The 56,526-nt window shown below is 70.5% G+C and carries 52 protein-coding genes, 4 tRNA genes and 7 pseudogenes (2 of these 63 only partly in view); 34 read left to right on the top strand and 29 right to left on the bottom strand.

Features of this window, described 5'->3' with window-relative positions; all coding sequences use genetic code 11:
- Both JN350_RS20025 and JN350_RS20030 read left to right on the top strand, forming a co-directional pair.
- Nucleotides 1-408: pseudogene (locus JN350_RS20025) on the top strand (aldehyde dehydrogenase family protein); its annotated part reaches 279 nt to the left of the window's first position; the annotation flags it as partial.
- Nucleotides 409-515: 107 nt separating this feature from the next.
- On the top strand, nucleotides 516-1,649 hold the full coding sequence (locus JN350_RS20030) for an aldehyde dehydrogenase family protein (protein ID WP_275898012.1): 1,134 nt from the start codon (nucleotides 516-518) through the stop codon (nucleotides 1,647-1,649).
- A 93-nt stretch (nucleotides 1,650-1,742) separates the two neighbouring features.
- Here the strand turns inward: JN350_RS20030 and JN350_RS03460 are convergent, their stop codons facing one another.
- The 4 genes from JN350_RS03460 to JN350_RS03475 all read right to left on the bottom strand — a co-directional run bounded on the left by JN350_RS03460 (nucleotide 1,743) and on the right by JN350_RS03475 (nucleotide 3,904).
- Nucleotides 1,743-1,940, bottom strand: a complete 198-nt coding sequence (locus JN350_RS03460) for a hypothetical protein (RefSeq protein ID WP_123339214.1) — start codon at nucleotides 1,938-1,940, stop codon at nucleotides 1,743-1,745.
- 10 nt (nucleotides 1,941-1,950) lie between these two features.
- Nucleotides 1,951-2,490, bottom strand: coding sequence for a dihydrofolate reductase family protein (locus JN350_RS03465; RefSeq protein ID WP_205463555.1), 540 nt, complete (start codon nucleotides 2,488-2,490; stop codon nucleotides 1,951-1,953).
- Between the two features lie 74 nt (nucleotides 2,491-2,564).
- Nucleotides 2,565-2,912: a hypothetical protein gene (locus tag JN350_RS03470; protein ID WP_205463556.1), complete on the bottom strand. Its 348-nt coding sequence runs from the start codon at nucleotides 2,910-2,912 to the stop codon at nucleotides 2,565-2,567.
- Nucleotides 2,909-3,904, bottom strand: coding sequence for an SDR family oxidoreductase (locus JN350_RS03475; protein ID WP_205463557.1), 996 nt, complete (start codon nucleotides 3,902-3,904; stop codon nucleotides 2,909-2,911). The genes JN350_RS03470 and JN350_RS03475 overlap by 4 nt, the downstream gene beginning before the upstream one ends.
- Before the next feature lie 201 nt (nucleotides 3,905-4,105).
- Between JN350_RS03475 and JN350_RS03480 the strand changes: the two genes are divergently transcribed.
- Nucleotides 4,106-4,666: a hypothetical protein gene (locus JN350_RS03480; RefSeq protein WP_205463558.1), complete on the top strand. Its 561-nt coding sequence runs from the start codon at nucleotides 4,106-4,108 to the stop codon at nucleotides 4,664-4,666.
- Here JN350_RS03480 and JN350_RS03485 read toward each other — a convergent pair.
- Nucleotides 4,638-5,411: a YqjF family protein gene (locus JN350_RS03485; RefSeq protein ID WP_205463559.1), complete on the bottom strand. Its 774-nt coding sequence runs from the start codon at nucleotides 5,409-5,411 to the stop codon at nucleotides 4,638-4,640. The two genes, JN350_RS03480 and JN350_RS03485, sit on opposite strands and share 29 nt — an antisense overlap.
- Before the next feature lie 147 nt (nucleotides 5,412-5,558).
- Nucleotides 5,559-5,996 carry an Lrp/AsnC family transcriptional regulator gene (locus JN350_RS03490; RefSeq protein WP_111083794.1) on the bottom strand — a complete coding sequence of 146 codons (438 nt, stop codon included), beginning with the start codon at nucleotides 5,994-5,996 and terminating at the stop codon, nucleotides 5,559-5,561.
- Nucleotides 5,997-6,243: 247 nt separating this feature from the next.
- On the opposite strand from JN350_RS03490, the gene ddaH reads away from it, so the two are divergent.
- Nucleotides 6,244-7,146 (top strand): dimethylargininase, encoded by a 903-nt coding sequence (gene ddaH / locus JN350_RS03495; protein WP_205463560.1) that lies wholly within the window; start codon nucleotides 6,244-6,246, stop codon nucleotides 7,144-7,146.
- Nucleotides 7,146-8,375, top strand: coding sequence for an ornithine--oxo-acid transaminase (rocD, locus tag JN350_RS03500; protein ID WP_205463561.1), 1,230 nt, complete (start codon nucleotides 7,146-7,148; stop codon nucleotides 8,373-8,375). Before ddaH ends, rocD begins: the two co-directional genes overlap by 1 nt.
- Nucleotides 8,376-8,461: 86 nt before the next feature.
- Here the strand turns inward: rocD and JN350_RS03505 are convergent, their stop codons facing one another.
- Complete coding sequence (locus JN350_RS03505; protein WP_205463562.1) at nucleotides 8,462-9,454, bottom strand: NAD-dependent epimerase/dehydratase family protein; 993 nt, start codon at nucleotides 9,452-9,454, stop codon at nucleotides 8,462-8,464.
- 57 nt (nucleotides 9,455-9,511) lie between these two features.
- A complete protein-coding gene (locus JN350_RS03510) occupies nucleotides 9,512-9,694 on the bottom strand; it encodes a hypothetical protein (RefSeq protein WP_205463563.1) in 183 nt (60 codons plus the stop codon).
- Between the two features lie 689 nt (nucleotides 9,695-10,383).
- On the opposite strand from JN350_RS03510, the pseudogene JN350_RS03515 reads away from it, so the two are divergent.
- Nucleotides 10,384-11,393: pseudogene (locus JN350_RS03515) on the top strand (aldo/keto reductase family protein).
- A 209-nt stretch (nucleotides 11,394-11,602) separates the two neighbouring features.
- Here the strand turns inward: JN350_RS03515 and JN350_RS03520 are convergent.
- The 3 genes from JN350_RS03520 to JN350_RS03530 form a co-directional block, all read right to left on the bottom strand.
- Nucleotides 11,603-11,675 (bottom strand) — tRNA-Phe (locus JN350_RS03520).
- Nucleotide 11,676: 1 nt separating this feature from the next.
- Nucleotides 11,677-11,753: transfer RNA gene (locus JN350_RS03525), tRNA-Asp, on the bottom strand.
- Nucleotides 11,754-11,806: 53 nt separating this feature from the next.
- Nucleotides 11,807-11,879 (bottom strand) — tRNA-Glu (locus tag JN350_RS03530).
- Between the two features lie 258 nt (nucleotides 11,880-12,137).
- Between JN350_RS03530 and JN350_RS03535 the strand changes: the two genes are divergently transcribed.
- Nucleotides 12,138-13,415 carry a M23 family metallopeptidase gene (locus JN350_RS03535; RefSeq protein WP_205463564.1) on the top strand — a complete coding sequence of 426 codons (1,278 nt, stop codon included), beginning with the start codon at nucleotides 12,138-12,140 and terminating at the stop codon, nucleotides 13,413-13,415.
- Nucleotides 13,416-13,448: 33 nt separating this feature from the next.
- Nucleotides 13,449-14,912, top strand: a complete 1,464-nt coding sequence (locus JN350_RS03540; RefSeq protein WP_205463565.1) for a C40 family peptidase — start codon at nucleotides 13,449-13,451, stop codon at nucleotides 14,910-14,912.
- Nucleotides 14,913-15,111: 199 nt separating this feature from the next.
- Here the strand turns inward: JN350_RS03540 and JN350_RS03545 are convergent, their stop codons facing one another.
- Nucleotides 15,112-15,603, bottom strand: a complete 492-nt coding sequence (locus JN350_RS03545; RefSeq protein ID WP_111086931.1) for an inorganic diphosphatase — start codon at nucleotides 15,601-15,603, stop codon at nucleotides 15,112-15,114.
- A gap of 64 nt (nucleotides 15,604-15,667) precedes the next feature.
- Here JN350_RS03545 and tilS point away from each other — a divergent pair, with 64 nt between their 5' ends.
- The 14 genes and pseudogenes from tilS (at nucleotide 15,668) to JN350_RS03610 (ending at nucleotide 28,536) form a co-directional block, all read left to right on the top strand.
- Entirely contained in the window at nucleotides 15,668-16,687 is a 1,020-nt protein-coding gene (tilS, locus tag JN350_RS03550) for a tRNA lysidine(34) synthetase TilS (RefSeq protein WP_205463566.1), read from the top strand.
- A 9-nt stretch (nucleotides 16,688-16,696) separates the two neighbouring features.
- On the top strand, nucleotides 16,697-17,248 hold the full coding sequence (gene hpt, locus JN350_RS03555) for a hypoxanthine phosphoribosyltransferase (protein WP_205463567.1): 552 nt from the start codon (nucleotides 16,697-16,699) through the stop codon (nucleotides 17,246-17,248).
- A 135-nt stretch (nucleotides 17,249-17,383) separates the two neighbouring features.
- Entirely contained in the window at nucleotides 17,384-19,372 is a 1,989-nt protein-coding gene (ftsH, locus tag JN350_RS03560; protein WP_205463568.1) for an ATP-dependent zinc metalloprotease FtsH, read from the top strand.
- Between the two features lie 9 nt (nucleotides 19,373-19,381).
- Nucleotides 19,382-20,110, top strand: a pseudogene (folP, locus tag JN350_RS03565) (dihydropteroate synthase); the annotation flags it as partial.
- A 133-nt stretch (nucleotides 20,111-20,243) separates the two neighbouring features.
- Nucleotides 20,244-20,633, top strand: a complete 390-nt coding sequence (gene folB / locus JN350_RS03570; RefSeq protein ID WP_205463569.1) for a dihydroneopterin aldolase — start codon at nucleotides 20,244-20,246, stop codon at nucleotides 20,631-20,633.
- Nucleotides 20,634-20,730: 97 nt separating this feature from the next.
- The gene (gene folK / locus JN350_RS03575; RefSeq protein WP_240347521.1) at nucleotides 20,731-21,186 is read left to right on the top strand and encodes a 2-amino-4-hydroxy-6-hydroxymethyldihydropteridine diphosphokinase; all 456 of its coding nucleotides are present in this window, start codon (nucleotides 20,731-20,733) and stop codon (nucleotides 21,184-21,186) included.
- Nucleotides 21,183-21,671 carry a DUF3180 domain-containing protein gene (locus JN350_RS03580; RefSeq protein ID WP_159572844.1) on the top strand — a complete coding sequence of 163 codons (489 nt, stop codon included), beginning with the start codon at nucleotides 21,183-21,185 and terminating at the stop codon, nucleotides 21,669-21,671. The genes folK and JN350_RS03580 overlap by 4 nt, the downstream gene beginning before the upstream one ends.
- Nucleotides 21,672-21,791: 120 nt before the next feature.
- A complete protein-coding gene (locus JN350_RS03585) occupies nucleotides 21,792-22,313 on the top strand; it encodes a PH domain-containing protein (RefSeq protein WP_205463570.1) in 522 nt (173 codons plus the stop codon).
- A 9-nt stretch (nucleotides 22,314-22,322) separates the two neighbouring features.
- Nucleotides 22,323-24,077 carry a PH domain-containing protein gene (locus tag JN350_RS03590; protein WP_205463571.1) on the top strand — a complete coding sequence of 585 codons (1,755 nt, stop codon included), beginning with the start codon at nucleotides 22,323-22,325 and terminating at the stop codon, nucleotides 24,075-24,077.
- A complete protein-coding gene (locus JN350_RS03595) occupies nucleotides 24,074-24,766 on the top strand; it encodes a Rossmann-like and DUF2520 domain-containing protein (RefSeq protein WP_185002924.1) in 693 nt (230 codons plus the stop codon). The genes JN350_RS03590 and JN350_RS03595 overlap by 4 nt, the downstream gene beginning before the upstream one ends.
- A gap of 262 nt (nucleotides 24,767-25,028) precedes the next feature.
- The gene (gene lysS, locus JN350_RS03600) at nucleotides 25,029-26,555 is read left to right on the top strand and encodes a lysine--tRNA ligase (protein ID WP_205463572.1); all 1,527 of its coding nucleotides are present in this window, start codon (nucleotides 25,029-25,031) and stop codon (nucleotides 26,553-26,555) included.
- A gap of 29 nt (nucleotides 26,556-26,584) precedes the next feature.
- A complete protein-coding gene (locus tag JN350_RS03605) occupies nucleotides 26,585-26,788 on the top strand; it encodes a hypothetical protein (RefSeq protein WP_111086942.1) in 204 nt (67 codons plus the stop codon).
- 181 nt (nucleotides 26,789-26,969) lie between these two features.
- Nucleotides 26,970-27,101 carry a hypothetical protein gene (locus tag JN350_RS20035; RefSeq protein WP_258373406.1) on the top strand — a complete coding sequence of 44 codons (132 nt, stop codon included), beginning with the start codon at nucleotides 26,970-26,972 and terminating at the stop codon, nucleotides 27,099-27,101.
- A 376-nt stretch (nucleotides 27,102-27,477) separates the two neighbouring features.
- Nucleotides 27,478-28,536, top strand: coding sequence for a sigma-70 family RNA polymerase sigma factor (locus JN350_RS03610; RefSeq protein ID WP_132099304.1), 1,059 nt, complete (start codon nucleotides 27,478-27,480; stop codon nucleotides 28,534-28,536).
- Between the two features lie 150 nt (nucleotides 28,537-28,686).
- On the opposite strand, the gene JN350_RS03615 is transcribed toward JN350_RS03610, so the two are convergent.
- Nucleotides 28,687-29,619 (bottom strand): NAD(+)/NADH kinase, encoded by a 933-nt coding sequence (locus JN350_RS03615; protein WP_111086944.1) that lies wholly within the window; start codon nucleotides 29,617-29,619, stop codon nucleotides 28,687-28,689.
- A 70-nt stretch (nucleotides 29,620-29,689) separates the two neighbouring features.
- On the opposite strand from JN350_RS03615, the gene JN350_RS03620 reads away from it, so the two are divergent.
- Together JN350_RS03620 and JN350_RS03625 are read left to right on the top strand one after the other, a co-directional pair.
- On the top strand, nucleotides 29,690-30,166 hold the full coding sequence (locus JN350_RS03620; RefSeq protein WP_205463573.1) for a Clp protease N-terminal domain-containing protein: 477 nt from the start codon (nucleotides 29,690-29,692) through the stop codon (nucleotides 30,164-30,166).
- Between the two features lie 223 nt (nucleotides 30,167-30,389).
- Nucleotides 30,390-32,910 (top strand): annotated as a pseudogene (locus tag JN350_RS03625) (ATP-dependent Clp protease ATP-binding subunit).
- Between the two features lie 85 nt (nucleotides 32,911-32,995).
- Here the strand turns inward: JN350_RS03625 and JN350_RS03630 are convergent.
- Nucleotides 32,996-33,447: pseudogene (locus JN350_RS03630) on the bottom strand (SRPBCC family protein).
- 122 nt (nucleotides 33,448-33,569) lie between these two features.
- On the opposite strand from JN350_RS03630, the gene JN350_RS03635 reads away from it, so the two are divergent.
- On the top strand, nucleotides 33,570-34,112 hold the full coding sequence (locus tag JN350_RS03635) for an amino-acid N-acetyltransferase (RefSeq protein ID WP_205463574.1): 543 nt from the start codon (nucleotides 33,570-33,572) through the stop codon (nucleotides 34,110-34,112).
- 50 nt (nucleotides 34,113-34,162) lie between these two features.
- Here the strand turns inward: JN350_RS03635 and JN350_RS20040 are convergent, their stop codons facing one another.
- Nucleotides 34,163-34,285, bottom strand: coding sequence for a hypothetical protein (locus JN350_RS20040; protein ID WP_275898013.1), 123 nt, complete (start codon nucleotides 34,283-34,285; stop codon nucleotides 34,163-34,165).
- Nucleotides 34,286-34,471: 186 nt separating this feature from the next.
- Here JN350_RS20040 and JN350_RS03640 point away from each other — a divergent pair, with 186 nt between their 5' ends.
- A complete protein-coding gene (locus JN350_RS03640) occupies nucleotides 34,472-34,837 on the top strand; it encodes a hypothetical protein (protein WP_205463575.1) in 366 nt (121 codons plus the stop codon).
- A gap of 123 nt (nucleotides 34,838-34,960) precedes the next feature.
- Here the strand turns inward: JN350_RS03640 and cspE are convergent, their stop codons facing one another.
- From cspE to JN350_RS03660, 4 genes are all read right to left on the bottom strand, one after another.
- On the bottom strand, nucleotides 34,961-35,170 hold the full coding sequence (gene cspE, locus JN350_RS03645) for a transcription antiterminator/RNA stability regulator CspE (RefSeq protein WP_017887662.1): 210 nt from the start codon (nucleotides 35,168-35,170) through the stop codon (nucleotides 34,961-34,963).
- Nucleotides 35,171-35,391: 221 nt separating this feature from the next.
- The gene (locus tag JN350_RS03650) at nucleotides 35,392-35,742 is read right to left on the bottom strand and encodes a hypothetical protein (RefSeq protein WP_205463576.1); all 351 of its coding nucleotides are present in this window, start codon (nucleotides 35,740-35,742) and stop codon (nucleotides 35,392-35,394) included.
- 150 nt (nucleotides 35,743-35,892) lie between these two features.
- A complete protein-coding gene (gene radA / locus JN350_RS03655) occupies nucleotides 35,893-37,254 on the bottom strand; it encodes a DNA repair protein RadA (protein ID WP_240347522.1) in 1,362 nt (453 codons plus the stop codon).
- Between the two features lie 10 nt (nucleotides 37,255-37,264).
- On the bottom strand, nucleotides 37,265-38,230 hold the full coding sequence (locus JN350_RS03660) for an SGNH/GDSL hydrolase family protein (RefSeq protein WP_205463578.1): 966 nt from the start codon (nucleotides 38,228-38,230) through the stop codon (nucleotides 37,265-37,267).
- Between the two features lie 143 nt (nucleotides 38,231-38,373).
- On the opposite strand from JN350_RS03660, the gene JN350_RS03665 reads away from it, so the two are divergent.
- From JN350_RS03665 to JN350_RS03690, 6 genes are all read left to right on the top strand, one after another.
- Nucleotides 38,374-38,463, top strand: a tRNA-Ser gene (locus JN350_RS03665).
- 250 nt (nucleotides 38,464-38,713) lie between these two features.
- Complete coding sequence (locus tag JN350_RS03670) at nucleotides 38,714-40,198, top strand: phospholipid carrier-dependent glycosyltransferase (RefSeq protein ID WP_205463579.1); 1,485 nt, start codon at nucleotides 38,714-38,716, stop codon at nucleotides 40,196-40,198.
- 46 nt (nucleotides 40,199-40,244) lie between these two features.
- The gene (locus JN350_RS03675; RefSeq protein ID WP_205463580.1) at nucleotides 40,245-41,039 is read left to right on the top strand and encodes a polyprenol monophosphomannose synthase; all 795 of its coding nucleotides are present in this window, start codon (nucleotides 40,245-40,247) and stop codon (nucleotides 41,037-41,039) included.
- Nucleotides 41,036-41,473, top strand: a complete 438-nt coding sequence (locus JN350_RS03680) for a barstar family protein (RefSeq protein WP_205463581.1) — start codon at nucleotides 41,036-41,038, stop codon at nucleotides 41,471-41,473. The genes JN350_RS03675 and JN350_RS03680 overlap by 4 nt, the downstream gene beginning before the upstream one ends.
- Nucleotides 41,474-41,572: 99 nt before the next feature.
- Nucleotides 41,573-42,001, top strand: a complete 429-nt coding sequence (locus JN350_RS03685; protein WP_205463582.1) for a DUF4265 domain-containing protein — start codon at nucleotides 41,573-41,575, stop codon at nucleotides 41,999-42,001.
- A 144-nt stretch (nucleotides 42,002-42,145) separates the two neighbouring features.
- Nucleotides 42,146-42,472, top strand: a complete 327-nt coding sequence (locus JN350_RS03690) for a DUF6984 family protein (protein ID WP_205463583.1) — start codon at nucleotides 42,146-42,148, stop codon at nucleotides 42,470-42,472.
- Nucleotides 42,473-42,502: 30 nt separating this feature from the next.
- Here the strand turns inward: JN350_RS03690 and JN350_RS03695 are convergent, their stop codons facing one another.
- From JN350_RS03695 to JN350_RS03735, 9 genes and pseudogenes are all read right to left on the bottom strand, one after another.
- Nucleotides 42,503-42,922, bottom strand: a complete 420-nt coding sequence (locus JN350_RS03695) for a DoxX family protein (protein ID WP_131844908.1) — start codon at nucleotides 42,920-42,922, stop codon at nucleotides 42,503-42,505.
- The gene (locus tag JN350_RS03700; RefSeq protein ID WP_205463584.1) at nucleotides 42,922-43,146 is read right to left on the bottom strand and encodes a hypothetical protein; all 225 of its coding nucleotides are present in this window, start codon (nucleotides 43,144-43,146) and stop codon (nucleotides 42,922-42,924) included. The genes JN350_RS03695 and JN350_RS03700 overlap by 1 nt, the downstream gene beginning before the upstream one ends.
- Nucleotides 43,147-43,442: 296 nt before the next feature.
- Nucleotides 43,443-43,985, bottom strand: coding sequence for a biotin transporter BioY (locus JN350_RS03705; protein ID WP_205463585.1), 543 nt, complete (start codon nucleotides 43,983-43,985; stop codon nucleotides 43,443-43,445).
- Between the two features lie 109 nt (nucleotides 43,986-44,094).
- Nucleotides 44,095-44,787 (bottom strand): TetR/AcrR family transcriptional regulator, encoded by a 693-nt coding sequence (locus JN350_RS03710; RefSeq protein WP_205463586.1) that lies wholly within the window; start codon nucleotides 44,785-44,787, stop codon nucleotides 44,095-44,097.
- A 23-nt stretch (nucleotides 44,788-44,810) separates the two neighbouring features.
- A complete protein-coding gene (locus tag JN350_RS03715) occupies nucleotides 44,811-46,364 on the bottom strand; it encodes an allophanate hydrolase (protein ID WP_240347524.1) in 1,554 nt (517 codons plus the stop codon).
- 178 nt (nucleotides 46,365-46,542) lie between these two features.
- A complete protein-coding gene (uca, locus tag JN350_RS03720) occupies nucleotides 46,543-50,208 on the bottom strand; it encodes an urea carboxylase (protein WP_240347525.1) in 3,666 nt (1,221 codons plus the stop codon).
- Between the two features lie 26 nt (nucleotides 50,209-50,234).
- A complete protein-coding gene (locus JN350_RS03725) occupies nucleotides 50,235-50,939 on the bottom strand; it encodes an urea amidolyase associated protein UAAP2 (RefSeq protein WP_134195549.1) in 705 nt (234 codons plus the stop codon).
- Entirely contained in the window at nucleotides 50,939-51,778 is an 840-nt protein-coding gene (locus JN350_RS03730; RefSeq protein ID WP_205463587.1) for an urea amidolyase associated protein UAAP1, read from the bottom strand. The genes JN350_RS03725 and JN350_RS03730 overlap by 1 nt, the downstream gene beginning before the upstream one ends.
- 13 nt (nucleotides 51,779-51,791) lie before the next feature.
- A pseudogene (locus JN350_RS03735) lies at nucleotides 51,792-53,419 on the bottom strand (APC family permease).
- 278 nt (nucleotides 53,420-53,697) lie between these two features.
- On the opposite strand from JN350_RS03735, the pseudogene JN350_RS03740 reads away from it, so the two are divergent.
- Nucleotides 53,698-54,662, top strand: a pseudogene (locus tag JN350_RS03740) (phosphotriesterase family protein).
- 46 nt (nucleotides 54,663-54,708) lie between these two features.
- A complete protein-coding gene (locus JN350_RS03745; RefSeq protein ID WP_205463589.1) occupies nucleotides 54,709-56,163 on the top strand; it encodes an aldehyde dehydrogenase family protein in 1,455 nt (484 codons plus the stop codon).
- On the opposite strand, the gene JN350_RS03750 is transcribed toward JN350_RS03745, so the two are convergent.
- On the bottom strand, nucleotides 56,150-56,526 hold the final stretch of the coding sequence (locus JN350_RS03750) for an MFS transporter (protein WP_159572869.1). Its footprint extends 826 nt past the window's final position; the window shows 377 of its 1,203 coding nt (coding positions 827-1,203); its start codon lies off the right edge, out of view — the gene reads right to left on this strand; it ends in the stop codon at nucleotides 56,150-56,152. The genes JN350_RS03745 and JN350_RS03750 overlap by 14 nt on opposite strands.

Raw genomic sequence — 56,526 nt, forward strand, 5'->3', positions numbered from 1 at the left:
GCACCCGAGGCGAAGCGCAGTGGTGCGCTGCTGGCCGACGTGCTCTGGGACGCCGGCGTGCCGCACTCGTTGCTGCAGCTCGTCGACCTGGCCGAGGACGAACTCGGCCGTGACCTGGTCGGACACCCCGCCGTCGACCGCATCATCCTGACCGGTTCGGCCGACACCGCGCGATCGTTCCGCTGGTGGCGCGCCGGTCTCCCGCTCAGCGCCGAGACGAGCGGCAAGAACGCGATCGTCGTCACGCCGAGCGCCGACATCGACCTCGCGGTGCAGGACATCGTGCAGTCTGCCTTCGGCCACGCCGGCCAGAAGTGCTCCGCGGCGTCCCTGGTCGTCCTGGTCGGCACGGTCGGCGAGAGTGAACGCTTCCGTCGGCAGCTCGTGGACGCCACGCGCACGCTCCGGGTCGCCTGGCCCGACGACCCCACCGCCCAGCTCGGCCCGGTCATCGACGAGCCCGAGGGCAAGCTGCGACAAGGCCTCACCGAACTCGGGCCGGGGAGTCCTGGCTCGTGCAGCCGACGGCCCTCGACGACTCCGGGCGGCTCTGGTCACCCGGCATCCGTGACGGCGTCCGCCCAGGCAGCGACTTCCACCAGACCGAGTACTTCGGCCCGGTGCTCGGCATCATGCGCGCCGAGACGCTCGAGCAGGCGATCGCGATCCAGAACGGCACCGACTACGGCCTGACAGCGGGGATCCACTCGCTCGACGCCGACGAGGTGGCGGACTGGCTGGCGAGCGTGCGCGCCGGCAACCTGTACGTGAACCGCGGGATCACCGGTGCGGTCGTCGGTCGGCAGCCGTTCGGTGGCTGGAAGCGATCGTCGGTGGGCACCGGCACGAAGGCGGGCGGACCGATGTACGTCGCGACGCTCGGCCGGTGGGAGCCGGTCCCGCGCACGGTGCACAAGAGCATCCAGCTGCACGGTCTCCCGCCGCGCGTGACCTCGGTGATCGAGGCCGCACGCAGCGGCTTGTCGTTCGAGGAGTTCGACCAGGTGCGGGCCGGCGCGCTGAGCGACGTCCGTGCGCGCGAGGAGCTGTACGGCGGATCGCACGACCTGTCGGGGCTCGTGGTGCAGCGGAACGTGCTGCGCCACCGACCGCAGTCCGTCATCGTGCGGCAGGCCGAGGACGCCTCGGCGGGTGACCTGGTCCGGGCGCTCGTCGCCGCCACGGCTGCCCGCGCCCACGTCCTGCTCAGCACCGCCCGCCCGTTGCCCGGTCCGCTCAGTCAGCTGCTGGCCTCGAGTCGGTCGCCTCTGGACGTCGTCGACCACCTGGTCGAGTCCGACCAGGACTTCCACGCCCGTGCGTCGTCCGGCGCCGTGTTCCAGGCGAACTGGACGAGCGATGAGGACGCCGAGCCCGCCGACGCCCTCGGGGACATGCTCGCGCAGGGACAGGACCGACCCGTGCACACGGCGTTCGGCGGCCCCGGCGCACGGATCCGGCTCATCGGTGGCGATGCCCTGGCGCTCGAGGAAGCCCTCGGGGCGAGCATCGACGTCGCGATCCACGACGCGCCGGTGGTCGAGGCCGGGCTGATCGAGATGCTCCCGTTCATCCGTGAACAGTCGGTGTCGATCACCGCCCACCGGTTCGGGGACGTCGACGCGGACTTCGCTGACCTGCGCGTCTGACAGCTGCCGCTTGGTGAGCAGAAATGGTCGGGTGCGCTGCGGCGGACCCGACCATTTCTGCTCATGAAGTGTGCGGCGTGGCGCTGGCTCGGGTCAGTCCTCGGTGTCGCCTGCTTCTTCGTCCTCGACGCCGGTCTCGTCCATCCGGTCACGCAGGTGGTCGGCCATCGCTCCGGCGCCCTCGCCGTGGTGGTCGTGGTCGACCTGTTCGATCAGGCCGTGCAGTTTCTCGTGGTTCGTGGCCTCGTTGGCGCCGTCCATGACGGGTTCGGTCTGCTCGTTGTCGCTCATGGCTCGGACGCTACGCCGGGGTGGCTGCGGACCGGTAGTGCAGCTCGACGGCACCGCCGGTGAACGGCGTCGTCCCGACCAGCTCGAACGGGGTCGGCGCCGCGACCGGCAGCAGCGGCGCACCGGCGCCGAGCGCCACGGGCATCACGGTGACCCGGAGTTCGTCGAGCAGTCCGGCCTGCTGGTACTGCGCCGCGAGCAGTCCGCCGCCGACGACCCAGACGTCGCGCTCGCCGGCTGCCCGTTGGAGGTCGTCCTGGTGGTCCGCGACCTCGCCCGACACGAAGCGCACGTCGGCGCCGTCCGGCACCGGTAGGTCACGCGTGGTGAACACCCACGTCGCCAGGTCCGGGTACGCCCACGTGTCGTCGTGCTCGAGCAGCCACTCGTACGTGGTCGAGCCCATGACGACCGCGCCGATGCCCGCGAAGAACCGGTCGTGGTGCTCCTGGAACGGCTCGAAGCCGAACTGCAGCAGCCAGTCGAGGTCGTCGTCCGGTGCAGCGACGAAGCCGTCCAGCGAGGACGCGACGGAGTAGGTGGTGCCCATGCCCCGGACGCTACCGAGCACCCCCGACAGACGTCAGCGCCGTCAGCGCCGGCCGCCGTCAGCGCCACCCGCCGTCAGCGCCGCCCGCCCCGACCGACGACCGCGACCTCGGCGACGGTGAGCACCGTGGCGATCCACACCTGCTGCAGGGCGAACCCGCGGCGTCGTGGATCGAGGGTGAGCGGCACCATCGTCACACCGTGCACCGCGTCGACGGCGGCACTGACGGTGTGTGCGTTCCCGGTGCCCGCGCGTGCGACGAGGGCAGCCTGCACGAGCTGCCGGACGCCGAGCACGCCGTGCAGCACGGCCTGGTCGCGTCCACGGAACGATCGGCTGAGGTGCCAGACGCCGAGCACCGCTCGGCCCAGCTCGACCGCCGATGCGGCCGGCGACGACCCCGCTCGTGCACGGCGGTTCATCGTCGTCGTCCGGCCACGAGTGCGACGGCCCCGGCCGCGCCGAGCGCCGCTCCGATGATCCCGTTGCCGATCCGTCGGTGTTCCACCCACCAGGTCTGCGGCGACCATGCGTGTGCCGACTCGTCGAACGCACCGTGCGCGCCGTGGTCGCCCGGCACCGGCTCGTACAGGTTGTCCTGCAGTTCCTGCCCGTCCTTGTCCGGTGCCTGCTGCCCGGAGACGAGCGTCTTGGCGGCGTACCAGTCGGCGAAGCGCCCGCTGATCCGGTTGCCGAGGATCGTGTAGACGGTCGACTCGCCGACCCAGGTGCGACGGCGCGGCCGCTCGGCCACGGCAGCGATCGCGCGGGCACCGACCTCGGGCTGGAAGATCGGTGCGACCGGCTGCGGGTGGTGCGGCAGCTTCGACTTCACCCACCCGAACTGGATCGTGTTGAGGGCGGGCATGTCGACCCGCGACACCTTCACCTTGCTGCCCTGTTCGAGCAGCTCGGAGACGACGGACTCGGTGAACCCGACGATCGCGTGCTTCGCACCGCAGTACGCGGCCTGCAGCGGGATGCCCCGGAAGCCGAGTGCTGAGCCGACCTGGACGACGTGCCCCTGGCCGCGGGGCACCATCCGGGAGAGCGCTGCTCGGGTCCCGTTGACGAAGCCGAGGTAGGTCACGTGCAGCGCTCGCTCGAAGTCCTCGGGCGCGGTGTCCAGGAACTTGCCGAACACCCCGACCATCACGCCGTTCACCCACAGGTCGATCGGCCCGAGTTCCTGCTCGACGCGGTCGGCCGCGGCCTCGACGGCCTCGCGGTCGGACACGTCGGCGACCAGTGCCAGCCCACGACGCCCCGCGGCCTCGACCTCGGCCACCGCGGCGTCGACGCCGTCCCGTCCACGGGCGAGGACGGCGACGTCCCACCCCCGCGCGGCGAGCTCCCGGACGGTCGCACGCCCCAGTCCTGCGGATCCACCGGTCACCACTGCCACTCGAGTCATGGCTCACTTGTACCTGCGGCCGACCGCGCACCACTCAGCCGGTGTCCCCCGGATCGGCGGGCACCGAACCACGATCACACCGACCGGCCATGCTGGCCACGTGGAGACCCGAGACCCCGAGAGCGACGAGCTCGCTGAGGAAACCCTCCCGGCTGGGTCCTGAACACCCCGAACCGGCTGCTCGAGGTCTGGATCTACCCCGTGCTCGAGCTGCTCCTCGCCGCCGCGCACGTCGCCCTCGGCATCGCCTTCGGGGGCGTCTTCGCGCTCGTCGTCGGCATCGCCGCTGCGGTCGTGTTCGGGATGGGTTCAGTCGCGCTGCTCGTGACGGGCTGGCGCGCGTACGACGAGCAGACGCGTGCGGCCTCGTGGCGCTGCCACGTCACCCGGGTGGTGGTGGCAGTGACGAGCGCGGCGGTCGTCGCGGTGGCGAGCCTGGTGGTCGGGACTCCATCCGGCCTGGTGTTCGGCGCGATCGCCGGGATCCCGATGGCGTTCCGGTTCGCGCGCGTCGTCCCGCGCATCGACCACCTCGTCGTCGCGTGGGCCTCGGCGTCGGTGGCGGTGATCTGCACGACCCTCGCCGTGATCGGGTTCACCGTGCCCGACCTCCCGGAGTACCGGACCGTCGCCTGGATCGGCGGGTCCTTCTTCGGGCTGTTCGGTGCCGTCGTTGCCGTTCACCAGTTCCGGGCAGCCGCCCGGGCGCCGCGCGACGAGCTCGAGCTCGGCCTCACCGCCCCCGACCGAACCGCGTCGTGACCCCCGGCGAGTAGAGCACCGAGTCCGGCTCGAGCTCGGTCAACCCGAACGGCAGCCCGGCGGCCCCGATCAGGTCGTCCCGCAGTGACACCACCGAGGCCCGGTGCAACGGCCACGCGTCGTGCTCGTTCGGCCAGAACCGCGTCCGCCCGGCCCGGTGCACGTGCATGCCCCAGCGTGCCGTCAGGAACGTGTCGAGCGGCCCCGGCTCGACGAGTACCTCGCCCACGCGGACGTCGAGCATCGACCGCAGGTGCGTCCCGTGCCGCCGCATCGCGTACCCGACGCGGCCGTCGCCGCTCCGCGACTCGGCGTGCGCCCACCAGTAGGGCAGCCCGGTGGCCGCGCGTGCGCCGAGCGTCGGCAGCAGTTTGCCGGCGTCGAGCGACAGGAACACGACGCCGTGCTGGCCCTGCTCGTCGACCGTGTAGACGCGGACGTTCACCTCGACGAAGTCGCCGATCGAGCCGGTCCGCCCGAGCGCCCCGAGGGGCGGGAAGCGGGTGTCCTCGAACCGGAACGCGATGAGGCCCACCCAGGTGGTCACCCCGTCGTCGGTCCCGTCGAGCGCCATCGTGTCGGGTCGCGTTCCGGCCGGCAGCAGCGGGGCCACCGCCGACACGTCGACGCGCCAGTGCACGAAGACGACGTCGAGCCAGTCCTGCGAGATCCAGGGGCGGCCCGGCAGGCCGGGGGCGATGGACGGGAGGCCCGGGGCGCTCCGGGTGGGTCGGGTGTCGGTCACGGTGTGGTCGCCTCCGGTTCGGTGGGTCCGGTCATGCCGGGTCGCGTCAGCGACGGGATCGGCGGCGACCGGACGGGTCGCTGCTCGCGGTCCGGCGGAGTCCGCACGGGCCTCCCGGCCTGCGCGTCACGTGGCACCTGCCGGACGTTACGCGGTGTCGCGACTGACCAGCTTGGAGAGCACGATCGCGGACCGCGTGTGGTCCACCTGCGGTGCGAGGCGGACCTTGTCGAGCGCTTCTTCGAGCGCGGACAGGTCCTTCGAGCGCATGTGCACCACGGCGTCGGCGCTCCCCGTGACCGTGCCGGCGTCGATGACCTCGGGCACGGTGTCGAGCAGTGCGCGGAGCTCGTCGGGGGAGACCGTGCCGCGGCAGTACAGCTCGACCCAGGCCTCGGTGCCGCGGTCCTCGACGGCGGGGTCGACCTTGATCGTGAAGCCCTGGATGACGCCGTCGCCGACGAGCCGGTCGACACGGCGCTTGACGGCCGATGCCGAGAGTCCGACCACCGACCCGATGTCGCCGTAGCCGGCGCGGGCGTTGTCCCGGAGTTGATCCAGGATGCGGTGGTCGAGCGAATCCATTGCACCCATCGTACGCGGACTTCTTGCGAGGTCGGCGGGTCGGACGCACGAAACGTGCGTCACCCGAACGGGTGTCATGGTCCGACGGATGGGGGACTGCACTCTTCGGACGGTTCATGCCAGACTTTCGAGTGGCGTCGACCTGGTCCGCTACGGCGAGTGAGCCTGCATCTCGCCGGAGCACCTCTCCTTCGTTCCGTTTCGGTTCCTGGCAGGCTCGGGCCCCGGTCCCTTCTCAGGAGGACTGATGTCGAACACCGCACCCTCGACCACCGATGCACCGGCCCGTACCGCCACCAAGCGGACGATCCTGATGTGCAAGCCGGACTTCTACACGGTGAGCTACCGGATCAACCCGTGGATGCACCCGGAGGAGCCGACCGACACGTCGAAGGCCGTCGCCCAGTGGCAGACGCTCGTCGACGTGTACGAGCAGCTCGGCTTCGACATCTCGTACATCGACCCCATCGACGGCCTGCCGGACATGGTCTACGCAGCCAACGGCGGGTTCGTGCTCGACGGCATCGCCTACGGCGCGAAGTTCCAGTACCCCGAGCGCCAGCCCGAGGGCCCGGCGTACATGGACTGGTTCCGTCAGGCCGGCCTGACCGTCGCCGAGCCGGAGCAGACCAACGAGGGCGAGGGTGACTTCCTGCTCATCGGGAACACGATCTTCGCCGGCACCGGCTTCCGTTCGGACAGCACCTCGCACGACGAGCTCGCGACGATCTACGGCCGTGAGGTCGTCACCCTCAAGCTCATCAACCCGAGCTTCTACCACCTCGACACCGCCATCGCCGTGCTCGACCCCGAGCCCGCCGCTGACGGCACCAGCAACATCGCGTACCTCGAGAGCGCCTTCGACGAGCCGTCGCTGGCGATCCTGCGCGAGCGGTTCCCGGACGCGATCATCGCCACGGAAGAGGACGCAGCGATCCTCGGCCTGAACTCCTACTCCGACGGGTACAACGTCGTGATCGCCGCACGCGCGACCACGTTCGCGGCGCAGCTGCGCGAGAAGGGCTACAACCCGATCGGCGTCGACCTGTCCGAGCTGCTGCTCGGCGGTGGCGGCGTGAAGTGCTGCACGCTCGACCTGCACCCGGTCGGCACCGGCAACTCCGTCGCGCGCTCGCTCGGGGTCAGCTGATGTCGGCGGCAGCGTCGCTCGGGGTCAACACCGCGGCGGCGCTCGCCGTCGAGGACCGCGCCCTCGCGCACAACTACAGCCCGCTGCCCGTCGTCATCGCGTCGGGCTCCGGAGCGACCGTCACCGACGTCGACGGCAAGCAGTACCTGGACGGCCTCGCCGCGTACTCCGCGGTGAACTTCGGCCACGGCAACCCGCGGCTGCTCGACGCTGCCCGGGCGCAGCTCGACCGGGTGACGCTGACCAGTCGTGCCTTCGTGAACGACCGGCTCGGGCCGTTCGCCACGGCGCTGGCGGCGTTGACGGAGACCGAGATGGTCCTGCCGATGAACACCGGTGCCGAGGCCGTCGAGTCCGCGATCAAGGTGTCCCGCGCCTGGGGTTACCGCGTCAAGGGGGTCCCTGCGGACCGCGCGACGATCATCGTGGCGTCCGGGAACTTCCACGGCCGCACCACCACGATCATCTCCTTCTCGGACGACCCCGATGCCCGCAACGACTTCGGTCCGTACACCCCGGGCTTCCGGACCGTGCCGTACGGCGACGCCGCTGCCCTGCGCGCAGCGATGGACGAGACCGTCGTCGCCGTGCTGCTCGAACCGATCCAGGGCGAGGGCGGCGTGGTCATCCCGCCGGCCTCGTACCTCGGTGACGTGCGGGCGGTCTGCGACGAGTTCGGTGCGCTGTTCGTCGCCGACGAGATCCAGTCCGGCCTCGGGCGAACGGGCCACACCCTCGCCGTGCAGCGCGTCGGTGTCCGTCCCGACCTCATCACGCTCGGCAAGGCGCTCGGCGGCGGCATCGTCCCGGTGTCCGCGGTCGTCGGCTCGGCGTCCGTCCTGGGGGTGCTGCGTCCCGGCGAGCACGGTTCGACCTTCGGCGGGAACCCGCTCGCTGCGGCCGTCGGCGCCGAGGTCGTGGCGATGCTCGGCGAGGGCACGTTCCAGCAGCGCGCCCTCGACGGCGAACCCTTGCTGCGCGGGCTGCTCGACGACCTGCTCGGCAAGGGGGTCGTGTCGCACCGCGTCGCCGGACTCTGGGCGGGGATCGACATCGACCCCGCGCTCGGCACCGGCAAGGAGATCTCGAAGGACCTCGCCGACCGCGGGCTGCTCGTGAAGGACACCCACGGTTCGACGATCCGCTTCGCTCCGCCACTGGTCGTCACCGACGACGAGCTGCGCACGGCGATCGGCACGCTGTCCGACGTCCTGGCGTCGCGCGCCTGACGGGCGTGGTCCACGCGCTCGCTTCGTGAGCAGAAATGGTCGGGTCGCCGCAGGGCACCCGACCATTTCTGCTCACCAAACGCGGATCACACCGCCCAGCGCACCGCCAACTCGTCCATCAGGCCGTCGAGCCGCTCGTCGACGACCTGCTCCTCTGGATGCGCCTCGTACCAGGCGATGACCTCGCGCACACCCTGCCGGTAGGGCGTCCGCGGCCGGTACCACGGCACGAGCGACCGGACCTTGCTGTTGTCGAACACCGAGCTGTTGGCCTTGTCGCCGAGCAGCGCCGCACCCCACTCAGCATCGGCGGCGGCGATCGCATCCGCCGGCACGTGCACGATGCGCAGGTCGTCGACACCAGCCGCTGCCGCGATCTCGTGCGCGATGGCATTCCACGTCGGCGCCTCGTCGCTCGTGATCGTGAATGCCTCGCCGATCGCCTCAGCACGGTCGAGCAGCCCGGTGAACCCGACCGCGAAGTCACGGCTGTGCGTCAGCGTCCACAGCGACGTGCCGTCACCGGTGATGATGATCGGCTTGCCGGCGCGCATCCGCGCCACCGCAGTCCAGCCGCCCGTCAGCGGCAGCTTCGTCTCGTCGTAGGTGTGCGACGGCCGCACGATCGTCACCGGGAAGTCCTGCTCCCGGTACGCCTCCATCAGCAGTTCCTCGCACGCGATCTTGTCGCGCGAGTACTGCCAGTACGGGTTCTTCAGCGGCGTCGACTCCGTGATCGGCAGGTGCGTCGCCGGGGTCTGGTACGCCGAGGCCGAGCTGATGAACACGTACTGCCGCGTCCGTCCGGCGAAGAAGTCGATGTCGGCCTGCACCTGGTCCGGCGTGAAGGCGATCCAGTTCACGACGACGTCGAAGTGGCGGTCGCCGAGTGCGTCCGCCAGGGCGCTGCGGTCCGACACATCGGCCTGGAGGCGCGTCACACCCTCCGGGATCGGCCTGCCCCCGGTGGTCCCCCGGTTCAGGACCGTGACGGCGTGGCCCTGTTCGGTCGCCTCCCGCACACAGGAGGCGCTGATCACGCCGCTCCCGCCGATGAACAACACGCTGGCTCCGGTCATGGATGCTCCCTCGCTCTCCGCGGCGCAGCCCTGCGCCGAACCCTCCGATCCTGCCCCTCAGATGCTGGGTCGGGCATCGAGCACCGTGCCGAGCATCGTCACGTCCTGTGCCCAAGCCGCGGCGCCGGGGTGGATCCATCCGAGCAGTTCGATCGCGTAGTCGTGGTCCCGCCGAAGATCACGCCCATGGATCGGCTCGTGGTGTGCGGCCCGGTTGCGCACGAAGTGCAGTTGCTGCATCCGTGTCCGAACCTCGCGCTGGCGAGTCAGCGCATCCGCTGGGCCGTGTGGGAACGCGCGGTGGAGTGCTGGAGTCCACAGGGCCGTCAGGTAGCGAGACTCGAACAGGTACCGCCAGAACCCGAAGCTCAGTTCGGCAACGACTCGCCCGTGCACCTCTGCTCGTTTCCCCCTCGCGTGGCACGCCTTCGTGCGACGACCAGATCGTTCCTGCCTTGTGCGTCGAGGGGAACGACGTCGAGCCAGGATGAGCCTGGGCGACGAGCAGTTGCCCAAGCGCGGAGCTGCACGTCTGCAGCGTTTCGCACCACGACCTCTACGGCCCCGGTCAGCTCCATCACGGCAGCTGCAGCTCGCATGTTCCATTCGTAGAGCCCGACAGCGCGTGCGTCGTCGGGCAGGGCTCGGAAGTAGGAACGAAGGCGTTCCCGCGTCAGCAGGTCGACCACGTCCGCCGGCTCCACGCGACCTCCAGTTGACATCGAACGCTCGTCCCATAGACTCATATATCGAAGACCCCGGAACGATCACTGGCTCAGTCCACATCGCCGGGGTTTCGTCTTGGGCTGCTGCATCTGAAACGTCAGCGTACAGGTACCCGCTTCCTGGCCGAGTGCTCCTGGGGGCGGCGCGACTACCGTCACGGTTCGGGTCGCATCGACGCGCCCCACGACAGGAGTGACACGCACATGGAGTACCGCTACCTCGGCAACTCGGGCCTCAAGGTCTCCGAGATCACCTACGGCAACTGGCTCACCCACGCATCCCAGGTCGAGAACGACGCGGCCATCGCCTGCGTCAAGGCCGCCCTCGAGGTGGGCATCTCGACGTTCGACACCGCCGACGTCTACGCCAACACCGGCGCGGAGACCGTCCTCGGCGAAGCCCTCAAGGGGAGCGGCGCCAGTCGCTCGAGATCGCCACGAAGGTGTTCGGGCCGACCGGGCCCAAGGGGCACAACGACACCGGGCTGTCCCGCAAGCACATCCTCGAGTCGATCGACGGTTCGCTCGGCCGCCTGCAGACCGACTACGTCGACCTGTACCAGGCGCACCGCTTCGACCACGAGACCCCGCTCGAGGAGACGATGCAGGCCTTCGCCGACATCGTGCGCCAGGGCAAGGTCCTGTACGTCGGCGTGAGCGAGTGGACCGCGGAGCAGCTCCGTGCCGGCGCCGCCCTGGCGAAGGACCTCGGGTTCCAGCTCATCTCGAACCAGCCGCAGTACTCGGCGCTGTGGCGGGTCATCGAAGACGAGGTGGTGCCGACCTCGAAGGAGCTCGGCATCTCGCAGATCGTCTGGTCGCCCATCGCGCAGGGTGTCCTGACCGGCAAGTACAAGCCGGGTCAGCCGCTGCCCGAGGGCTCACGCGCCACCGATGACAAGGGCGGCGCGGACATGATCAAGCGCTTCATGCGCGACGAGGTGCTGTCCTCGGTGCAGGAGCTCGAGCCGATCGCGAAGGAACTCGACCTGTCGATGGCGCAACTCGCCGTCGCCTGGGTGCTGCAGAACGAGAACGTCGCGAGCGCGATCATCGGGGCGTCGCGTCCGGAGCAGGTGCACGACAACGCCGGCGCTGCCGGTGTCACGATCCCCGCGGAGCTGCTCGCCCGGATCGACGACGCCCTCGGTGCCGTCGTCGAGCGTGACCCGGCGAAGACGAACGACAGCAGCCCGAAGACCCGCGAGGCCTGAGCCCGGAGGCCGGCAGGCGGGCGCGATCCGCGCCTCCAGGCTGTCGGGGACCCGGCGCGAACGCGAGCCGCACGACCGAAGTCACCCCGAACCGCACAGTTGCGTGGTTCGGGGTGATTTCGGTTGTGCGCGACGACCGACGAGCGCTCACGACCAGACGGCTCAGGCAACGGAAAAGGCCCCCTGCCGAAGCAGGGGGCCTTCACCGGTGGCTGGACACGGCATCGATCCGTGGACCTTTCGATTTTCAGTCGAACGCTCTACCAACTGAGCTATCCAGCCGTGGCGACCCTGACGGGACTTGAACCCGCGACCTCCGCCGTGACAGGGCGGCACGCTAACCAGCTGCGCTACAGGGCCATGTTGAATTGCTGTGGTGTTGCTCAGTACTACTTGCTCGCTCACTCGGAGAGTGACCCCAACGGGATTCGAACCCGTGCTGCCGCCGTGAAAGGGCGGTGTCCTAGGCCACTAAACGATAGGGCCGCAAGTGGTGCTTCGCGCTACCGATGGACAAGCATACGGATGCCCCCGGGGGTTCGCAAATCGGGCCGCGTTCCCGCGGAATCCCCGGCGTGTCGCGCCCGGCCGGCGCCGGGTGTCGAGGTTGCGGTGCGAGCATCGTCGTCGGCTCCACGCCCCTCGTCCGAGGGGCTGCGGGGCTGCGACACCTGTTGTTACTGTTGCGTCTGTTAACAGTGTTACGTGCGTGAGCCTTGCCGCGCTGTTACGAAATCGAGATACATGTCGACCTCACCTTCGCTTTCCCTCCGCAACCGCAGCCGCCTCGTTGCCGCCGCGGTCGCCGTCGCGCTCGCCGGCAGCACCCTCGCGGTCCTCGCTCCGGCGACGTCGGCCAGTGCCGCGAGCTACCCGAGCTGGTCCGAGGTGCAGAAGGCCAAGTCGTCGACGAGTGCCCAGCAGGCGAAGGTCACCGAGATCAAGTCGCTCATCTCGACCCTGAAGTCCGAAGCTGCTGCGAAGCAGAAGGCCGCACAGGCCGCCGGCGAGGCCTACCAGGCTGCACAGAACAAGTACGACGAGGCGACCCTCGAGCAGAAGACGCTCCAGTCGCAGGCGGACGACGCCGAGCAGACCGCCGCGCAGTCCGAGGAGCAGGCCGGTCAGCTCGCCGCGCAGCTCGGTCGGGCCAGCGCCAACGACGTGACGACCGACATCCTCACGCACCCCTCGGACTCCGGTGACCTGCTCTACGAGCTCGGCGCCATGTCGAAGCTCAGCGAGCAGGCCGACGGCATCTACTCGCAGGCGTCGCAGGACCGGGGCACCGCCCAGGCGCAGGCCGACAAGGCGGACAAGGCCAAGGCGGCGCTGGGAGACCTCGCCGACGCAGCCCAGTCGAAGATGCAGCAGGCGCAGGGTGCTGCCGACGCGGCGCAGACCGCCGTCGACGCCCAGAACGACAACGAGTCGCGGCTCGAGGCACAGCTGACCGCCCTCACCACGAAGCAGCGCGGTGTCGAGGCCGACTACCGCAAGGGCGTCGCCGCCGAGAAGGCCCGACAGGCCCGCATCGCCGCTGCTGCGGCCAAGGCAGCCGCGAAGGCCGCGGCGACGAGCCAGGGCGGCACCGGCGGTGGGACGGCCAACTCCGCCGGGTGGGTCCGTCCGGCAGGCGGCTTCCAGACCAGCGGCTACGGCATCCGCGTCGACCCGTACACGCACGCCACGGCACTGCACGCCGGGGTCGACCTCGCTCCCGCCTGCTACGCCCCGATCTACGCGGCCCACGACGGCACCGTGACCTTCGCCGGCAACGGCGGCGGCTACGGCAACGAGGTCATCCTGGACAACGGCGGCGGCATCTCGACGGCCTACGGACACATCGTCGACGGCGGGATCATGGTCGCGAACGGCCAGCACGTCTCCGCCGGGCAGCAGATCGCCAAGATCGGTTCGACCGGCTGGTCGACCGGGTGCCACCTCCACTTCGAGACCCGGGTCAACGGTGCTGCCGTCGACCCGGTCCCCTTCATGGCAGCGCGGGGGATCTCGGTATGAGCATCAGCGCAGCCGGGATGCGCTGACCCCGCCATGACCCTGTCCGCTCGCTCGTTCTCCTGCGGGATCGCCACCGTCGCCGTGCTCGGCATCGGACTCTCGGTCGTCGTCGCAGGACCCGCCCAGGCCGCGCCGTCGGCGCCGTCCTGGGACGACGTCAAGGCCGCGAAGTCGGATGCCGCCGACGCGCAGCAGACGGTGGACGAGCTGAGCGACCGGCTGACCTCGCTGCAGGCCACCGCGGACCGCGCCGGCATCGTCGAGCAGCAGGCCGGGCAGGCCTACGCCCTCGCTGCCTCGCAGCAGCAGGAGGCGAAGGACACCCTCGCCGACCTGTCCGCGCAGTCGAAGCGCGCCAAGGGCAAGGCGGACGACTCCGCGGGCCAGGTTGCGGCGCTCGTCGTCGAGCTGTCCCGCACGGGTGGCGGCGACCTGTCGACGACGATGCTCACGGACGCCTCGGACTCCGGCGACCTGCTCTACCGCGTCGGCACGATGTCGCACCTGTCCGAGCGGTCGGCGACGATCCTGGCCCAGGCCCGCTCCGACCAGAAGACCGTGGACTCGCTCGCCGACCAGCAGGCCGTGGCCACGACGGCACTGAGCAAGGCGACCGAGGCGACGAAGAAAGCCTTCGCGACCGCCAACGACGTCTCCGCCGATGCCCAGGCCCGAGTGCAGAAGCAGCAGGACCAGCAGGACGAGGTCCTCCGCCAGCTCGCGTACCTCAAGGGCACGAGCGTCGCGACGGAGAGCGCGTACTGGAGTGCGCAGCAGGCCAAGGCGGCCGAGACCGCCCTGGCGGCCCAGACGAGCAGCGGCGGCGGCGCGACCAGTGGCAGCGGGAGCACCAGCAGCGACAGCGGCGGCACCGGCACCTCCACGAGCCCGAGCACCGGCGGCGGCAGCACGAGTACGAGCCCCGACACCGGCTCCGGCAGCGGCACGACCACGCCGTCCAAGCCGAGCACCCCGTCGAAGCCGAGTACGCCGGCGGCTCCCGCTCCCGCTCCCGCGCCGGCTCCCGCCAAGCCGAGCACGCCGACGCCGTCGAAGCCGAGTACCCCGGCGCCCACGACCCCGGCACCCGCCCCGAGCAGCCCGTCGAAGGCCGCCGGCGCCATCTCCTACGCCCGCACCCAACTCGGCAAGCCGTACCTCATCGGTGGCGCGGGCCCGAACAGCTGGGACTGCTCCGGCCTCGTGATGATGGCCTACAGCTCGCAGGGCATCGCGACCGGTGGGCACAACGTCGTCTGGCAGTACAACTACTTCGGCTCGATCGGTCGCCTCGTGCCGCTCTCGCAGCGCCAGCCCGGCGACATCCTCTTCTACTCGTCGAACGGAACCGCTTCCGGCGGTTACCACGACTCGATCTACACCGGCAACGGGATGATGGTCGAAGCGGCCCGACCGGGCGTCGGCGTGGTCGAGCGGGCGGTCTGGACGCCGAGCCAGCTCCTGCCCTACGTCGCCCGCCCGAGCGGTTCGCTGTAGCCCGCGCCCGGTCTTTCCCAGAACGGCTGCGGTAGCAAGCGGGATCGGGCATACCTGCCCGGATCAGAGCACCAGGTACGCCCGATCCCACCAGGTACGCCCCCGCATCGCGCGGCAGAGCACCCCACGAACGCAGAACGGCGCCCGCCCTCCGGATGGAGAGCGGGCGCCGTTCGGCGTCAGGAAGCCTCAGGAAGCGTCAGTGACCTGCGGGCACGTACGCGGCCTGGCCGGCCTGCACGATCGCCTCGGCCTCGGCGGCGTCGCCCCAGCCCTCGGCCTTGACCCACTTGTTCGGCTCGAGGTCCTTGTAGCGCTCGAAGAAGTGCGCGATCTCGGCCTTCGTCTGCTCGTCGACGTCCGAGATGTCCTGGATGTGCGTCCAGCGCGGGTCCTTCGCGGGGACCACGAGGACCTTCTCGTCCTTACCGGCCTCGTCGCTCATCTTGAAGACGCCGACCGGACGGACCTTGACGCCCACGCCGGGGAACGTCGGGAACTCGAGGAGCAGCAGCGCGTCCACGGGGTCGCCGTCGTCGGCCAGGGTCTTCTCGAAGAAGCCGTAGTCGGTCGGGTAGACGAACGACGTGAACAGCACGCGGTCGAGGTAGACACGACCGGTCTCGTGGTCCACCTCGTACTTGTTGCGGCTGCCCTTGGGGATCTCGACGACGACGTCGTACGCGGCCATGTCTGTACTCCTGGTGTGTCGGTGGGGCTGTCGGTGGTCCCGAGAGCGCGGCTAACGTTACCGGGTGAACTCTCCGCGTCCCCGGCTGGACCCTGCCGTCGCCGAGACCCGCCTGGCGGTCCGCGACCTGCTCGCCACCGCGCTCGACGACGGCGTCGTCACCGCGGGTGACCTCGTGCTGGTCGCGCTGAGCGGCGGACCGGACTCGCTCGCGCTCGCCGCGGCCACCGCGTTCGAGGCGGGCAAGCAGGGACTCCGAGCCGGGGCAGTGGTCGTCGACCACGCGCTCCAGGCGGGCTCCGAGGCGGTCGCGAGCCGCGCCTCCCGGCAGGCATCCGAGCTGGGTCTCGACCCGGTCGAGGTCCGCAGGGTCGCGGTCGGCTCCGACGGTGGTCCGGAGGGCGCCGCCCGGGAGGCCCGCCACGCGTCGATCGCCGAGGTCGCCTCCGCCACCGGGTCGCCTCTCGTGCTGTTGGGACACACCCTGGACGACCAGGCCGAGACGGTGCTGCTGGGCCTGCTGCGCGGCAGCGGGCCGGACAGCCTGTCGGGCATGCTGCCGCTCGCGCGGCGCGAGCAGGGGCCTGCCTACGGCCGCCCGCTGCTCGCCGTGCGTCGGCACGCGACGCGGCAGGCGTGCGCCGCCGCCGGGTTGGCGCCGTGGCACGACCCGCAGAACGACGACCCCGCCTACGCCCGTGTCCGCGTGCGGAACACCCTCATGCCGGTGCTCGAGCGCGAACTCGGTGCCGGGGTGCCCGAGGCGCTGGCGCGGACGGCCGACCAGCTGCGCGAGGACTCGGCGGCACTCGACCACTTCGCCGAGGAACTGGCAGAGGACATCGCCGAGCACTCCGAGGCCGGCATCTCGCTGTCCGTCCGGGCGCTCGGGGCGAACCCGCCGGCGCTCCGGCAGCGACTCGTGCGCCTGGCGGTCGAGAGCGAGTTCGGAGTGACGCTGTCGCGCGTGCAGACGCTCGAGGTCTGCCGGCTCGTCACGGACTGGAGCGGACAGGGGCCGATCGACCTGCCGGGCGTCCGGGCGTCGCGATCCGGTGACCGCCTGTCGTTCAGTGCCGGTTAGGCTGGACCGGTGGAACTCTCCGACGTCCAGGCAGACCTGTCCGAAGTCCTCTTCACCCCCGAGCAGATCGACGACAAGCTCGCCGAACTCGCGGCGGTCGTCGACGCCGACTACGCGGGCCGCGACCCCTTGCTCGTCGGTGTCCTGAAGGGTGCCGTCATGGTGATGGCGGACTTCTCGCGGCACCTCAAGATGCAGGCGCGGATGGACTGGATGGCGGTGTCGTCGTACGGCTCCGGCACGAAGTCGTCCGGTGTGGTGCGGATCCTCAAGGACCTCGACACCGACCTGCACGGCCGCGACGTCCTCATCGTCGAGGACATCATCGACTCCGGTCTGACGCTGTCCTGGCTCAAGCAGAACCTGCAGTCCCGCGGCGCCGCGAGCGTCGAGATCGTCGCCCTGCTGCGCAAGCCCGAGGCCGCCAAGGTCGAGGTCGACGTCAAGTACGTGGGCTTCGACATCCCCGACGCGTTCGTGGTCGGCTACGGCCTCGACTACGACGAGCGCTACCGGAACCTGCGCGGTGTCGGTGTCCTGGCGCCGCACGTGTACTCGTAACCCGTCCAGGGGGTACGCGCTTCGGGTTGAGTTCGCCCGCAGAGGACACCCATTCTCGCCACAGAATCGCGGCCGTATGCTGACCTGCACGCAACTTCGGCAGAGAAAGGTGTCGGGCACTCGCGCCCGGATCACATGAACTTCAAGCGCATCTTCCGCGGCCCGTACCTCTACGTGCTGATCGCGCTGGCGGGCATCTTCATCGGCTGGAGCGTCATCAGCCAGGGCAGCACGACCGAGGTCAGCACCCAGAAGGGCCTCGAGCAGCTCGCCGACGGCAAGATCTCGTCCGTCATCGTCAACTCCACCGAGCAGCGGGTCGACATGATCACCCGCGACGGCGACAAGCAGGAGCAGTTCTACTACTCCACGCCCCGTGGCGAAGAGGTCATCCAGGCCGTCAACGACGCCAACCTGCCCAAGGGCTACGACGACCACGTAAACACGGGCAACTGGTTCCTGTCGCTCCTCGGCGTCCTGCTCCCGTTCCTGATCATCGGTGCCCTGTTCTGGTTCCTGCTCTCGAGCGCCCAGGGCGGCGGCTCGAAGGTCATGCAGTTCGGCAAGTCGAAGGCCAAGATCAACAACAAGGAGAACCCGCAGGTGTCGTTCGCCGACGTCGCGGGCTCCGACGAGGCGATCGAGGAACTCCACGAGATCAAGGAGTTCCTGAAGGAGCCGGCGAAGTTCCAGGCCGTCGGCGCCAAGATCCCGAAGGGCGTGCTGCTGTACGGCCCTCCCGGAACCGGCAAGACCCTGCTCGCCCGCGCCGTCGCCGGCGAAGCGGGTGTGCCGTTCTACTCGATCTCCGGTTCGGACTTCGTTGAGATGTTCGTCGGTGTCGGTGCGAGCCGTGTCCGTGACCTCTTCGAGCAGGCCAAGGCGAACTCGCCGGCCATCGTCTTCATCGACGAGATCGACGCCGTCGGTCGCCACCGCGGTGCCGGCATCGGCGGCGGCAACGACGAGCGCGAGCAGACGCTCAACCAGCTGCTCGTCGAGATGGACGGCTTCGACGGCAAGACGAACGTCATCCTCATCGCCGCGACGAACCGTCCCGACGTGCTCGACCCCGCGCTCCTGCGTCCGGGCCGCTTCGACCGCCAGATCGGTGTCGACGCACCGGGCATGGCCGGCCGCCAGCAGATCCTCGAGGTGCACGCGAAGGGCAAGCCGCTCGCCGCGAGCGTCGACCTCGAGCTGCTCGCCCGCAAGACGCCGGGCTTCACCGGCGCCGACCTGGCGAACGTCCTGAACGAGGCCGCGCTCCTCACCGCCCGGTCGAACGCGCAGCTCATCGACAACCGCGCGCTCGACGAGGCCGTCGACCGCGTGATGGCGGGCCCGCAGCGCCGGACCCGGATCATGTCCGACCAGGAACGCCTGATCACCGCGTACCACGAGGGCGGCCACGCCCTGGCGGCAGCGGCGATGCGGCACACCGACCCGGTCACGAAGATCACGATCCTGCCGCGTGGCCGTGCCCTCGGGTACACGATGGTGCTCCCGCTCGAGGACAAGTACTCGGTCACCCGCAACGAGCTGCTCGACCAGCTCACCTACGCCATGGGTGGACGCGTCGCCGAGGAGATCGTGTTCCACGACCCCACCACCGGCGCCTCGAACGACATCGAGAAGGCCACCGGCACCGCGCGCAAGATGGTCACCGAGTACGGCATGAGCCAGGCCGTCGGGTCCGTCAAGCTCGGCTCCGGGTCGAGTGAGCCGTTCGTCGGCCGTGACATGAGCGGCGGGACCGGTCGCGACTACTCGGAGAACATCGCGCAGACCGTCGACGCCGAGACTCGTGCACTGCTCGAAGCCGCGCACAACGAGGCCTACCAGGTGCTCAACGACAACCGCGACATCCTCGACCGCCTGGCCGGCGAGCTCCTCGAGAAGGAGACGCTCGACGCCCCGGAGCTCGTGGAGATCTTCAAGGACGTCCGCAAGCTGCCGGAGCGCCCGCAGTGGCTCTCCAGCGACAAGCGTCCGGTGAGCAACCTGCCCGCGATCGACGTGCCCGGTCAGGCCGCCGCCACCGCAGCGGACCCGTCGGACAGCGAGTCGACCTCGAAGCCCCGTCGTCGCCCCTTCGGCAACCCGGGTATCGCCCCGGCGTAGGGGGCCGGCATGACCGACCTGCCGACGAGACGTGCTCGTCGGCTCGACACCCGCGGCGGTCCGACAGCGGACCGCACGCGGGTGTTGGGCATCCTCAACGTGACGCCCGACTCGTTCAGCGACGGCGGGCTGCACCAGGCCTACGACGCCGCCGTGCAGCACGCGCGTGACCTCGTCGCCGCGGGTGCCGACATCATCGACGTCGGTGGGGAGTCGACCCGGCCGGGCTCGGAGCGCGTGCCGGTGCCGGTCGAGCAGGATCGCGTCCTGCCGGTCGTCCGACAGCTCGTCGCCGAGGGCATCCCGGTGAGCGTCGACACGATGAACGCCTCGACCGCCGAACGGGCCGTCGAACTCGGCGCCGCGATCGTCAACGACGTGTCCGGCGGCCTGGCCGACCCGGACATGGCTCGCGTGGTCGCGTCGACCGGGGCCGGGTTCGTGGTCATGCACTGGCGTGGTCACAGCGACCGGATGTACCGCAACGCCGAGTACGTGCACGCCGTCGACGAGGTCCGGCGCGAGGTCGAGATGCGCGTCGCCGAGCTCATCGTCCTCGGGGTGCGCCAGGAGCAGGTCGTGATCGACCCGGGCCTCGGCTTCGCCAAGCAGGGCGTGCAGAACTGGGAGATCCTGGCCGGCTACGAACGGTTCGCCTCGATCGGCCTGCCGGTGCTCGTCGCCGCATCACGCAAGCGGTTCCTGGACGGAGTGGGCAGCCCCGAGGGCGCCCCGCCGAAGGACCGCGACCTCGCCACCGCCGCCATCAGCCTGCTCGCCGCCGAACGCGGCGCGTGGAGGTGCGCGTGCACGACCCGGCACCGACCCGTGCCGTGCTCGACGTCTGGGACGCCTGGAGGGCAGCTCGCTCGTGAACGACACCATCCGCCTCGTCGGGGTCCGTGCCCGCGGCCACCACGGGGTCTTCGACCACGAACGTGCCGACGGTCAGGACTTCGTCGTCGACGTCGCCGTGGAGCTCGACGCCCGCGCGGCCTCGGGCAGCGACGACCTCGACGCCACCGTGCACTACGGCGTGCTCGCCGAGCAGGTCGTCGCCGAGATCGAACGCGACCCGGTGGACCTGATCGAGACCCTCGCCGAACGCATCGCGGCCGCTGTGCTCACCCACCGTGCAGCCAGGGCGACCGAGGTCACCGTGCACAAGCCGCAGGCACCCATCACCGTGCCGTTCACCGACGTCTCGATCACCATCCGCCGTGCCCGCGGGGCGACCGTGCCGGACGAGGAAGAAGCGTGAGCCGCGTCGTCGTGGCGCTCGGCGCCAACCTCGGCGACCGGGGAGCACCCTCCGCGCCGCCGCCCGAGCGGTCGCCGCGCTGCCCGGGGTCCACCCTGTGGCGTCGAGCCACGAGGTCGAGTCGGTCGCCGTCACCCTGGACGGCCGCGACGACACCAAGCCGCGGTACCGCAACGCCGTCGTGGTCGTCGACACCGACCTCGAGCCGCAGGCGTTCCTCGACGCGCTGCACGGCATCGAGGACGAGCACGGCCGCACCCGCGACGTCCGCTGGGGCGACCGGACCCTCGACCTCGACGTCGTCGCCGTCGACGACCTGCGCATCGACACCGCCATGCTCACCGTGCCGCACCCCCGTGCCGCCGAACGCGCGTTCGTGCTCGCACCGTGGCTCGACGCCGACCCCGCGGCCGTCCTGCCCGGCGCCGGACCGGTGGCCGACCTGCTCGCCGCAGTGGGGGACGACACCGAGCGCGTCGACGAGCCGCGCCTGTTCGCGGACGTGCCCCGTGCCTCCCGGGCCACCGTCGAAGGGAACGTGACCCAGCCGTGAAGCCGACCCGTCCCTCCACCCTGTTCAGCATCGCCGTCGTGACCGCGGTGGCGGGGTTCGCGTTCGACGCGGTGCTCGCCTCGCGACAGTCGCCGACGCTGCTGCTCGCCGTGCCGCTCGGCATCACGCTCGCGTTCATCGGCGTCGCCGTCGTGCTCATGGCGCGTCCCGTCCGTCGGCACGCCCGCGAGGGCGCCGGCCGGCAGCGTCCGGTCGACCCGCTCTACGCCACGCGCGTGGTGGTGCTGGCGAAGGCCTCGAGCATCTGCGGGGTCCTGTTCGGCGGCTTCGCGATCGGGCTGGTCGTGTACCTCCTGACCCGCTCGGTGACGCCTTCGCTAGGCTCGACCCTGCCGAACGTGGTCGCCGTCGGGGGTGGGATCGTGCTGACGGTCTGCGCACTCGTGGCAGAGCGCATGTGCATCGCTCCTCCGGGCGACGACGACGAGCCGGGCGACCCCCGGAACGGCACGACGGCGAACTGACCCGACCGCACCCCGCGCGACGGCGAACCGACCCGAGCGCACCCCGCGCGACGGCGAACCGACCCGAGCACACCCCGCGCGACGGCGAACCGACCCGAGCACACCCACTGGAGGCCCGCGATGGCGCGTGAACGACTCGACGAGCCGGGCCTCGGCCTGACGGGCATCGACTGGACCAGGGTGTCCGCGAAGCTCGTGTGGACCGAACTCATCACGACCCTGGTGATCGGGCTCGTGGTGACCGCCGGCCTGGTCCTGATCGGGATCGTGAACGACGGCTTCGGCTCGGGCGCCGGAACGGTCTGGCTGCTCATCGGCATCGCGGTGCTCGTCATCACCCTCGTCACCGCGGCGCTGACGCCCCGCCGCGTCCGTGCGATCGGCTACGCCCTGCGCGACGACGACCTGGTGGTCCGCCGCGGCCTGATGTGGCAGCGCTTCACGGCGGTGCCGTACGGGCGCATGCAGCTCGTCGACGTGGCACGCGGTCCGCTCGACCGGGCGCTCGGCATGAGCGAGCTGAAGTTCGTGACCGCCGCGGCCGCCACGAACGTCCGCATCCCCGGCATCCCCGCGACCGACGCCGACGAACTGCGCGACCGGCTCGTCGAGCTCGCCGAGTCCCGCCGCGCCGGGCTGTAGGGGCTCGCGGTGACCTTCCGACCCGGCCCGCCGCCCGCCCCGCCCACGAGCGGGAACGCCGCTGCGGCAGCGCCCCTGACCGACGGCGAGTGGCACCGCCTGCACCCGCTGACCCCGCTGCTCAAGGGCGGGATCTTCCTGATCGTCATCCTCGGCTACGTGCTGAACAGCCTGCGCGACCAGCTCGTCGAGTTCTTCATCCCGGGCGGCGAGCAGCAGGACGGCGACCCCGTCCGCTACGTCTACGAGCACGGCGTCGTCGGCTGGGTGCTGCTCGGCGTCGCGGTGTTCCTGCTCGTGCTGATCGGACTCTTCTACCTGTCCTGGCGGATGCACGAGTTCCGGGTCACCGGCGAGATCGTCGAGGTCCGCTCGGGCGTGCTGTTCCGGAACCACCGCAAGGCCCGGCTCGACCGGATCCAGGGCATCAACATCTCGCGTCCGCTCATCCCGAGGGTGTTCGGCACCGCGAAGCTCGAGATCGCCCAGGCCGGCAACGACGCCAACGTGCAGCTCGCGTACCTCGGGGTGAAGGCCGCCGACGACCTGCGGCTGCGCATCCTCGTGCTCGCCTCGGGTGCGAAGGACGACGACCGTGGCAGTGGCCCGGCGCGCGCGTCGAACGGCGTGCTGCAGGACCGCGTCGACGAGATGTTCTCGCCCGAGCTCGACCCCGCCGCGGTGCAGGCCACCCGGATCGTCAAGGTGAAGCCCGGTCGCCTGATCGCGTCGATGCTGCTCTCCGGCACCACCGTCTTCATCCTGCTGGCCGTGGCGGCGATGATCGTCAGCGTCGCGCTCACCGGCGAGTACGGGATCCTGTTCGGCCTCTTCCCCGCCGTGATCGGTGCGGGCAGCTACTACGTCCGCAAGTTCTCGCGGTCGCTGCAGTACACGATCGCCGAGACCCGCGACGGCATCCGGATCGGGTTCGGCCTCGTCTCGACCTCGAACGAGACACTGCCTCCCGGCCGCATCCACGCCGTCAGCGTCGCGCAGCCACTGCTCTGGCGCCCGTTCGGCTGGTGGGACGTCCGGATCAACCGTGCGACGAACGCCGGCAACGGGGCATCGAGCAACCAGCAGGCCTCGGCCATCGTGCTGCCCGTCGGCACCGCGGCCGACGTCCGCGAGGTCCTCGACATCATCCTGCCCGGCCTGGTCGGCACCGTCGTCGCGGGCCCCGAGGCCTCGAAGGAGGCCCTGCGGGAAGGCTCCGCCGAGGCCGTCAGCGTCGTCGACGACAGCCTGACCACGAGCGGCGACCAGGGCGGCTTCGTGCACTCCCCGCGCCGCGGTGCGTGGCTCCGCCCGTTCGCGTTCCGGCGCAACGGGTACCGGTTCGTGCAGGGCGCGGTGCTGCTCCGGCTCGGCGCCGTCTGGCGGTCGCTCGTCATCGTGCCGCTGCCCCGGGTGCAGAGCGTCAAGGTCGAGCAGGGTCCGCTCGAGCGTGCCCTGCGGCTCGCCGCCGTCCACGTGCACACCGTCGCCGGGCCGGTCTCGGCCCGCGTCGGTGCGCTCGACGCTCGGGACGCGCAGCGTCTGTGGTCCGAGACGACCCAGCGCGCCGTCGAGGCCGCTGCGGTCGACACGTCCCACCGGTGGCGCGAGCGGGAGGCCCGTCCCGAGTCCGCCAGGCACGCTGCGGACGTGCCGTGGCCCGGGTCCGGAGCCCCTGCCGGACCCGACGCCGACCACCGGCCCGGCACCGTGCCTCCCGGACCGGGGTGGAGCGACGTCCCGCCCACCGGGGCCGTCCGATGAGGGCCGGGCGCCTCGGCGTCGGCGTCGTCGGTGCCGGACGGGTCGGACCCGTGCTCGGCGCCGCGCTCGCGAACGCGGAGCACGCGGTCGTCGGGGTGACCGCCGTGTCCGCCGAGAGCCGTGACCGCGCCGAGGCGATGCTGCCCGGCGCTCCCGTGCTCGCGACGCCGGACCTGGTCGAGCGGAGCGAACTCGTGCTCCTCGCGGTGCCGGACGACCAGCTGGCCTCGCTCGTGCAGGGCCTGGCGGACGCCGGCATCTGGCAGCCCGGGCAGCTCGTCGTGCACACCAGCCCGGACCACGGCGTCGGGGTCCTCGCTCCGGCGATGGCGGCCGGGGCCATCCCGCTCGCCATCCACCCCGCGATGGCGTTCACCGGCACCAGCGTCGACCTGTCGCGGCTCCGCGACGCCTACTGCGCGGTCACCGCTCCGTCGCCCGTGCTGCCCATCGCGCAGGCCCTGGTGGTCGAGATGGGTGCCGAGCCGTTCGTCATCGCCGAGGGGGACCGGCCCGCGTACGCCGATGCCGTCCGCGCCGCCGTGAGCTTCTCGACCGCGATCGTGGACCAGTCGGCTGGCACGCTCTCCGGCATCGGTGTGGACCACCCCGGCCGGGTGCTCGGTGCGCTCGTCCGTTCCGCCGTCGACAACGCACTGACGGCCGCCGACGGGCAGTCCACGCTGTAGCCGGGGCCGGGGCCGGGGCCGGGGCCGGGGCCGGGGCCGGTCGGGGTCGGTCACGACTCCCCGCTCACTTCCGCCGAGTGGTCACGAACTGTCTGCCGAGCGCGCCGCAGCCGACAGTTCGTGACCGCTCGGCATCGTGACGACGGGGAGTCGTGACCGGTCGGCGGGTGCAACCCGGGCGTGGTCCGGGCGCGGTTCGAGGGCGTGAGCGCGGCGCGGGTAGCATTTCCCCGACCCCCACGACCATCGGAGCCGCACCCGCATGACCGACGAGACCGCCACCACCGACACCGCGATCGCCGACGCCGCCGCACTGGCCGAGCAGGAGACCAGCGAGCAGCGACAGGTCCGGCTCGACAAGCGCGCGAAGCTGATCGAGTCCGGCATCGAGGCGTACCCCGCCGAGCTCCCGATCACGACGACGATCCCGGCGGTCCGCGCGCAGTACGCACACCTCGAGACCGGCGAGGAGACGCAGGACGTCGTCGGTGTCGCCGGCCGCATCGTGTTCTCGCGCAACACCGGCAAGCTCTGCTTCGCGTCGCTGCAGTCCGGCGACGGGTCCCGCATCCAGGCGATGGTGTCGCTCGCCGAGGTCGGAGACGAGTCCCTCGCGCGCTGGAAGGAGTTCGTAGACCTCGGCGACCACGTGTTCGTGCACGGCCGTGTGATCTCCTCGCGCCGCGGTGAACTCTCGATCATGGTCGACGAGTGGGCGATCGCGGCGAAGGCGATCCTGCCGCTGCCGAACCTGCACAACGAACTGAACGAGGAGACGCGCGTCCGCCAGCGCTACCTCGACCTGATCGTCCGCGACGAAGCACGCGCCACCGTCCGCGCCCGTGCCGCGGTGATGTCCTCGCTCCGCCAGACCTTCACCGAGCACGAGTACCTCGAGGTCGAGACGCCGATGCTGCAGACCCAGCACGGTGGCGCCTCGGCTCGTCCGTTCGTGACCCACTCGAACGCCTTCGACACCGAGCTCTTCCTGCGCATCGCGCCCGAGCTCTTCCTGAAGCGCGCGGTCGTCGGCGGCATCGACCGGGTGTTCGAGATCAACCGGAACTTCCGCAACGAGGGCGCCGACTCGTCGCACTCGCCCGAGTTCGCGATGGTCGAGGCGTACCAGGCGTACGGCAACTACGAGCAGATGGCCGACCTGACGCAGGAGCTCGTGCAGCGCGCTGCGCGGGCCGTGACCGGCGGCTCGCTCGAGGTCACCCTGCCCGACGGCAGCACGTACGACCTCGGCGGCGAGTGGCCGCGCATCGACATGTACGGATCGCTGTCCGAGGCTGCCGGTCGCGAGATCACCCCGGAGACCCCGCTGTCCGCGCTGCAGGAGCTCGCCGCTGCCGAGGGCGTCGAGGTCGCGCACGCCACGCACGGCAAGTACGTCGAAGAGCTCTGGGAGCACTTCGTCATCGACTCGCTCGACCGCCCGACGTTCGTGATGAACTTCCCGGTCGACACCTCGCCGCTGACCCGCGAGCACCGCACCCGTCCGGGCATCGTCGAGAAGTGGGACCTGTACGTCCGCGGCTTCGAGCTCGCGACGGCGTACTCCGAGCTCGTCGACCCGGTCGTGCAGCGGGAGCGCTTCGTCGAGCAGGCGAAGCTCGCAGCCGGCGGTGACCCCGAGGCGATGCGCGTCGACGAGGAGTTCCTGCGGGCCCTCGAGCACGCGATGCCCCCGTCGGGTGGCATGGGCATGGGCGTCGACCGCCTGCTCATGGCGATCACCGGCCTCGGCATCCGCGAGACGATCCTGTTCCCGTTGGTCAAGTGAGTCCCGGTTCCCCGGGGTACGATGCTCCGGTGCCGCATGGAGTCGTGACCGGGATCATCTTCGCCCTGACGCCGACCATCGTCGTCGGCCTCATCTTCTGGTTCGTGATGCGCGCGATCATGCGGGCCGACCGCACCGAGCGTGCCGCGTACGCCAAGGTCGAGGCCGAGGAACGTGCCCGGTTCGAGCGCGAGCACGGCGTCCCCGCCCCGGCACCGGCCTCGGCCGAGTAGCGCCGCGCGACCTACGTACTATCCGAAGGCCGTCGCCCCATCGTGGGCGGCGGCCTTCGACGTCCGCGCCCCTTCGACGTCTGTGCTCCCTCGACGTCTGTGCTTCCTCGACGTCCGTGCGCCCTCGACCGGTCACGCGCCGTTCACCTCGCCGTCGCGCGCCGGGGTGAGCATCGTCCGCATGGCAACCACACACCCCTTCACGGGTCGCAGCCTCGTCGGTGACATCGAGAGCGAGTACGACGAGTTCGACCGAGACGCCGACCTCGAGGCGTCCAAGCGCCGGGACGGGTGGCTCGAACCCTCCTGGTGACCCCCACCCACTCGGTTTTCGGGGTACGACCACCGGATCGCATCGATCCGGCCGGACGTACCCCTTTGCATGTCCGGAAGGCGCGGCACCACGGGGTACAGGTTCGGAAACACGTGAGAAACACGCCTGCAACGCCGGAAACATCACGTCACGCCCTTGATCCGCGGCGGTTCGGGGGCCACACTGGCAGCATCGCTGTACCCCACGGGGGACGGTTTCGATGACGAAGCACGGAGAAGCCTGAGAATCATTCCGATCGGTTTGTGGGGTACACCTCCGGACCGCTTTACTCGTGAACACCCCAAGCAGCACCCAGAAGCACCACCCCCAGCACCACCGCACGAAGCCATCACCGCCGAACGCAGGGAGCAACACCATGACGATCGCACCGGCTGCACCGAGCACCACCCGCCGCGCCACCACGAAGAAGGCAGCGGCATCGAAGACCCAGGCCGCCGAGTCCGCGACGACCTCCCTCGACACCGAGGTCGAGGCCGACGAGCAGCTCGCCGGCGTCCGCGGCGCCTCCGTCGACCAGGTCGGCGACTACCTGCGCCACATCGGTCGCCTCTCGCTCCTCACCGCCGAGGAAGAAGCGCAGATCGCCCGTCGCATCGAGGTCGGCCTGTTCGCGGAAGAGAAGCTCGCGACCGAGAAGGGCCTCGCGAAGACCCTGCAGCGCGAACTCCGCTGGCTCGTCCGCGACGGTGAGCGCGCCAAGGAGCGCATGATCACGTCGAACCTCCGTCTGGTCGTCAGCATCGCGAAGCGCTACTCGCAGCGTGGCCTGCCGTTCATGGACGTCATCCAGGAGGGCAACCTCGGCCTGGTCCGTGCGGTCGAGAAGTTCGACTTCACGCAGGGCTACAAGTTCTCGACCTACGCCACCTGGTGGATCCGCCAGGCGATCTCGCGTGGTCTCGCCGACAAGGCCCGCACGATCCGCATCCCGGTCCACACCGTCGAGCTGATCAACAAGATCTCCCGCACCGAGCGTGACCTGACCGTCGACCTCGGCCGCGCGCCGATGCCCGACGAGGTCGCCGCCGAGCTGAGCATGTCGGTCGAGGAACTCGTCGACCTCAAGGGCCGCTCGCACGAGCCGGTCTCGATCCACACCGTGGTCGGCGACTCGGACGACAGCGAGCTCGGTGACTTCATCGAGGACGAGGACGCTGCGTCCCCGAACGAGCTCACCGAGACCACGCTCCTGCACCGCGATATCCGGTCGATCGTCGCCGAGCTGCCGAGCGAGGAAGCCAACGTGATCCGCATGCGCTACGGCCTCGACGACGACAAGCCGATGACGCTCGACGAGATCTCGAAGATCGTGCACACGACGCGCCAGGCCGTCAGCCGGGTGGAGTCGCGCGCCAAGCTGCGCCTGTTCGCCAAGGCGGTCTCGCAGGACATGCAGCTGTACCTGACCGACTGAGGTCAGCAGGCTTCGGCCGGCGCTCGCGTCGGCAGGGGAACCCGGGTCGGTCTGTGGGAAGCCGATCCGGTGGGGTGATGGGAAGGCCCGCTCGAGCACTGCTCGAGCGGGCCATTCACGTTCGTGGGCGCCCGACGCCGGCCCGGACCGCTACTGGTCGAGTTCGCGCCCGAGCTTCTGCCGCAGGTCGCTCGGGATCAGTTCGATGAGCTGGTCTGGCCGCACCGGCAGGTCGAGCAGGCTCAGCTTCACCCGCCCGGTGCGTCCGTGCCGCTCGGCGTCGAGCCGCACGACGCTGCCGGCGTCCTTCCGGAGTCGGACGTCGATCTGCGCTCCGGTGGCGACCTCGCCGACGACGAGCCCGTCGACCTCGAGTGCTGCGCTCCTGGTGCCCTCGGCGATGTCGAACCGGTAGCGCTCGCGGGCGGCGAGCACCACGGCGCGGTCGATGCCCGCCATCGGGGCGACGGGGGTGACGACGGACCCGGAGAGCGCGGGGGAGAGCACGGGGCCACCCGCGGCGTAGTTGTACGCGGTGGAGCCGGCCGGGGTCGCGGCGACGATGGCGTCGGCGCGGTAGTAGCCGTAGCCGAGTCCGCCGACGCTGAGGTCCGCCGACACCTGGCCGGAGCCGGGCCGCCGCACGATCGTCAGGTCGTTGAACGCCAGGTAGTCCGTGCGAGCGCCGCTCCAGGACAGCCGGGCCTCGAGCGCGTGGTGCGGCTCGAGCTGGTACTCCCCGGCCGACAGTCGGTCGAGCGCTGCCTCGAGTTCGGGCGGTTCGATCTCCACCAAGAACCCGACGTTGCCGTAGTTCACGCCGAGCACCGGGACCGGGCGCTTCGCCACGAGTCGCATGGCGCCGAGCATGGTGCCGTCGCCGCCGAGGGCCACGACGAGGTCGACCCGTGCGGTGAAGTCGTCGTCCTCCACCGCGGTGATGCCCCCGCCGATCCGCTGCGCGTCGGCTCGGCGGGCAACGAGCTCGCCCCGGCCGGACGCGTTCCAGCGCTGCAGGGTCGTGACGGACTCCTGCACGTTCTTGGTCGGGTGGACGACGAGGCCGACGACGGGCTGATCCATGACCGGATGGTACCGAGCCGCGCTGAACCGAGGGCTGTTCAATTGTCATCGCATGCGATATTCTGAATACATGCAGATCGTTCAGCTGTCCGTCGCCCTCCCCACCGTCCGGCAGGGTCGCGAGATCGTGCTGCTCGCCGACCTCGAGTCCCACGAGACGGGCTTCGGCTTCGTCGACGCGGAGCACCTCCTGCTCGCCGCCGTCAACCTCTGCAACGGGATGCCCCGGTTCCGCCCGGTCCTCGAGGCGAACGGGGTCAGCCCCGAAGCCGTCCGCTCCGAGATCAGCGTCTTCGTCGGTGCGCGGGCCGCCTGCCCCGACGAGCACGACCGGGTCGCCTGCACCCCGGCGGCGGCCAGGGTCCTCGCACGAGCCGCCGTCCTCGCCGGCCCTGCCGAGCGCGTCCGCCCGGTCCACGTCGTACTCGCCGTGCTCGACGGGGTCGACGACCCCTTCATGGGTTCCGCGCACGACGTCCTCGACGCCCTGGGCGTCGAGCCGCGCCGCTTCCGGCGTGCCCTGCGCCGGGCAGCGCGGCGCGCCTGAGACGCGACCGGGGAAGGAGACGGGAGGCCCGTGGCGGACGCCGCCACGGGCCTCCCGTCTCCTGTTGCGTTCGCTCACTGCGCACATCGCGCAGTGAGGTCACGCCCACGGCGAACAGGGGCAGCCCGCACGGGGAGCGCTGGTTACTCTCGGAGTACGTGACCGGACTCAGACGAGACCGGACCAGCTGTCGGCTCCGTCAGAAAGGGCCAAGGGAGAGCACATGTTCGAGAGATTCACCGACCGAGCCCGTCGGGTTGTCGTCCTCGCTCAAGAAGAAGCGAAGATGCTCAACCACAACTACATCGGCACCGAGCACATCCTCCTCGGCCTGATCCACGAGGGCGAGGGTGTTGCGGCCAAGGCGCTGGAGTCGCTCGGCATCTCGCTCGACGCCGTGCGCGACCAGGTCCAGGACATCATCGGCCAGGGTCAGCAGCAGCCGACCGGGCACATCCCGTTCACGCCACGCGCCAAGAAGGTGCTCGAGCTGTCCCTGCGCGAGGCGCTGCAGCTCGGCCACAACTACATCGGCACCGAGCACATCCTGCTCGGCCTGATCCGCGAGGGCGAGGGCGTCGCAGCCCAGGTCCTCGTGGAAGCTCGGCGCCGACCTCAACCGGGTCCGCCAGCAGGTCATCCAGCTCCTGTCCGGCTACCAGGGCAAGGAAGCGGTCGCCGTCGGCGGCGAGCAGCAGCAGAACGCGCAGCAGGGTTCGCAGGTCCTCGACCAGTTCGGTCGGAACCTCACCCAGGCCGCGCGCGACGGCAAGCTCGACCCCGTCATCGGGCGCGAGAAGGAGATGGAGCGGGTCATGCAGATCCTCTCCCGCCGCTCCAAGAACAACCCCGTCCTGATCGGTGAGCCCGGCGTCGGCAAGACCGCCGTCGTCGAGGGCCTCGCCCAGGCGATCGTCAAGGGCGACGTGCCCGAGACGCTGAAGGACAAGCAGCTCTACTCGCTCGACCTCGGATCGCTCATCGCCGGGTCCCGCTACCGCGGTGACTTCGAGGAGCGCCTGAAGAAGGTCACGAAGGAGATCCGCACCCGCGGCGACATCATCGTCTTCATCGACGAGATCCACACGCTCGTCGGTGCCGGTGCTGCCGAGGGCGCGATCGACGCCGCCTCGATCCTCAAGCCCCTCCTCGCCCGCGGTGAGCTCCAGACCATCGGTGCGACCACGCTCGACGAGTACCGCAAGCACTTCGAGAAGGACGCAGCACTCGAGCGTCGCTTCCAGTCGGTGCAGGTCAACGAGCCGTCGCTGCCGCACACCATCAACATCCTCAAGGGCCTGCGCGACAAGTACGAGGCGTTCCACAAGGTGTCCATCACCGACGGTGCGATCGTCTCGGCCGCCAACCTGGCGGACCGCTACGTGCAGGACCGCTTCCTGCCGGACAAGGCCATCGACCTGATCGACGAGGCCGGCGCACGCCTGCGCCTCTCGATCCTGTCGGCGCCCCCGGAGCTCCGCGAGTTCGACGAGAAGATCTCGACGGTCCGCGGGCAGAAGGAAGCCGCCATCGAGGAGCAGGACTTCGAGAAGGCCGCCAGCCTGCGCGACGAGGAGAAGAAGCTCCTGGGCGAGCGTCTCCGCCTCGAGAAGCAGTGGCGTGCCGGTGACGTCGCCGCGTCCGGCACCGTCGACGAGGGCATCATCGCCGAGGTCCTGGCGCAGGCCACGGGCATCCCGGTGTTCAAGCTCACCGAAGAGGAGACCTCGCGGCTCGTCTTCATGGAGAAGGCACTGCACCAGCGGGTCATCGGTCAGGAAGAAGCCATCTCGGCCCTGTCCAAGACCATCCGCCGTACCCGCGCGGGCCTGAAGGACCCGAACCGCCCCTCGGGCTCGTTCATCTTCGCCGGGCCCACGGGCGTCGGCAAGACCGAGCTCGCCAAGGCGCTCGCCGAGTTCCTGTTCGACGACGAGGGCGCACTGATCTCCCTCGACATGTCGGAGTTCGGTGAGAAGCACACCGTCTCGCGTCTGTTCGGTGCCCCTCCCGGTTTCGTCGGGTTCGAAGAGGGTGGCCAGCTCACCGAGAAGGTGCGCCGCAAGCCGTTCTCCGTGGTCCTGTTCGACGAGATCGAGAAGGCCCACCCGGACATCTTCAACTCGCTGCTGCAGGTGCTCGAGGAAGGCCGTCTCACCGACGGTCAGGGCCGCGTGGTCGACTTCAAGAACACCGTCATCATCATGACCACGAACCTCGGTTCGCAGGGCATCGCCGGTGGCCCGGTGGGCTTCCAGGTCGAGGGTGACTCGGCAGTCGGCTACGACCGCATGCGCGGCAAGGTCAACGAGGAGCTCAAGAAGCACTTCAAGCCCGAGTTCCTCAACCGCGTCGACGACACCATCGTGTTCCCGCAGCTGTCGCAGTCCGAACTGCTGCAGATCGTCGACCTGTTCGTGAAGCGCCTTGCAGACCGTCTGCTCGACCGCGACATGACGGTGGAGCTCACCCTCCCCGCCAAGGAGCAGCTCATCAAGGTCGGGTTCGACCCCTCGCTCGGTGCACGCCCGCTGCGTCGCGCGATGCAGCACGAGGTCGAGGACCAGCTGTCCGAGCACATCCTGCAGGGTGAGCTCACCGCTGGCGACCACGTGAAGGTCGACTTCGTCGACGGCGCCTTCCACTTCGAGACCGGGCGTCAGCCGGGCCGCGAAGAGGTCCTCGCCGGCGCAGCCGCGGTCGAGACCGCGACCGACGCGCCCCAGGGTGAGATCGAGTCCTAGGACCCGACACCAGACAGACGGGAGGCCCGGTGCCAGCTGGCACCGGGCCTCCCGTCTGTCCGCGTGCGGACGTCTCAGGCCGGGATCACGCCTGCACGTCGCCGCGCCAGCCCGTGTCGGTCGGAGCCGACTCGACGCGCTCCTTGTAGTTCTGCAGGTCCTTCTTGATGGCGTGGCCACCGACGCCGACCGCTGCGCCGAGCTTCTCGAGGATGCCGGACGGCTCCCAGTCGATCTGCGCGGTCACACGCGTCTCGTTGTCGGACAGCTTGTGGAAGGTGACGACACCGGCGTGGTCGGTCTCGCCGTCCTTGACGGTCCAGGCGACCCGCTCGTCGGGGTGCTGTTCGGTGATGACGGCGCGGAACTCGCGCTCCTGGCCGGCGACCTTCACGGTCCAGTCGGTGGTCTTGTCGTCGACCTGGACGATCTTCTCGACCTCGTCGAGGAAGTGGGGAACTCCTCGAAGCGGGTCCACCGGCCGTACGCTGCGGAGACGGGGACGTTGACGTCGACGGTTTCGATGATCTGAGGCATGGTGTGCACGGTAGGCGTCTGCGGCTGGGCACCGTCCAGCGGGGTGTCCCCGGGGCGGTCGGGTGCCCCTCGTCCCCGCACGGGGCTTCGGTTGCCCTCCGGCGCGGTCTAGGGTTGTCGGGATGACAGAGCACGGGAAGCACGCGTTCCACGAACGTGACGAGCACGGGATCCTGGTGCGTCCGGCACTCGCCTCGGACGTCCCGCACATCCAGCGGCTCATCGCCCCCTACGTCGACCGGCGCATCCTGCTCGGCAAGGAGAACGTCGCGCTCTACGGCTCGATCCAGCAGTTCCGGATCGCCGAGGGTCCCGACGGCGTCCCGATCGGTTGCGGCGCCCTCGCCGTCTTCTGGGACGACATTGCCGAGGTGCGCACGCTCGCCCTCGACGCCGACTGGATCCACAAGCGCGTCGGGCACCGGATGCTCGAGGCGCTCGAGCACGACGGCCGTGAACTCGGCGTCGCGCGGATCTTCTGCCTGACGTTCGAGGTCGACTTCTTCGCGAAGCACGGGTACCTGGAGATCGGCGAGCAGGTCGTCGAACCCTCGGTCTACGCCGAGCTGGTGCGGTCGTCGGACGAAGGGGTCGCGGAGTTCCTCGACCTCGCCCGGGTCAAGCCGAACACCCTCGGCAACACCCGCATGCTGAAGATCCTCTGACGCTTTCGCGCGGCGCCCGGCGGGGTCCCGCACCGGGCATCCGCGGTTGTCTACCCTGTGCGCATGTCGTCGTTGCGCCACCCCGTCGGGCCCGAGAAGCCGGTCGTGTACTGGCGCCGCCGTGCAGCCGTGCTCGGCGCACTCGTGATCATCGTCGTGGTGATCGTGCTCATCGTCGTCGGGCGGGGAGCGCGTCGACCTCCACGGCCGCGCCCACGTCCTCGCCGACCGCCTCGGCTTCGGCCGGTGGTGCGTCGTCCGCTGCCCCGTCCCGTTCGGCGTCGGCATCTGCGTCGGCGTCTGGGTCGGGCGCTGCCGACGGGTCGACGTGCAGCAAGGACCAGGTTGTCCTGACGCCTGTGCTCGACAAGGACGCGTACGGCCCCACCGAGGACCCGAAGATCGCCATGTCGATCAAGAACACCGGCACGAACTCGTGCCACCTCGACCTCGGGTCAGCGCAGCAGGTACTGACGATCAGCTCGGGCGAGGAGCAGTACTGGTCGTCGAAGGACTGCCAGACCGGCGGCACGAACCAGGACGTCACGATCAAGTCCGGCCAGACCCTGACCACGCCGGCGATCGCCTGGGACCGCACCCGGTCGTCGACCACGACGTGCGATGCGTCCCGCCCGGCTGTCTCCGCCGCGGGGGCGAGCTACCACCTGCAGGTCGCGGTGGGGAACCTCGAGTCGAAGTCCTCGGTGCAGTTCATCCTGAACTGAAGGGGCTGCGGGGGCGCGGTGGTGCGGGCCCGCGGAACCTGGTTCCCGGAGCGCGGGCGACCCTGGGAACAGCGAACGGCCCCGCCGTCCAGAGGACGACGGGGCCGTTCGAAGCTGATGTGATCAGCCGAGGACGGTGATGTTCTCTGCCTGCGGGCCCTTGCGGCCCTCGGTGATGTCGAACTCCACCTTCTGGTTCTCCTCCAGCGACTTGTAGCCGTTGCCGGCGATCGCGGAGAAGTGCGCGAAGACGTCAGCGCTTCCGTCGTCCGGGGCGATGAAGCCGAAGCCCTTTTCGTTGTTGAACCACTTGACGGTACCGGTAGATGCCATGATGGCGTTTCCTTAGCTTTCTTGCGTTCCGCCATGGTGCGATCGCACCTGCGGAGCCCCGACGTACGTCGACGGGGGTGATGCGCCACGCGGGCAGGTGCCGGCGGGACGGGTTCGGGGTCAGGCCTGATGGCCAGTGACCCTGGTAGTCCGAGTTGAGGGGCAAACCACCTCGCTCGAACGTTGAGCGCCGCCGAAGCGGTTCCATCAGGCTAGCGTGCTCAGGGCCGACTGGCTACCCGTGCGTCACTGAACGACGAAAATCTGGTGGAATTGCTCAGATGGCAGACAAGGAACAGCGCTTCCGGAGCGAACAACTCGAGGAAGCCCTCGCGAAGCAGGACGTCGCGGCGGTGGCGTTCGCGCTGCGCAACGACATCGTGATCGTCCCCCGACTCGTGACCGGCAAGAAGGACATGCAGGTCCGGGTCTTCGGGCGCGAAGGCTCTGAACAGCGCATCCTGCTGCTGTTCTCGTCGGCGGACGCCTACACGGCGATGGTGCCGGACGAGAAGATCCGGCAGGTGATGGTCTACGACGGACCGCGGCTCGAGGAGTTCCTCGCCGCGCACCTCGACATGCTCGAGGGCGTGTTCTTCGACATCGCCGGGCCGAACACCATGCAGGCGACCCCGGGGACCTGCTGGCCGCATTGCGCGCTTAGGACTGGCCGTCGGGCTGTCCGCGGTGCGCCGTCGGGCTGTCCGCGGTGGGCCGTCGGCTCAGAACGCGCGGTCGAGCTCGCGCTCGCGAGCCGACTGCGTCATCGAGAACGCCACACGCAGTGCTTCGCGCAGGTGCCCGGAGTCGGCGCCGAGGACGGTGGTGAAGCCCAGCCGGCTCGCTTCGTTCACCCGCTGCTTGGTCCCTGTGGCCGGACGGATCTCGCCCGCCAGGCTGATCTCGCCCACGGCGGCGAGCGTGTGCGGGTACGGGCGGTCCCGTGCCGCACTCGCCAGGGCCAGGGCGATCGCCAGATCGGCGCCGGGTTCGGTGAGCTTCATGCCGCCCACCGTCGAGACGTAGACGTCGGCATCGGAGAGCTTGAGGCCGGCGCGGCGCTCGAGCACCGCGAGCAGCATCGCCACGCGTGAGGCATCGACGCCGTTCACGACCCGACGGGGCTGCGGCGCGGAACTCGGCACGATGAGCGCCTGGACCTCGACCGGGAGTGCCCGGCGCCCCTCGAGCGCGACGGTCACGCATGTGCCGGAGACCGGGGTCGCGTTGTTGGACATGAACAGGCCGCTGGGGTCGGGCACTTCGTGGATGCCGTCGCCACCCATGTCGAAGCACCCGACCTCGTCCGTGGGCCCGAAGCGGTTCTTCAACGCCCGAACGAAGCGGAGCGCTGTCTGCCGGTCGCCCTCGAAGTGGCAGACGACGTCGACCAGGTGCTCGAGCAGGCGCGGCCCGGCGATCGTGCCGTCCTTGGTGACGTGGCCGACGATCAACACGGGGAGGGCGCGGTCCTTCGCGATGCGGATCAGGGTCGAGGCGACCTCGCGCACCTGGGACGTCCCACCCGCGATGCCGTCGATCGAGCTGGAGGAGATGGTCTGCACGGAGTCGGCGATGAGCAGATCCGGCTTGACCTGGTCGATCTGGCCGATGATGACGCCGAGGTCGACCTCGCTCGCCAGGTAGAGGTCGTCGTGCATCGCGCCGGTGCGCTCGGCGCGGAGCCGGACCTGGTCGACGGACTCTTCCGCGCTGACGTAGAGGACGCGTTTGCCGGACGCCGCCGCGCGCGAAGCGACCTCGAGCAACAGTGTCGACTTGCCGACGCCGGGTTCGCCGGACAGCAGGACCGCTGCGCCGGGGACGACCCCGCCGCCGAGCACGCGGTCGAACTCGCCGATGCCGGTCTGCCAGCGCTGCACCGTCGTGCCGCGGGCTTCGGTGATGGGCCGCGCCGCTCGGGAACCGGTGACGGACACAGCTGCGGTGCCACGAGTACTCGCCGAGACCGCCGAGGAGTCCTCGACCGTGCCCCAGGTCTGGCACTCGCCGCAGCGGCCGACCCACTTGACACTGGTCCAGCCGCACTCGGTGCATCGGTAGAGGGACTGCGGGCGCGCCATGTCGTCGAGGCTAGGCCGTGCCGCCGACATCGCCGGAGCGGTGCACCGGCTCGTCGGGCAGGGCGATCGACCCCGTCATCCGGTTGCGGATCCGCTCGACGGGACTCGGCCGGTTGGCGTGGTCGAGTGCCTCGGCGCCGTCGGTGTCCTGCTCGGCACGAGCGTTCGCGACGGCTCCGGCTTCACGCCCGAGGTTCTCCGCCTCGCGCGCGGACAGGTAGTGCCGGATCGCCGCGACCGTGTCGACCCGAGCGTCGATCGCGGGTTCGAACGCGCTCGCCCAGACCTCGTACCCCCGGTCGTTCGGGTGGAACAGGTCGCCGTAGCTGTTGAAGAACGTGCGGCGGACCCCGACCCGCTTCGTGATCGTGTGCAGCGGCGCGACCGTGAGTCCGAACTCGGCGGCCACACGGTGCACGATCTCGTTCGCCACCGCGACCTTGCGCTCACGGTCCGGCACGAACATGCACGGCAACTCCGCCACCACGGCGTGCGACGGCACCGCGCCGTAGATCGCCCGGATGTTCCGCTCGAACTTGTCCGGGTCGAAGTCGGCGATGTCGTTCGCCCCGATCGACACCGTGCAGATGTCGGGCGTGTACTGCCGGAGCTTCGGCAGCTGGTCGCGCTTGGCGCCCCACGTCGTCGAGCCCGAGACACTGAGGTTCACGACCCGCACCGACTCGTGGGAACGGTGCCGGATCCGTCGCGCCAACAGGCCAACGTAGCCGCGCGACGGGACCGTCGCACCGACGCCCTGCGCCGCCGAGTCGCCGATCGCCACGTACAGCAGCTGCCCCTCGTGCTGCTGTCGCTCGTGCCACCAGTCGGCGTGGATCGGCAGCATGTCGACCACCCGTTGCGCAGCCGCCCGTTGGCCCTTGACCCCGGCGCGGGCCCCGACGGCAGCGGCGCCGAGGACACCGGCCCCACCGAGGACGGACGTCAGGAGTGCGATGAGCGTGCGGGTCTTCATGCCGTGGACGGTACGCCCGCCGGCCGAGTCGACGACGTGGGCGGCCTGTGGGTGGGGGAAGAGCCGTGGGGGCGACCGCCTGTGGAGGGTGAGCCGACGTCGGGTGGCGTGACGGGCCTCCCGGATCGTGTAAACTCTTTCCCGGTACCGTGTCCGAGCGGCCGAAGGATCATGTCTCGAAAACATGTGTGGGGGCAACTCCACCGTGGGTTCAAATCCCACCGGTACCGCCACAGGGGCGATTCACGGATCTCGATGAAGACATTCTCGCGATTCGTGAACCCCACGACGAAGGCCCCGGGAGCATCCCGGGGGCCTTCGTCGATGATGACGGTGGTCACGCTCTTCCCTCGTGCGGCAAGACTCAGGGCTGCAGGTGTGGATGCCCCAACGGTTGACGGCGTCGGCGGACCGCATGTGTGAGACTTGTCGTCCGTGACGGTCTCTCATGGTGCTCGCCGATCGCTTGACCGTCCTCAGACCGTGCGCGTCATCGCGTTCACCATCGTGGTCGTCGCAGCATTGGTCTTCGCCTACTGGCACGTCGGTCGGCAGCGCGTGGACGTCGACGAAGACGTGTACGTGGTCTCGGGGTGGGAGTACCTGCACGGCGTCTTCATCCGGAACCTCGAGCACCCGCCGACCGCGAAGTACCTGTTCGGACTCGCCGAAGTCGTGCTCGGGGCACCGGGGCCGCTCGGTCCGCGGTACGTCGCCGCGACTGCCTCGTTCGGCACCGGACTCATCTTCTTCCTGTGGTTCCGGCGATCCGTTGGGTTCTGGGCGGCACTGATCACCGCTGCGCTCTGGTGGCTCACCCCGCGGGCGAACGGGATCGCCTGGTCAGACCCGGGCTCCGGCGTGGCGACGAGGATGGACCGCACCGCCCTGCTCGAACCGGTCATGGTGTTCTTCGCCGTGGCAGCGATGTACGCGGCGTGGCGGTGGATCAACGGTTCCGATCGCCGACGGTGGTTCTGGGCCAGCGCGTCCGGATTGCTGCTCGCGCTGTCGGTGACCTCGAAGGTGACCTCGGCGGTGCTCGTGATCGCGATCATCGCGTTGCCGATCCTGTTCCGCCGGTGGTCGGACCTGCTCACCGGCGGGCTCATCGCCGCTGGGACGTTCGTCATCGCCTTCGTCCTGCTGTACGCGCCGGTGGGGTTCGAACGAGGCTTCCTCCACATGCTCCAGTTCCAGACGGAGCACTCGACAACCGGCCACACGATCGAACTGCTCGGGCGCGAGTACCAGTTCGCCCCGTGGTGGGCGAACTTCGTGTACTTCTCGCAGGGCACGAGCCGCTGGATCGTGCTGGTCCTGATCATCGGCCTCGTCGCGGCTTTCGTGTTCCGACCCGACCGCCTGGTGGCGTACTTGAGCATCGGCCTCGGCGTGCAAGTCGCGTTCCTGACCTCGTCCGACGTTGCGCTGGCCCACTACTACTACGCTTGGATGCCGCTCCTCATCGCCCTCGCCGGTGTCGGCTTCGGTCGCGCGGGCTGGCCGGCGCGAAGTCCCGGCCGGCGCCAGGCCACCCTGCGGGTCGCGGGCGTGGGCCTGGTGCTCCTCCTCGCCGTCGCCCCGGTGGTCCGGCTCGGCGCCGCGGTTGCCCACGCCCGTCCGGCTGGCATCGCAAGGCTCGACGCGGAGCTGCGCGCCCGCGGAGTCGACGGCGGCACCATCCTGTTCGGCGGGTACAACTTCGTCGCGTGGAAGCCCTACTTCTTCCCGCGGGGCACCTGGGAGCCCGATGCCGACGACATCACCGCCGTCGTCCAGGGCGTCGACAGCCGCTTCCCGATGAAACCAGGCGTCTCCTCTTTCCTCCGTGCCCACCGTGACGACCTCGAGTACTTCACCGTCGACGAGCTGCAAGTGTGGATCCCGAAGGGCGGCGCTCTCCAGGAACGTGGTGGTGTGCTCGAACCCTCACCTGCGCGCACCGAATCCACTCAGTCGCACTGAGGCGTGTGCCCGGTACTCTTCCTGGCGTGAACGCGGACCAACGACCATGAGCGAGACCCTGGTCATCATCCCGACCTACGACGAGGCGGAGAACGTCCGTCCCATCGTCGAGCGCACGCTCGCCGCGACGGACGACAGCGTCCACGTGCTCGTCGTCGACGACAACTCGCCTGACGGCACCGGTGACATCGCCGACGCGATCGCCCGCGAGTCCGACCGGGTGCACGTCATGCACCGCACGGTGAAGGACGGGCTCGGCGGCGCGTACCTGTCCGGGTTCGCGTGGGGCCTCGAGCACGGCTACGACAAGCTCGTCGAGATGGACGCCGACGGGTCGCACCACCCCGAGTACCTGCCGTGGATGCTCGAGCTCGCCGACACGAACGACCTCGTCCTCGGGTCCCGCTGGATCAAGGGCGGCAAGGTCGAGAACTGGCCCTGGTACCGCGAACTGCTCTCCCGCGGCGGCAACCTCTACACGCGCCTGGCCCTCGGCATCGCCGTCCGCGACGCCACCGGTGGGTTCCGGGTCTTCACCTCGCAGGCGTTCGAGCGGATCGACCTGGCCGGCGTCGCCTCGAAGGGCTACTGCTTCCAGGTCGACCTGTGCTGGCGTGCCCTCGAGGCCGGTCTGCGCGTCGTCGAGACCCCGATCACGTTCACGGAGCGGGAGTTCGGCGTCTCGAAGATGAGCGGCAACATCGTGCGCGAGAGCCTGGCCCTCGTGACGAAGTGGGGCATCGACCGCCGCATCCGCGAGACCCGTTCCCTGGTCAAGGACCACCGGAAGCTGCCGTCCGTGCGCACCAACGCGCACGCCAGCTCTGCGCCTCGGGAGTGACGCGCCATGCCGATGGGGCGGGAGAAGCTGAACGCACTGAAGGTGGAACTCGGCGGTCCGATCGAGTCCGAGGGGAGGTCTCCCTGCGGCTCGATGGGAAACGCTGTCGCACGCGCGCCGATTTCCTTCGTGAGATCGGGGTGGCGCTTCAGTTTCCGCCGTACTACGGCGCGAACTGGGATGCGCTCGAGGAGTGCGTTCACGATCTGACGTGGTTGCCGGATGCGCACGTCAACCTGGTGGTGGAGAACGCGGACCAGCTCCTCGTGAGCGATCCCGAGCGAGAATTGGACATCTTCGTCGATGTCCTTCGAGCGGGTACGGAATGGCAGCGTGCGCTCACGATGCACCTTGGCGGAAATTCGAGTGGCCGCATCTCGACGGCCTTCGCTGCGCTCCTCGAGGGTCCATGTTCTTCATGGCGCGCCGAGTGAGAGCATCTTCGCCGCGTTGCGCCGTCACGGGGAATTGACATGGTGTTGAGCGCTCGATCAGAAGCGTGGGCGCTGCACCCAAAGCCCGCCTGGGCACCCTTGGTCGACTTCGTCGCGAACGTCGAACTCGAGGACGACCCAGATTCGCTGCTTCGCTATGAACAACTCGTGTTCGAGCGCCTGCCTGAACAGCGCTTCCGACTGTGCTGCGTGCCGTTCTACCATCACGGCTACGCTCTTGGCGACGTCGTGGAACTCGTTGATCGGGAAGGGTTCGGTTGGACCCCGGCGCGGGTGCTCGAGCGGAGCGACTACTGGGTGCTCCGCGTGCTCCTCCAACAGGATCGCGGAGCATCGGCGATCCGGAGTCTCATCGAGAGCATCCACGCGCCAGTCGAGACCACAGGGCGACTCGTCGCGTTCGCAGTACCTGGACGCGACCTGCTGCAACGCGTTCGAGCTGAGCTGGATGAGCTCGAGCAGGAAGGACTTCTGGTGTACGAGCCCGGGTGGACAGATGGAGGGTGAATTGCAGCCGTATTCAGGAACCTCATCACCGTCGCGTTGGTGCGCTGAGATCAGCGCGGGCCACGGCTTGAGGCGGACCTGATCTCCGCGGCGGTGCGCGGAGCGCGTGAGCGTGAGCCGTTCACGCAGGGAAGGCGATGAGACTTGGCAGCACGAGGTCTCACGACCGCCGAATCGGACCTGATCCGCTGGTTGCTGGCGCACTGCATGCCGCAGGACGCGAAGCCCGCTCCCACCGACCTGTCCACCGCGCTGGTCGCTCGGTACGACGAATCAGAGTGCCTTCGCTTCGAGAAGCCAGTCTCGTCCGGTGAACGGGGTTTCCACTCCGACATGTTCACCTTCGACGACGTCGATGGCGTTTCGATCACTGCGTTCCTGACCTTCGACCCGCGAGGTCATATGCAAGAACTCGACCTCTGGAAGGCAGACGGCTCGAGGATCGTGGGTCTGCGCGATCCCTCCCGCTGAGGTGCCGATGGCCCGCTGCGGGAGTCCAGCTCAGCGCCGCTTGCGCAGCGCGTTCGTCGCCCACAGCGCGACGGCGATCAGCACGGGCTGGAACAGGAGCCGGACGAACCGTTTGGTGTCGGTGTCCAGGCCGAAGCCGTCACGGTGGTGCATCCATTGGGCGATGTTGCCGGGGAAGATGGCGGTGAAGAACACCGCGGCGACCCACCCGACGGTGGCCTGCCGACGGACCAGCAGCACGAGGGCGGCGCCGAGGGAGATCTCGGCGATGCCCGAGGCCAGGACCGTGACGTCCGGGTCCAGGGGGACGAACTCCGGCACCTGTGCCCGGAACTCCTGACGGGCGACGGTGAGGTGGCTGATGCCGGCCCAGGTCATGGCGGCTCCCAGCAGGATTCGGACGACGGTCCGGGGCTTGGTCGAGCGGGAAGTGCGGCGGCGGGAGGTCATCAGGGGCACGTGCCTTTCACAGGGGATGGTGGAGCGGTGCGTCGACCGACGCTGCGGATGCGACGCCGGCGGGTGAGTTCGAACACGATCACTGCACCGGTCGCCGCGAGGAGGCCGACGCGATGCGCGCGGGCCACCGCCGTCGCGCCGGAGACGGCCAGCGCTGCGGCGGCGACGGTCCCTACGGTGACGGTGCGGTCCTCGAGGTCGATGCCGGTGCGCACCGCTCCGAGCGCCGTCGCAGCGGCAGCGGCAGCAGCAGCAGCAGCAGCTGTGGTCGACCGTCGTTGGCTTCGTGCGAGGGTTGCCCCGGCTGCGATCTCCAGCAAGGGCACCAGCACTGCGTGCGGGAGCCCGGGGACGAAACCGCGTTCCCGCATCCGGTGCGCCCGGACCGGCAGGGGTCGCGTCATCGACGTGCCTGCTCCGTGCAGGGCGAGGAGCGTGCCGGCGGACCGGGTCATCGGCTGTGCGCAATCATGTTGTGCACAACCTAACACGATGGCCCGCCGAATCCGCCTCAGCGGCCTGCGTCCCGCGCAGCCACGCGTCGCCGAACCGCCGCCGTCCACCCGAGCGAGATGGCACCGGCACCGAGCAGCGCCTTCACCGCGCCGCCGAGGACGAACGGGTACAGCCCGAACTCGAGCGTCTGCTGCAGGTCGAGCCCGAGCGACACCGCTAGCCAGACCATGCCGGCCGCGAAGGTCACGACGGTGCCGAGCGCGAAGGACAGCACCGAGTCCCGCAGCGGGCGGTCGCCGAAGCGTTCGGCGATCCACCCGACCAGGGCAGCGGCGGCGATGAACCCGACGATGTACCCGCCGGAGGGACTGACGAGCACGCCGACCCCGGCCGAGCCACCCGCGAAGACCGGCAGCCCGACGACTCCGAGCAGTGCGTAGACGAGCATCGACAGGGCACCGCGGCGCGCACCGAGGGCGCTGCCGACCAGGAGGACGGCGAGCGTCTGCCCGGTGATCGGGACGGGCCAGAGCGGGACGGACACCTGTGCGGCGCCGGCGGTGAGCAGTGCGCCGCCGATGACGAGTGCCGTGCTCACGACCGCGGTGCGGGGAGCAGGGCGTCGGCGAGCGGACGGTGTGCGGTGGGGAGAGCGCGGTCATGGCAGAACCTCCAGATGGGGCGACGGAGACGAACGGAAGAGCTGGTCAGACGGTGACGGCGGCGAGCAACGACTCGGCCTCGCGCCGGGCATCGGCGACTGCAGCGGTGTCGAGTCCGCACGCCCGCAGGCAGGTCGCGACGATGGCGTCGCGGTCGGCCTCCTCGACACCGCCGACGCGGCGGAGCTGGATGACGGTCTCGGCGAGCTGGATGAGGATCCCACCGAGCCGTGCCGGCGAGATCGCGACGGTGACGTCGGAGTCGGCGGCGAGCGACCCGAGGCGCCCGTAGGCGTCTCGCAGCTCGACCCGCTCGGCCCGGAACCCGTCGTAGCGCTCGCCCTGCACCTCGGGCAACAGGTAGAGCGTGCCGATGTTGTGCGGGGTGCGGGCGAGGGTCTCGACGTCGATCAGGACGAGCGCGGCCAGGGCGCCGGCGGCCGATGCCGACGAGGGCACCCGGCCTTCGAGGCCGCGGACGACCTCGAGGCTCGGCCGGACCGAGGTCGTCAGGAGTTCGACGAGCATGTCGTCCTTGCCGGCGAAGTGGTAGTACAGCGAGGCCTGGCGGATGCCGACCCGCTCCGCGATGGCTCGGGTCGAGGTGGCGCTGATGCCGTTCTCGACGAACAGTGCGGCGGCGGCGTCGAGGATCTGGTCGCGGGGACTGAGCGCCGAGTCGGCGTTCGGGACGGCCCTCGGGCGACCGGGCCTGGCCGGTCGGTCGTCGGAGGACATGGAGTCATCCTCCCAGCGCGGCGTCATGCCTGCTCGCGGTAGGCCCGCCAGCCGCCGAACGCCGTGATGTCGAGTGCGCCCTCGACGGCGAAGGGTTCGACCAGGAACCCGGTGACGTCGGTGCCGTCCTCGAGCGCCACGGTGCCGATGGCCATCGGCGCGGGCAGGGACGCCACGAAGGTGCCGAACCCGGCGGCGGGCAGCCGCCAGACCTCACCGGCGATGCCCGAGCCCGACCCCGAAGCCGAGCCGGAGCCCGAGCCGGAGCCCGAGCCCGACCCAGACCCCGGCGCGAAAGCGCCGGACGCGACCGGACCCGCCCGGACCAGCCCGGGCTTTGGCGGCACCGTGTCGAGGGCGTACAGCCGGTAGTCGGACGCCGTGCGGGCCTCCCGGACGAACGATCCGCCGGACGCGACCAGCTGGCCGTTCAGCGGCTGGTCACGGAGGTGCGCTCCGACGACCAGCAGGTCGACGGTGGGCGCGAGGAACGCGGCGCCGAGCGCCGCGAGCCGTCGGTCGGTGAACGCGGGACCGGTCAGCATGACCCCGAACGGCAGGCTGTCGACGAAGCCGGCAGGGACGGCGAGCGAGGCCATGTCGAGCAGGTTGGCGAAGTTCGTGTACCGACCCATCCGGCTGTTCGCGCCGATCGGATCGGCCGCGACCTCGTCGAGGGTGGGGTGCCATGTCGTGGTGGGCGTGAGGAGCGCTGTGGTGCCGGCGAGGGCGGCGCGTCCCGCGGCGCCGAGCACGTCGAGGCGTTCCTGGTCCGCGAAGAGGTCCGCTGCCGTGGGTCGGGCGCCACCCAGGACGATCGTGGCGACCGACGGGTCCAGGTCGTCGCCGACCAGGTCGCGGTGCGCCTCGACGTGCGCGCCGACGGCGGCGTACCGCTCGGCGACGAACGCGCCGTCGTAGAGCAGCGACGCTGCGTCGAGCAGGGGTGCGATGTCGACCTCGACCACCTGGTGGCCGAGTGCGCGGAAGCGCTCGACGGCGGCGGCGAAGGCCTCTGCCCAGCCCGGCGCGAGGCCCTCGAGCTGCGACGGCAGCGGGATCGCGATCCGCGGGACGGCGGGCACGTCGGCGAGGGCGACGTCGATGCGGGCGAGCGGGTCGGTGTCGTCCGGCCCGGCCATCAGCTCCGCCGCCGTGCGGGCGAGGTCGAGCGATCGGGCGAAGACCGTGACGCAGTCCTGCGAGCGGCAGGCCGGCACGACACCGGTGTTCGGCACCAGGCCCTTGGTCGGCTTCACACCGACCAGGTTGCCGAGCGCCGCCGGCACGCGGCCGGACCCGGCGGTGTCCGTGCCGAGTGCGAAGTCGACGATGCCGAGCGCGACGGCTGTGGCGGAACCGCTCGACGAGCCGCCGGAGATCCGCGTCGGGTCCCACGCGTTCCGGACCGCGCCGAAGGGCGACCGGGTGCCGACCAGGCCGGTGGCGAACTGGTCGAGGTTCGTCTTGCCGACGACGACCGCGCCGGCGGCGCGCAGGCGGGCGACGGCGGTCGCGTCGGCGGCGGGTTCGTACGCGTAGGAGCGGGCGGCGGCGGTCGTGGGCAAGCCGGCCACGTCGATGTTGTCCTTGACGGCGAACAGCAGGCCGGCGAGGGGAGCGTCGGGTCGACGGCCTCGGCCTCCTGCAGGACCGCGGCGCGGTCGCGCAGGGTGATCCAGACCTCGGGCCGGTCGACGGCGTCGATGCGGTCGAAGGCGTCGCGGACGCGGTCCGCAGCGGCGCTCGCCGCGCTCACGCTCCCGCTCCGATCGCGGCCAGGACCTGCCCCGGTGCGACCTGGTCGCCCGGCTTGATGTAGACCTCCAACACGTGGCCTTCCACCGGTGCGTGCACCATCGACTCCATCTTCATCGCCTCCACGGCCAACAACTTCTGTCCCTCGTCCACCCGGTCACCCGGTCGCACGTCCACCTGCCACACCGTCGAGGTGAAGGGCGCGGTCACGGCCGTCGCCCCGGCGGGCAGGACGACCTCGTCCGCCACGACGGCGGCCGGTTCGTCGCGCACGTCGAACTCGCCGGAGGCTCGCCACCGCTCCTTCTCCTCGCCGAACGCTCGCGCTTGCTGCGCCCGGAAGCCCGCGATCGAGCCCGCGTTCGCCTCGAGGAAGCGGTTGTACGAGGCGATCGAGAACTCGCCGTCGACGGTCTCGAACGAGCCCCGTCCGGCGTCGGTCTCGGCCCGCAGCTCGAGCAGCTCGTCGGCACCGACCGGGTACCACTCGATGCGATCGAAGAAGCGCAGCGCCCACGGGTCCTCCTGGAACAGCCCGCCGCGGCGGAACCGGTTCCAGATCTGCACGGTGCGCCCGACGAACTGGTAGCCGCCCGGCCCCTCCATGCCGTAGATGCAGAGGTACGCACCACCGATGCCGACGGAGTTCTCGGCGGTCCAGGTGCGGGCCGGGTTGTACTTCGTGGTGACCAGGCGGTGCCGGGGGTCGAGCGGCGTGGCGACCGGGGCGCCGAGGTACACGTCGCCCAGGCCGAGCACGAGGTAGCTCGCGTCGAAGACGGTGCGGAAGACGTCGTCGACGCTCTCCAGACCGTTGATGCGCCGGATGAACTCGATGTTCCAGGGGGTCCACGGTGCGTCGTTCCGCACGCCGTTCATGTACCGCTCGATGGCGAGGCGTGTGGCGGGGTCGTCCCACGACAACGGGAGCTTGACGGTGCGCGACGGCACGACGAGCTGGTCGGTGGGCGGGATCTCGTCCTCGAGTTCGCGGAGGAGCCCGGCCACGTCACGGGCCTTCAGGACCGACGCGTCGGTGTGCACCTGCAGCGAGCGGATGCCCGGGGTGATGTCGAGGACGCCCTTCGGCGCCTCCTGCTGCAGCTTCGTCATGAGCGCGTGCACGCGCATGCGCAGCGCGATGTCGAGCGTCATGTCGCCGTACTCGACGAGCACGTTGTCGTCGCCGTCGCGTCGGTAGGCGACGCTCGGACGGACGTCGGTCGCCTCCAGGCGGGTGATCACGCCGTCGTCGCCGTCGCCCCCGGTGCGGGGGACGGTCCGGGAGGCCCGGTTCGCCTCGAGCGCGGCGGCGTCGGCTTCGCGGACGGGGACGAACCGGACCGTGTCACCTGGTCGGAGTTGGCCCAGCTTCCACAGGTCGCCGCTGGCGACCACGGCGGGGCAGACGAAGCCGCCGAGCGAGGGCCCGTCCGGACCCAGGATGATCGGGGTGTCGCCGGTGAAGTCGATCGCGCCGACCGCGTACGGGGTGTCGTGGATGTTCGAGGGGTGCAGGCCGGCCTCGCCACCGTCCGTCCGCGCCCACTCGGGTCGGGGCCCGATGAGCCGGATGCCGGTGCGCGCCGAGTTGTGGTGCACGCCGTAGTCGGTGGCGTAGAAGACGTCCAGGTCCGCGCGGGTGAAGAAGTCCGGGGCGGCGTGCGGCCCCTCGGTCACGGCGATCTCCCACGCGTCGGTGAGTGCCGTGCGGTGCTCGGCCGGGGTCGGACCGCCGACCAGGCCCAGGCGGGCGCCCCCGGGGAAGGCGGGGTGCGCCGCGTCGGAGTCCGGGGAGCCCGGCCGCAGGACGTCGCCGGCGAGCAGCGCGCGACCGGCATGGCCGCCGAAGCCACCGAGCGTGAACGTGGCGGTGGAGCCGAGGTACGTGGGGACGTCGAAGCCGCCGCGGACGGCCAGGTAGGTGCGCAAGCCGGGCCCGGGGGCCGTCCCGACCGCCAGGGTCTGTCCGGCGCCGACGTCGATCGGCTCCCAGAGCGGGACGGGGTCGCCGTCGAGGGTCGCGGGCGCCGGTGCGCCGGTGAGCGCGACGACGGCGGCGGTGGAGAAGCGCAGCGTCGGACCCGTCGCCGTGATCTCGAGCGCGGGGGCGCCGACGGGGTTGCCCACGGCGCGGTTCGCCTCGGCGAACGACGCGGCGTCGAACGGTCCGCTCGGCGGGACACCGACCTGCCAGTACCCGACCCGGCCGGGCAGGTCCTGGATCATCGTCATGGTGCCCGGGGCGCTGACGTCGATGCGCGGGTCCGGGTCGTCGGTCTCGTCGAGCGTCGAGGTGGAGTGCGTGGCGGTGCGGAGCTCGAGGTCGTCGGTCAGTGCACGGAGCAGCCCGGTGTTCGTCACGATGCCGTCGATCCGCGTGGCGGCGAGGCCGTCGCGCAGCCGGTCGAGGGCGTCGTCGCGGGTCTCGCCGGTGGCGATGACCTTCGCGAGCATCGGATCGTAGAACGCCGAGACCTCGGAGCCGGTCTCGACCCAGCCGTCGACGCGGAGTCCGCTCGGGTCGCCGGACTCGGTGGTCGCGCTCGGGAACACCGCCTGGGTGACGAGGCCACTGGAGGGCAACGAACCCTTCGCCGGGTCCTCGGCGTAGACGCGGGCCTCGACGGCGTGGCCGTTCGGGGTCCAGGTGCGGTCGAAGACGTCGTCGCCGATGCCGTCGGCGCCGTCACGGGCCAGGCGGAGCATGAGGTCGACGAGGTCGACTCCGAAGACCTCTTCCGTCACCGGGTGCTCGACCTGCAGGCGGGTGTTCACCTCGAGGAACGACGCCTCTTCGCGCACCGGGTCGTAGACGAACTCGACGGTGCCGGCGCTGCGGTACCCGACGCTCGCGGCCAGGCGACGGGCGGACTCGTGCAGCTCGCTGCGGACGTGCTCGGGCAGCGCGGGCGCCGGGGCCTCCTCGATGACCTTCTGGTTCCGACGCTGCAACGAGCAGTCGCGGTCGCCGATCACCGCGACGCGCCCCTGGCCGTCGCCGAAGAGCTGGACCTCGACGTGCCGGGCCGGTCGCACCAGGCGTTCGAGGAAGATGCCGGCCGACCCGAAGGCCGCGGTGGCCGTGCGGGTGACGCTCGTGTACGCCGCGCGCACCTCGTCGAGGGTCGCGCACGCCTGCATGCCGATGCCGCCGCCGCCACCGGTGGCCTTGAGCATCACCGGCAGGCCGATGCGCTCGGCCTCGGTGACGGCGTCGTCGACGCTCTCGAGCAGGCCGGTGCCGGCGAGCATCGGGACCCCGGCTGCGGCGGCGAGCTCGCGAGCGGTGTGCTTCGCGCCGAAGCGGACGATCTGGTCGGCGGTCGGCCCGACGAACCGGATGCCGGCGTCCTCGCAGGCGCGGGCGAAGTCCGTGTTCTCCGACAGGAACCCGTAGCCGGGGTGGACCAAGCCGGCGCCGGTGTCCTTCGCTGCCTGCACCACGGCGTCGATGCGCAGGTAGGAGTCGCGGGCGGGCGCCGGGCCGAGGCGGACGGCGACGTCGGCTTCGCGGACGTGCGGCGCGGCCCGGTCGGCGTCGGAGTAGACGGCGACGGTGCGCATGCCGAGGGCCTTGGCGGAGCGGATCACCCGGCGGGCGATCTCGCCGCGGTTGGCGACGAGGACGGTGTCGGTGGAGAGCGCGGGTGGCTGGGGCACGGTGTCCTCCGTGTCGGGTGCGGCGATCACGGCTGGACCACGATCATGCGCAGTGGGGTGCAGGAGAAGTCGTTGCACGGGTTGTTCATCTGGGGGCAGTTCGACACGATGACGAGCACGTCGCGTTCGGCCCGGACGGCGACGCGCTTGCCCGGTGCGCTCATGCCGTCGACGATCCCGAGGGCGCCGTCGGCCTCGACCGGGACGTTCATGAACCAGTTGAGGTTCGAGACGATGTCGCGGGCGCCGAGGCCGTGCCGGCCGGCCTCGGCCAGGAAGTTCTCGCGGCAGCCGTGCTGGTACTGGGTGTGGTGGCCGTACCGCAGGGTGTTGGACTCCTTCGAGCACGCGCCGCCGATGGTGTCCTGCCGGTCGATCTCGTTGGCGACGACCGTCATGAGCGGGTGCCCCTCGTTCGACATCAGCACGGTGCCGGTGCGGACGTAGGCGTTCCCCTGGGCCGCGAGGGTGTCCGGGACGCTGTAGCGCTCGTCGGGGTCGTGCGCGTCGTAGACCAGGCAGTCGGCGCTCTGGTTGCCGCCGACGTCGACGATCGTGAGCACCTGGCCGGCGCGGACGACGGCGGACCAGGGCGCGAGCGGCTCGACCCGGTCGTCGCGGACGACTTCGCCGGGCACGAGGGACTCGCTCCAGTCCAGGGCGACGTCGGGGGCGTGGACGGCGCCGACCGGGACGGTGGAGGTGCGGGTGTGCGTCGTCGTGTCGGGCATCAGAGGCCTCGTGCTTCCGCGTAGTCGATCGCGTTCAGGTAGGCGCGGGTGAGTTCCGGCGTCGCCGTGAACCGCTCGTCCGCGTCGATCGTCGGTGCCCCACGCCAGGCGTGCACCCGGAGCGGGCCGACGGCGTACTCCGGCCGGGGGTCGATGGGGTGCGCGACGTTCGCGACGAGCACGAGCAGCGGCAGCTCGGTGATGAGGGTGACGTGGTGCCCGGCTCCGGCCGACCCCGTGAAGGTCATCGCCCCCTCGTCGTCGATCCGGACGCCCTGGAAGAACGAGACGCTCGGCGGCAGGTCACGCCTCGTCAGCCCGTGCTTGGCGGCGGCCTTCGCGAAGAGCGACCGGCCGCTCGGGCTGGGCCCCTCGGGTGCCGCACCGCCGTACTTCCGCTCGTTCCAGGCGTCGGTCGACGTGCCGCAGAAGGCGTCGTGGTGCCCCGAGGTGTCCTCGACCACCGTCGCCAGGGCACGGCCGTCCCCGCTGAGCAGCGGTGTGCCGACACCGAGGTAGGCCTGCCACGGGATCTTCTGCGTGTCGGCGACGTTCAACCGCTCCCACGGTTCGAGCGCGTTGAACACCAGGAGGTTGGCGCAGGCCTGCCCCGTCGGGTCGTCGAAGCGGAGACGAGAGCCCCTGGCCAGGACCTTGTGCGTGTACCCGCCGGGGGCCACCGTCTCTGCCCAGACGAGCTGTGCGCGGTCCACGCCCTCGGGGGCGAACGGGGACGTCGACGCCGGCAGGTACGGCATGTACTCGGACTGCGTCCCGGCCTGGGCGCGCGCATCGGAACGCGAGGCGAGCACGCTGTCGGTCTGGTGGAGGTCGCGCATGGGGTTCCTTCGGTCAGGCTTCGACGGTCGCAGTCGCGGAGGCGGGTGCCTGGACGGCGGGGACCGAGGCGGTGGACGGGACCTCGGCGAGGGTGATCGGTCCGTGCGCACGGTGCCGCCGGGCCGACCACACCCAACCCACGAGCAGGACGGCGCCGATGAACAGCAGGGCGCTGTACTGCAGCCACCACGAGTTCCCGGTCAGGTCGTAGATCTCCGGGCGCGGCCAGATGAGGTTGACCGCCATGCCGATCTGGAAGGCGACGGCGAGGGCGTTGAGCGGGATGCCCCACCGGCCGAGTGTGAACAGCGGCTTGCCGTCCTCGTCCACGCCGGCGGGGAAGCCGGACCGTCGGAGCCGGATGCGTTGGACCAGCAGGGGGCCGGTGACGCCGAGGTAGGCCAGGTAGAGCATCGCGATGCACAGGCTGGACAGGGCGGTGAAGATCGCGGACTGACCGATGTTCACGGCGAGTGCGAGGCCGGCACCGACACCGACGACGATCGACGCGGCGATCGGTGTCCCGGTCCGGGGTGAGACCCGAGCGAGCGTGTGGTGGAAGGGCAGGGCCTTCTCGCGGGCCATCGAGTAGACCATGCGCGCACCGGCGGTCTGCACTGCGAGGGTGCAGGCGAACACGGCGACCGCGACGGTGCAGAGCAGCAGCCGGCCGAAGACGTCGCCGAGCGTCGAGGTGATCACCCAGGCGAGTCCCTGCGTCGCCAGCTTGCCGTCGGTCAGGCTCGGGGCGGCGACCAGGGCGCCGATGATGAGCAGCCCACCGCCGAGGCCGGAGACGGTGAGCGCGCGGACGATGGTCTTCGGGGTGGTCCGGCGGGGTTGTGCGTCTCCTCGGCGAGCTCACCGGCGGAGTCGAAGCCGACCATCACGTAGGCAGCCATCAGGGACGATGCCAGGAACGCCCAGACGTACGGTTCGGTGCTCGTCGAGCCGGCGGTCGTGAACACCACCGCAGGGCTGCGGTGCGGCAGCAGGAAGAGCGCACCGATGAGCACGACGACGCCGATGATCTCGATCAGCACGCCGAAGCTCGTGACCCGCGCCATCAGCCGGACGCTCGTGATGTTCACCAGGGTCGTCACGACGAGCATCACGATGCCGAGCACCACCGCGTTCGCAGCACCGGTCGACGAGGCGAGGGAGGGGTCGGCTCCGGGGCCGCCGACGACCTGGAACCCGTTCCAGATCGCAGGGAGCACGGCCTGCACCGCGATGGCTGCGACGGCCACGGTGAGGATCTGCCCGATGATCATCGTCCACCCGGTGAACCACCCGAAGCGCGCGCCCGCCAGACGACTGGACCACTGGAAGATCGCGCCCGAGATCGGCCACCGGGCGGCGAGCTGCGCGAAGTTCAGCGCGACGAGCAGCTGGCCGCCGAAGACGAGTGGCCAGGCCCAGAAGAAGGCGGCACCGCCGAGTCCGAACCCGAGGCCGAACAGCTGGAAGACGGTGGTCAGGATCGAGACGAACGAGAACCCGGCCGCGAACGACGAGAACGAGCCGACCCCGCGGTGGAGTTCCTGCTCGTAGCCGAGTCGGGCGGAGCCCTGGGTGTCGACGGGGTCGACGCTGGACGTGGCGCGCGGTGCGTGGAGCGGTGACTCTGGAGAGCGCATGGCTGCAGACCTTTCGCGGAGTACCTGTCGGGCGACAGGTAGTGCGACCAGTGTCGTGCGGACCCGTGTCGCCGCCGTTGCCCGGCTGTTTCGGGCACGTGACGGAAGGGGCTCGCGTGTAAACGTTCGGAGTCGAGCGAGGAGCTCGGCGACACGTGTGGACAAGAGGGATCCAAACCGATGTAGATTGGATCCGTCAAGTCCGCCACCGCGAAAGGCACGTCGTGATCCAGACCGTCCTCGGCCCCGTCGAGTCGTCCGGGATCGGTGCGGTGTCGATGCACGAGCACCTGCTGACCGACGCGAGCGCCCTGCAGCGGCCCGGTGTCGAAGCGCTGGAACCGAGCCTCGCGGTCACCGCGGACCTGGCTGCCGCCCTGCGGTGGAGCCAGCTCGCACTCGCGGACAACCTGCGCCTCGACGACGTCGACCTGCTCGCCGACGAACTCCGCACCGCGCGGAACAGCGGCCTCGGGCTCGCCGTCGACCTGAGCTCCCTCGGCTTCGGCCCCGACCACGCCCGGCTGCCCGAGCTGTCACGGGCGAGCGGCGTCGGGATCGTCGCCGGCTACGGGGCCTACCTGCCACGACTGCTGCCCGAGTGGTACCTCGACCTGGACACCGACGGGCGACAGGGGCTCTTCGAACGGGCGCTGACGGACTCGGTACCCGGCACCACGTACCGCGCCGGGCTGCTCGGCCTGCTGGGGACGACGACGGCGTTCGCGACCGCCGACGGACTCGAGGAACGCCGCAGTCTCACGGCGGCTGCACGAGCGGCGGCGACCACCGGCGCGGCCGTCGTCGTCCGGCTGGCCGCCGACGCCCGGAACGGCCTCGAGGTGCTCGCGCACGTCGTGGCCGAGGGGTCGACCCGAGCCGGGTCGTGTTCTCGACCGTCGACGAGTTCCTCGACCTGCCCTACCTGCGCGACCTCGGCCAGGCAGGAGCCGTGCTCGAACTCTGCTTCGGCAACGAGGGCTCGCACGTCGGTCGCATCCGCAACGCCAGCGATCCGCAACGGCTCGACGCCTTCCTGGCCCTGCGCGAGAGCGCCCCCGACACCCGCTGGGTCTTCGGCCACGCCACCTGGACGAAGGGCCAGCTCCGTCGGTACGGCGGACACGGCCTCGACCACCTGACCGCCCGGGTCGTCCCCGGCCTCCGCGCACTCGGCGTGCCCGACGAGGTCCTCGCCCGGATCACGGTCGACGAGCCCGCTCGACTGCTCGACCGCCCCTGACCGAGCACCCCGACCCACCGCACCCACGTCCCACGGAGGAACCGTCATGAGAGACACGCTCGCACCCCTGGCCCCGCTCGAGCCGTTCCTCGTCGACGGCACCTGGACCGCACCCGACGGCGCCGAACTCCTCGACGTGCTCGACCCCGCCACCGAGGTGCTGCTCACCCGGGTGCCGCAGGCCGGTCCGGCCGACGTCGACGCCGCCGTGGCCGCCGCGCGCCGGGCACACGAGGACCGCCGGTGGAGCGGGATGAGCCCGCACGACCGCAGCCGCATCCTGAATCGGGTCGCGGACCTGATCGAGGAGCGGCTCGAAGAACTCGCCGTGCTCGAGACCCGCGACAACGGCAAGCCGATCGAGCGCTCCCGCGCCGACACCGCGACCTCGGCCCGGGTGTTCCGCTACTACGCCGGCGCTCCCTCGCGCCTGACCGGCACGGTCGTCCCCGTCGACGGCGGAGCGCACCACGTGTACACGACCCTCGAACCGGTCGGCGTCGCGGCGCTCATCCTGCCCTGGAACTTCCCGATCATGACCGGCGCGTTCAAGCTCGCACCGGCGCTCGCCGCGGGCTGCACGGTGGTCGTCAAGCCGGCCGAGCAGACCCCGCTCACGATGCTCCGGGTCGCCGCGATCTGCGAGGAAGCCGGTGTGCCCGCCGGGGTCGTCAACGTCCTGACCGGCGACGGCCGGGTCGGTGCCGCGCTCACCGCGCACCCCGGTGTCGACAAGGTCTCGTTCACCGGCAGCACCGAGGTCGGCCGCAAGGTGATGACCGCCGCGAGTTCGGACTTCAAGCGCCTGACCCTCGAGCTCGGCGGCAAGAGCCCGAACATCGTGTTCGAGGACGCCGACCTCGACGCCGTCGTGCTCACCGCGATGCGTGCGTCGTTCGGGCACTCCGGCCAGATGTGCACCGCGGGCAGCCGCCTGCTCGTGCAGCGGTCGGTCCTCGACGAGGTCACCGAGCGCCTGGTCGCCGCCGTCCGGAAGGTCCCCGTCGGCGACGGGCTCGACGGCGGGATCACCGTCGGACCGCTCGTGTCCGAGGAGCAGCGGCAGCAGGTGCTCGGGTACATCGAGCAGGGCAAGGCCGAGGGGGCGACGGTCGCGGTCGGCGGCGGCGTGCCCGAGCGCCCGGGCTACTACGTCGAGCCGACGCTCTTCACCGGCGTCTCGAACACGATGACCATCGCGCGCGAGGAGATCTTCGGGCCCGTCGTCGGTGTCATCCCGTTCGACGACGAGGACGAGGCGATCGCCATCGCGAACGACCAGACGTACGGCCTGGCCGCCGGGGTGTGGACCCGTGACCTGTCCCGCGCCCACCGGATGGGCCAGCGGCTGCACGCCGGCACCGTGTGGGTGAACACCTACAACCTGTTCGACCCGGCACTGTCCTTCGGCGGGGTCGGCGAGTCCGGCCTCGGCCGCGACCTCGGCGAAGAGGCCCTGCGCGCGTTCTGCGAGTCGAAGAGCGTCGTCATCGCGCTCTGAGGTCGCGACCGGTGCCGCCGCCGTCGTGCCTGCCGAGTGCGGGCACCGCGGCGAGCTGCAAGGCGGCGAGGACGACGAGCGCCCACCCGGAACCGACCGCCGACACCAGGACCCCGCCCACGAGTGAGCCGACGGCGTAGCCCGCGCTGGTGACGGCCGAGAAGACGCCGACGCCGGTGGCCCGGGTGCGGTCGTCGAGCGTCCGGGTGCTCAGGATCGTGAGCGTCGGGAACAGCGGCGAGTACCCGGCACCGACCAGGACGGCACCGGCGGCCGCGGTCGGGAAGTCGTGTGCGACCGCGAGGACGACCAGCCCTGCGGCGAGGACGACCAGGGCTCCCCGTGCGGTGCGGACGGGCCCGA

This window comes from Curtobacterium sp. 24E2, assembly GCF_016925595.1.
Classification (GTDB): Bacteria; Actinomycetota; Actinomycetes; order Actinomycetales; family Microbacteriaceae; genus Curtobacterium.

Coding starts and splice junctions, on each gene's coding strand:
- cspE (WP_017887662.1), bottom strand. CDS start 35,170: ATGGCATCTACCGGTACCGTCAAGTGGTTCAACAACGAAAAGGGCTTC.
- JN350_RS03470 (WP_205463556.1), bottom strand. CDS start 2,912: ATGAACCGCCGTGCACGAGCGGGGTCGTCGCCGGCCGCATCGGCGGTC.
- rocD (WP_205463561.1), top strand. CDS start 7,146: ATGTCGGCGGCAGCGTCGCTCGGGGTCAACACCGCGGCGGCGCTCGCC.
- JN350_RS03475 (WP_205463557.1), bottom strand. CDS start 3,904: ATGACTCGAGTGGCAGTGGTGACCGGTGGATCCGCAGGACTGGGGCGT.
- JN350_RS03510 (WP_205463563.1), bottom strand. CDS start 9,694: ATGCAGCAACTGCACTTCGTGCGCAACCGGGCCGCACACCACGAGCCG.
- JN350_RS03490 (WP_111083794.1), bottom strand. CDS start 5,996: ATGGATTCGCTCGACCACCGCATCCTGGATCAACTCCGGGACAACGCC.
- JN350_RS03460 (WP_123339214.1), bottom strand. CDS start 1,940: ATGAGCGACAACGAGCAGACCGAACCCGTCATGGACGGCGCCAACGAG.
- JN350_RS03610 (WP_132099304.1), top strand. CDS start 27,478: ATGACGATCGCACCGGCTGCACCGAGCACCACCCGCCGCGCCACCACG.
- ftsH (WP_205463568.1), top strand. CDS start 17,384: ATGAACTTCAAGCGCATCTTCCGCGGCCCGTACCTCTACGTGCTGATC.
- JN350_RS03545 (WP_111086931.1), bottom strand. CDS start 15,603: ATGGCCGCGTACGACGTCGTCGTCGAGATCCCCAAGGGCAGCCGCAAC.
- JN350_RS03585 (WP_205463570.1), top strand. CDS start 21,792: ATGGCGCGTGAACGACTCGACGAGCCGGGCCTCGGCCTGACGGGCATC.
- JN350_RS03535 (WP_205463564.1), top strand. CDS start 12,138: ATGTCGACCTCACCTTCGCTTTCCCTCCGCAACCGCAGCCGCCTCGTT.
- JN350_RS03465 (WP_205463555.1), bottom strand. CDS start 2,490: ATGGGCACCACCTACTCCGTCGCGTCCTCGCTGGACGGCTTCGTCGCT.
- JN350_RS03620 (WP_205463573.1), top strand. CDS start 29,690: ATGCAGATCGTTCAGCTGTCCGTCGCCCTCCCCACCGTCCGGCAGGGT.
- lysS (WP_205463572.1), top strand. CDS start 25,029: ATGACCGACGAGACCGCCACCACCGACACCGCGATCGCCGACGCCGCC.
- JN350_RS03635 (WP_205463574.1), top strand. CDS start 33,570: ATGACAGAGCACGGGAAGCACGCGTTCCACGAACGTGACGAGCACGGG.
- radA (WP_240347522.1), bottom strand. CDS start 37,254: ATGGCGCGCCCGCAGTCCCTCTACCGATGCACCGAGTGCGGCTGGACC.
- JN350_RS03725 (WP_134195549.1), bottom strand. CDS start 50,939: ATGCCCGACACGACGACGCACACCCGCACCTCCACCGTCCCGGTCGGC.
- ddaH (WP_205463560.1), top strand. CDS start 6,244: ATGTCGAACACCGCACCCTCGACCACCGATGCACCGGCCCGTACCGCC.
- JN350_RS03675 (WP_205463580.1), top strand. CDS start 40,245: ATGAGCGAGACCCTGGTCATCATCCCGACCTACGACGAGGCGGAGAAC.
- JN350_RS03710 (WP_205463586.1), bottom strand. CDS start 44,787: ATGTCCTCCGACGACCGACCGGCCAGGCCCGGTCGCCCGAGGGCCGTC.
- JN350_RS03540 (WP_205463565.1), top strand. CDS start 13,449: ATGACCCTGTCCGCTCGCTCGTTCTCCTGCGGGATCGCCACCGTCGCC.
- JN350_RS03595 (WP_185002924.1), top strand. CDS start 24,074: ATGAGGGCCGGGCGCCTCGGCGTCGGCGTCGTCGGTGCCGGACGGGTC.
- JN350_RS20040 (WP_275898013.1), bottom strand. CDS start 34,285: ATGAGCACGATCACCACGACGATGATCACGAGTGCGCCGAGCACGGCT.
- JN350_RS03505 (WP_205463562.1), bottom strand. CDS start 9,454: ATGACCGGAGCCAGCGTGTTGTTCATCGGCGGGAGCGGCGTGATCAGC.
- JN350_RS03695 (WP_131844908.1), bottom strand. CDS start 42,922: ATGACCTCCCGCCGCCGCACTTCCCGCTCGACCAAGCCCCGGACCGTC.
- JN350_RS03745 (WP_205463589.1), top strand. CDS start 54,709: ATGAGAGACACGCTCGCACCCCTGGCCCCGCTCGAGCCGTTCCTCGTC.
- JN350_RS03660 (WP_205463578.1), bottom strand. CDS start 38,230: ATGAAGACCCGCACGCTCATCGCACTCCTGACGTCCGTCCTCGGTGGG.
- JN350_RS03615 (WP_111086944.1), bottom strand. CDS start 29,619: ATGGATCAGCCCGTCGTCGGCCTCGTCGTCCACCCGACCAAGAACGTG.
- JN350_RS03730 (WP_205463587.1), bottom strand. CDS start 51,778: ATGCGCGACCTCCACCAGACCGACAGCGTGCTCGCCTCGCGTTCCGAT.
- JN350_RS20035 (WP_258373406.1), top strand. CDS start 26,970: ATGGCAACCACACACCCCTTCACGGGTCGCAGCCTCGTCGGTGACATC.